We start from the raw sequence: 57,087 nt of genomic DNA, 5'->3' as shown, positions 1-57,087 counted from the left end.
TGGTCGTAGGCGAACTCGTACGGCTCGCCCACCGGCGGCGTGATGGTCGCGACCTTCTCGGCGTGGTTGATGCCGGTCACCTTGGCGTTGAGGACGTTCGTGCGCTTGAGGTGACGTCGGTGAGCCACCACCGAGTGGCGGGCTTCGATCGAGCCGGCGGCCACCTCGGGAAGGAACGGCTGGTACGTCATGTACGGCAGCGGATCGACCATGGTGACGTCTGCTTCACCCTTGCGAAGGTGCTTCTCCAGCTTCCACGCCGTATAGAAGCCTGCATAGCCTCCACCGACGATCAGAATCTTGGGCACAGTGCTGTTCTGAGGCACAGGGGAACAACTCCTCGGGAGTCAGGGATGTGGCGTGCGAGCGCGCGCCGATCGGATGCGCCGGGCAGCTGCGGTGACGCCAAGCGCTACCAGGATACCAGGGACTGTGAGTGCAATCAGCGGCAGGGTACCGTAACGCAGCGTTTCAGCGCTGGGAAGCAGCGGTGAAACGGGTTCGCTCGGCGCGTCGGCCGCAGGCAGCGGGGGCACTTCGACCGGTGTGACCGTGGGCTCGGGTTCCGGAACGGACTCGGCCCTCCGGTACAGCCGGACCCACTCGGCGAGGTCGCCCATCGGGTTCTCGTCCACCTTCGCGACGTCTGCACTCACGGCGGCATCGGCGTCGACGAGACCGTACCCGTAGAGCGGATCCGGCAGCTTCGTCGTTCCCGGCACAGGGATCGCCGTCTTGATGATGCGGTTGATCACGTTGGCCGCGTCGAGATCCGGATGCGCCGACCGGATGAGTGCCGCGATGCCTGCGACGATCGGTGCCGCACCGCTGGTGCCGCTCCACGAAGCGACCTTGCCGTCGGCGGAGACGCCGATCAGGCCCTCACTGGGCGCGGCGATCCCGATGGTGATGCCCTGCGTCGATGCCTCGACGCTGGCGGTGCCCGTCTGGTCGACCCCGCCCACCGTCAGCACGCCGGGAATCGTCGCGGGCGCACCGATGATGTTGGTCCCGCTCCCCCTGTTCCCCGCAGCGACCACGACGACGACGTCGTGGTCGAACGCGTAGAGGAAGGCGTCATCCCAGCTCTTGTCCCAGTCGAGCGTGTTGGTCGTGAACGAGAGGTTGATGATGTCGGCACCGTGATCGACCGCCCAGTGCATGGCCTTCGCCACCTGGTCGGTGAACGGGACGGCCGCGGCGGCGCCGAAACCGACCGAGATCGACAGCAGATCGGCCTCCGGCGCGACCCCGATCATTCCCTTGCCGTCGGCAGCCCCGCGGCCCGCGGCGAGCGACGCCACCCACGAGCCGTGATTCCCGTCGATCGCGCCGACCGGGGTGCGTCCGTCGGGGGTTCCGGTGCCGGACACATCCGTGCCCCCGATGACCGCCTCGTCGAAGACGCCGGGCACCTTGCCGATGCCGGTGTCGATGACCGCGATCGTCACGCCGTCTCCGCGCGTCGTCTGCCACGCATCACGGATGCCGGCGCCGTCGAGCCAGTACTCCGAGGCGCGTACCGGGTCCGCCGGGTCGTCCGGTACGGGAGGCGGAGTGGCCGCGGCCCCCAGCAGCAGGACGGATGCCACGACGGTCGCCGCTGCGACGCCGTTGCGCAGCATCCGACCCGGCTTCATGCCGACGACGCCTCGGCGTCGCGCAGTGCCGCACCCGGGTCGTCGCATCGGCACCGCTCGGGCGACCAGCTCGAGCGCTCGAGCGCCAGGTCGCCGATCGGATTCACACCGGGCCCTGCGGCCAGAGCGTGACCTGCCAGAGCGTGGAGGCACTTCACGCGTGTGGGCATGCCGCCGGCGGAGATGCCGTCGATCTCGCTCACTTCGCCGAACTGCACGCGGTCGCTCAGATAAGCCCGGTGCGCTGCGAGGTAGGCCGCCGCGATGTCCTCGTCGTCGGCGAGAAGAGCGGCGAGCTCGGGCATGACCTGAGTCGCCTCGAGCGTCGACATCGCCGCGGTCGCCGCAGGGTGCGTCAGGTAGTAGAACGTGGGGAACGGCGTGCCGTCGGTGAGTCGGGGCGCCGTGGCGACGACCGTCGGGTTTCCGCACGAGCAGCGCGCCGCGATGCCGACGACGCCTCGAGCCTGCCTTCCCAGCTGGGCCGACACCACAGCGAGCTCGGCGGTCGTGGGGGCGGGGTATGGCGGCGTGGTCACCCCACCAGCGTACGGGAGACGCCCGGGAAGATGCTCGGAGGCCTCGCCCCGGCGGGATGTGGCGACGCTCAGCGGCCGACTGTGGCGGTGTCGCTGAGTCCGGCGGCCGTGAGGGTGCGCAGCAGCTGCGGCATCCAGTCCGATGGCGTCTCTTCGAGAGTGTCGCTGACCGGGCCCTGCTGCTGCGGAAGCGCCGCAGGGTCGAGGTCGTTGTCGATCAGGTAGACGACTTCGCCCGGCTTGACGTAGTACAGACGCTCACGAGCCTGGGTGGTGATGTACGCCGGATCCTCCCAGCGCTCGCGCTCCTTCTCGAGCGCGGTGATCTCGTCTTCGGACACCTGGATCGACTGCTCGAGTGAGGCGATCTTCTGTCGCTGGTCGATGAACGTGCCGAGCGTGGGGACGAGCACCCATGCCCCGAGGACGACGAGCGACAGCATGATGACGGAGAAGGCAGAGAGTCGGATGCCGGAGGCCCACTCGCGCACGTCGACACGGCGGTCCTGAGTGTTCCTGCTCGTCGCGGTGCGCGAGGGTCGCGAACCTGCGGTCCGCGTCGTCGCCTTCGTCGTCTGGCCTGCGGGCCGCGAGGGGCCCGCAGACGCCGAAGGAGGAGCCGGTCGTCGTGCCACGGCTCCTCCTCCGTACGTGCCGCTCACGCGGCGTGTGTCTGTCTCAGCTGCAGTCAGCCCTGGTAGCGCGGGAACGCCGAGCGACCGGCGAAGACCGCCGCGTCGCCCAGTTCCTCTTCGATGCGCAGAAGCTGATTGTACTTGGCGACGCGCTCGCTGCGAGCAGGCGCACCCGCCTTGATCTGACCCGCGTTCGTGGCGACGACGAGGTCGGCGATCGTGGTGTCCTCGGTCTCGCCCGAGCGGTGCGAGAGCATCGCCGTGTAGCCCGAGCGCTGCGCGAGGCTGACCGCGTCGAACGTCTCGGTGAGCGTTCCGATCTGGTTGACCTTGACGAGCAGCGAGTTGGCGACGCCGCGCTTGATGCCGTCGGCCAGGCGGGTCGGGTTCGTGACGAACAGGTCGTCGCCGACGAGCTGGACCTTCGAGCCGAGTGCGTCGGTGAGGAGCTTCCAGTTGTCCCAGTCGTCCTCGGCCAGCGCATCCTCGATCGTGACGATCGGGAAGTCGTTGACGAGGCCCTGGTAGTACTCGATCAGCTCGGGGCCGCTCCAGTCCTTGTTGTCGAGGCGGTAGACGCCGTCCGAGAAGAACTCGGTGGCTGCGACGTCGAGGCCGAGGGCGATCTCGGTGCCCGGCTTGAAGCCGGCCTTCTCGATCGCCTTGACGAGGAAGTCGAGTCCCTCGCGGTTGCTGGGCAGGTCGGGGGCGAAGCCGCCCTCGTCACCGAGGCCGGTCGCGTAGCCGGCAGCCTTCAGCTCGCCGCGCAGCACGTGGTAGGTCTCGACGCCCCAGCGGAGCGCCTCGGAGTAGGTCTCGGCGCCGATCGGAGCGAGGAAGAACTCCTGCATGTCGATGCCGTTGTCTGCGTGCTCGCCGCCGTTGATGACGTTGAACAGCGGGACGGGCAGCACGTGCGCGTTGGGTCCGCCCAGGTAGCGGAACAGCGGCAGGTCAGCCGAGTCGGCCGCGGCCTTCGCGACGGCCAGGCTGACGCCGAGGATCGCGTTCGCGCCGGTGCGCTGCTTGTTCTCGGTGCCGTCGGTCTCGATCAGGATCTCGTCGACGATGCGCTGCTCGCTCGCCTCGACGCCCTCGAGAGCCGGGCCGAGCTCGTCGATGATCGCGTCGACGGCCTTGAGGACGCCCTTTCCGCCGTAACGGCTCTTGTCGCCGTCACGCAGCTCGTACGCCTCGAATGCGCCGGTGGATGCACCGGACGGGACGGCGGCCCTCTGGACGACGCCGTCGTCGAGGAGCACCTCCACCTCGACGGTCGGGTTTCCGCGCGAGTCGAGAATCTCGCGTGCGCCTACAGCCTCGATCAGTGCCACTGATGTGCTCCTTGCTCAGAGAAAAGGTGTGTGGAGCGTCGTCGATCCGCGCCCCAGTCTAGCCCGCCCGTCGATCACGCCCCTGGCCCGCGTCGGAGGGTCACACCACGAGGGCGACAGCGACGCCGTCCCACCCCTTCGCCCCCACGGTCTGCAGTGCGGTGGCGTCGAAGCGGGGGTCCTCCCCCAGCATCCGCAGACCGTCCCTGGTACCGATCACCTTGGGATCGGTGGAGTCCTCGCGGACGATCTCGCCCTCGCGACCGATGTTGTCGAGGACGACCACGGTGCCGGGGTGCCCGAGCCTCGCGGCCCAGTCGAGGTAGATCGTGTTCGACTCCTTGTCGGCGTCGATGAAGACCAGGTCGAAGCCTCCGACGAGGGTCGGCAGCACGTCGGCACCGCGGCCGATCCTGATGTCCACCCGATCGCCGACTCCCGCCGCATCGATGCTCGCCCGCGCCACGGCGGCATTGTCCCCCTCGGCCTCGACCGTCACGACGCGACCTTCCGGACCGACCGCACGCGCGAGCCAGATCGTCGAGTACCCACCGAGAGTCCCGATCTCGAGCACCCGGCGAGCGCCGCTGAAGCGCGCGATCAGGTTCAGCAGCTTGCCTGAGACCGGTGCCACCTCGATCGCCGGCAGACCTGCATCGCGCTGGGCCGCCAGTGCCGCCTCGAGGTCCAGGTCGTGGCCGACGAGCAGGTCGGCGAGGTAGGCGTCGGCGTCGGACCAGGCGGCGGGAGTGGAATCCATGCCCTCAGCCAACCGCGCGGTCTCGGGGGCGTCAAGGGGCCGCGGGATGCCGGTCTCCGCGCGGGGCCGACAGCAGCCGGCCCGGCGCGCCCGCGAGCTCGGGCTGGTGACGGAACTGCCCTGTGAGGGCGAGGATCACGATCACGACGGCCGCCACGATCCATCCGGCGACACCCAACGGGCCGGCGAGCGCGAGGTCGGGCTGCGACGCGGCGACGAGGATCACGAGTCCTCCCGCTGCGTTCAGCGCCCCGTGGGCGAGGACCGCCGGCCAGATGGACGCCGAGCGCAGACGCAGCCACCCCAGCAGGATGCCCCACGCGACGCAGCCGCCGATCATGAAGAGCACACCGGTGATGTCGGTGCGGCCGAAGTTGTAGCCGAGAAGGATCACCGGACTGTGCCAGAGCCCCCAGATGACCCCGCTGATGAGCAGTGTCGGCCAGGTGCCGAGTGGCCGGAGCGCGGGCACGAGCCATCCGCGCCAGCCGAGCTCCTCGCCGAACGCGACCACGCTGTTGACGAGGGCACCGACCGGGATCATCGCGATCTGCGAGAAGACGAGGAGCTCGATCGGCGGCATCGGAGTCCCCTCGGGAACGAGTTTCGCGACCTCGGCCGCGAAACCCGCGAACGTGGGATCGAGCCGGATGAACCCGAACGCCGCGGCGATCAGGATGCTGAGACCGACGAGCAGCGGGGGCGCGAGCCAGCCGGCGACCACGAGCCAGACCACGCGCCTGGCCGGTCGCAGCGGCCACAGACCGAGGAAGCGCACGCGCTCACCGGGCGCGGGGATGCGCATCGTGAACGTGATGACGAGCGCCGCCAGTGCGGGCGTGAGCATCATCACGGGCAGCAACACCCCCACGATCGGTTCTGCGAGCCCGTCGCCCAGCCACAGCGGCAGGGACACGAGCCAGGCGAGCCCGCACGCGAGCACGGTGAAGGCGATGATGGCGGCGACGCGGGTGCGGGTCATGACGGTACTTCCCTGTTCGTGTGCTGGGGATACGGGGGCTGGGGCACGGTCGACGTCACGTGGCAGCGGCGAGGACGGATGCCGCGGTGGCCGCGTCGTCGACCGTGACGACGAACACCCGCCCGTTCGTTCGGGTGACCTCGAGGGCATCCCCCTTGCGGAGCACGATCCCGCGCCGACCGTCCATCCCGAACCGATACCCCCAGCCGCCGAACTCGGCGAACGGGTCGACCTGCACCGCGCGAGCGCTCGCGATCTCAGCCTGCGGGATCTCGACGCGCGGCCACCCCGCCACCGAGCGCACTCGGAGACCGGCGGCGCTCGCACGGACACGGAAGGTGAGGCTGGTCGAGACCAGCACGACGAGCACGAGGGCGACTCCCGCTGTGATCCAGCCCGCGGCCACGCCCTGTGCGAGGAGGAGCACACTCATCGCGACCACGATGAAGACGCCGATGCCGAGCACCACCTGGCCGGTCGTGGCCACCGTCACGGTCTTCATCCACACCGCACGCTCGTGATCGGCCAGGGGCAGCGGCGTCGCCGCCGCACCCGCCGAGTCGGGCGACACCGGCACCGAGGGCTGCAGGAACCAGCCTGCGACGGCGAGACCGAGCATGACGAGCAGGAGGACGGGGACCCACGGCGTGATGTCCGCGGCATCCGCGGCATCCGTGAGGCCGCGCTGGGCGGCGGTCGAGACGATGGCCAGCATCGCGAGCATGCCCGCGGTCCCGAGGCTGACGGCGCCGAGCAACCGGGCCGTCGCCGACCACTGGGTCTGAGGGATCGACGCGGCGGCTCCCTCCTGCGGGAGCCGATGCGAGAACAGGGCGATGAGCGCGAAGAGCAGGACGGTGCCGCCGCCGAGCCCGATCAGCAGGGCGAGGGGCGTCCACCGAGGGCCGAAGCCGTCGGCGCCGTCGAGACCCCAGTGGATCGCGGCAGGTTCCGGCACGTCGGGGAGCCAGGCGAGGACCACGATGGTCGCGAGCGCGATCAGCGCCAGCGGGAGGATCACCCCCACCCACCAGAAGGCGGTGCGGGCTCTGCGGATCTCGGGGGTCATACGTCGGTCTCCTTGATGAGGGCGGCCAGGGTCGTGGGAGAGACGCCGAGGGAGGCGGCGCGGGCGACGAGCGCGGCGATGTCGTGCGAGAGCTCGGCGAGAGGCGCGGCGGAGGCCGCGACCACCGCTCCCCTGCCACGGCGCAGGTCGATCAGGCCCTCGTCTCTGAGCTGTTGGTAGGCACGGAGGACAGTGTGCAGATTGATCTCGAGGGCGTCCGCGAGCTCGCGCGCGGCCGGCAGCCGATCGCCGGGTCCGAGCCGCCCTGTCAGGATGTCGGCACGGACGGACGTCGCGACCTGATCGAAGAGCGGCCGAGCGCTGTCGGCATCGATTCGAATCAGCATCGCGTCCTCAATTTCTATTAGTTATAGGAGAACTATAACAACTGTCGGAACCCTCCAGCAAGCTTCGCCTCCCCCGCAACGTCGTCCACACTGACCTCATGCGCATCACTCCCCGCCGCCTCGCCCTCGGCATGAGCCTGTGGATTCCCAACCTGTTCAGCGGAATCCGCGTCCGCCGCTTCAGTGAGGACTGGACCCACGCGACCGTCGAGCTGCATGTCAACGTCTTCACCCGCAACTACGTCAAGACCGCGTTCGGCGGCTCGATGTCGGCGATGACGGATCCCTACTTCTTCATGCTCGTCATGCACCAGCTCGGACGCGACCACGTGGTGTGGGACACCCGCGGCGAGATCGAGTTCCTCAAGCCCGGCCGCGGCGTCCTCACCGCCGAGTTCGAGGTCAGCAGGGAACGCGCAGCGCAGATACGTGAGCGCGCCCACGGCGGCGCGAAGGTGCTCGAATGGTTCGAGACGGTGATCACCGACCGTGACGGCGATGTGGTCGCCAAGGTGCGCCGCGAGGTCTACATCCGCGAGAAGAAGCGGGTCACCTCGGCACGAGGCTGATCTGCGACGACGAGTACACCGTGAATTCACCGCGCCGTGGCACGATGACGGGATGCCCCTCGCCCGCCGCCTGACACTCGGCGATGCCACAGCCATCGGACTCGGCTCGATGATCGGCGCCGGAGTGTTCTCGGTCTGGGGACCGGCGATCGGAGTCGCCGGCAGCGGCATCCTGATCGCTCTCGTGATCGCCGCGATCGTGGCGTACTGCAACGCCACCGCGTCGGCTCAGCTCGCCGCCGTGCACCCGGTCGCCGGCGGTACGTACGCGTACGCGCGCGCCGAGATCGGCCCGTGGTGGGGATTCGTCGCGGGCTGGAGCTTCGTGGTCGGCAAGATCGCGAGCTGCGCGGCGATGGCCATGACCTTCGCGGCATACGCCGCTCCGGACGGGTGGCAGAGGCCCGTCGCGATCGCGGCGGTGGTCGCCCTCGTGACCGTCAACTGCCTCGGGATCACGCGGACGGCTCTCGTGACCCGGGTCCTCGTGGTCTGCTCGCTCCTCGGGCTCGCCGTCGTGGTCGCGGTCGGCCTCGGCTCGGCATCCGCGTCGACACCCTCTCCCCTCCCCGACGCGACCGCCTACGGGGTGCTGCAGGCTGCCGGACTTCTCTTCTTCGCGTTCGCGGGATACGCACGGATCGCGACCATGGGCGAAGAGGTCGTCGACCCCGCTCGGACGATCCCCCGCGCTATCGCGCTCGCGCTCGGCGGAGCGGTGTTCGTGTACGTGCTGATCGGGATCACGGTCGTCGTCACGCTCGGCGGGGAGGCCGTGTCGAGCTCGGCGCCGCTCGCCGACGTGCTCGCATCGACCGGGTGGGCCGCGTTGACGCCGGTCGTCCGGATCACGGCGGCCGCCGCCTCGCTGGGCGCGCTGCTCGCCCTGCTCACGGGAATCGGACGCACGACCCTGGCCATGGCGCGAGAGAAGGATCTTCCGTCGTTCCTCGCGAAGGTCGACGACCGTCGACAGGTGCCGCGTCGCGCCGAGATCGTCATCGCCGTCATCGTGGTCGGGATCGTGCTCGTCGCCGATCTGCGCGACGCGATCGGGTTCTCGTCCTTCGGAGTCCTGCTGTACTACCTGATCGCGAACGCCGCGGCGTTCCGTCAGCACGGTGCCGTGCGTCGCCACCCCCGCGCACTGCAGGTCGTCGGGGCGCTCGGCTGCCTGCTGCTCGTGAACACGCTGCCGGTGCTGGCGTCGATCGTCGGAACGGCCGTCGTGCTGATCGGGGTGCTCTCCAGGGTGGTCCGACTGCGACTGACGCGCTGATCAGGCGTGCGGGGTCGCTGCGGGCTCCTCGCCGGATCCCCCGCGATACGTGCGTGGAGCGATGCCCAGGATGCTGCGGAAGTCGCGCGTGAGGTGTGCGTGGTCGGCGTATCCCAGCTCGGCTGCCAGCTCGGACAGATCGGCCCCGGGATCGAGTCGGAGCCGCTCAGCCGCTTCCTGGAGCCGGCGCCGCCGGATCATCGCCGCCGGAGCGATGCCCACGTGTCGGTGAGCCAGCCGTTGCAGGGTGCGCACCGACACCGCGAGCCGCGTCGCGGCCTCCTCGACGGTGTCGACGGCGTCGTCGCCGAGGAGCACGTCGACCAGCGCATTGGCATGGTGCGCCGCATCGTCGACGAGCCCGACCCGGTGCACGAGCCAGTCCGAGAACGCGGCGACCGCGCGTTCGCGATGCCCCGTGCCCGTGCCCGTGCCCGTGCCCGTGCGCATTGAGGCATCGACCGCCTCGACCAGGTCAGGGGCGTCGATCACCTGCTCGGCGTCGACGAGAGCCGCCGGGTCACCGGTGAGCGCCGCGACGGCGGCCGGCCGCAGCAGAGCGCCCACCGCCCACCCGGTTCCGCTCAGGTCACGATGCGATGCGCGCGTCGTCGCACCCGACAGCGTGACGACGCCCTGCTCGACGACGAGGTTCAGCGCCGGGTAGCCGACGACGTCCTGCCTCGACGATCTGCCGGGCTCGATGTCCCACTCCGGGATCCAGAACCAGACGACGAGATCCCGCGCGTTCGCCGCGGGCGGCAGACGATGGAATTCCGGCAGTCGTGCCGGGTACAGCACCCCGCGCGTCTGGCGCACGCTCACTCGCCGTTCGGGCGATCCGGCGAAGAACCCACGGCGCTCGAGGACGGCGAGGCGATCGGATCAGCCGGAGGCCACACCACGAGCAGGAACGCCGCGATCGGGCCCAGGAAGACCGTGAGCACGAACCACACCAATGCGGATCGGTTCCGGGTACGCGCGAATCCTCCGGCGAGGATCGCGACCGTCAGCCACATCGCGGACACGGTGGGCCCGAGGTAATCGACATCCATGCCCTCGACCCTACGACGAGACCCGTGGCGAGGTTGTCGCGAATGTTCAAGCGCACGATGCGGGTCTATCCGTACCGTGGCGACATGACCACCGAGAACACGACCGGCGCGACCGGCGCACACACCACAGACGGACGACCGCACAGCGCGACCTCTCTCACCCCGTTCCTCGCGATCCCCGGGGCGCGCGAGGCGATCGACTTCTATCGCGACGTCTTCGGTGCCCGCGTCGTCGACGTCACGGAGTTCGGAGGCGTCGTCGCCCACGCCGACCTCGACTTCGGTCTCGGACGCCTGCAGCTGGGCGAGCCGAGTCCCGAGTATCACCTTGTTCCCGCACCCTCGGGCGATGACGACTGCTACTCGATGGGTCTGTACGTGCCCGACGTCGATGCCGTCGTCGAACGGGCCGTCGCCGCCGGGGCGACGGTGCGGGAGGCTCCGTCGGCATTCGTGTCGGGAGACCGATTCGCAAGCATCCGGGATCCCTTCGGCGTCCGGTGGTCGGTGATGACCCGCGTCGAAGACCTGTCGGACGAGGAGAGCGCGCGACGGGTGGCCGAATGGGCCGCGTCGTTCAGCGCTGCGCCTGAAGACGCGAGCTGAGCGCGGCCTCCGCGGCGAGGCAGACGGTCGGAAGCAGCGCCTCGGCCGTACGTCGGTAGCCCAGAGGACTCGGATGGAAGCGATCCATGCTGAACATCGCATCCGGATCGTCGAAGAACATCGGCCCGACGGCACGACGGAGATCGACGGGGTGTGCCCCCGCGGCCAGCGCCGTCTCGGTCTGCGCCTCGGCGAGCCGACGCGACATGCTGGACACCAGGCGGCGCAGCGGCTGCGGCACGGGCCGCAGCGCGCCGAGATCGGGGCAGGTTCCGACCACGACCTCGGTGCCGCGACGGCGCAGACACAGGATCGCATCGCGCAGGTGCTGCGTCGAGACCGCGACCGCGATCCGGTGAGTGACGTCGTTGCCGCCCACCACGATCACGGCCACGTGCGGCGCGTAGTCCTCGGGAAGGTCTGTGAGCTGGGCCGGGAGGTCCGGTGACTCCGAGCCGACGATCGCTGCGGTGCGCAGATGGACGGGCCGCCCCAGCCGTCGGGCGAGGCCCTTGGCGAGGCGACCGCCGAGAGTCTGCTTGCGCCGCTCGGCGCCGAGACCCGCCGCGAGCGAATCGCCGAGCACGAGCAGCTCGATCGGATCACCGCCGAGCGACGGACGCCACAGTCGGTCGCTGTCGAGTGAGTGCTCGCCGAGCGGCTTGCCGATGCGTCGGCGAGCGATGGCCGCCTGATGCGAGAGGACGGATCGCATGCCGGCTGCCACCGCCATCGCGGCGACACCGACCCCTGCGAAGGCGACGAGATGCTGTCGTCTCATGTGCCGATTCGACCGGACCGGCGTGAACGCCGCGTGAACGGCACCCGGCGAGCCGGGGCCTCAGGACAGGGGCTTGAGCTCCAGCTGCGCGGCACCGGCCGAGACCATTGCGAACTCCGTGTACCCGTCGGCGGCCGAGCGCTCGAGCAGCGCCTTGACGTTCTTCGTGCGTCGCTCCAACCGCACCCTGGCACCGGATGCCACGAGTGCGGCCTTGTGGGTCACGAGCTCGACCACCGGAACGTCGGCGTCGTGGATGAGCACGACCGCCCGCTCGCCTGCGTCCACTCCCGCCGTCACGAGGTCGACCAGGCGCTCGAAGCCGAGGGAGAACCCGACAGCCGGCACCTGCTGGCCGAGGAATCGCCCGATCATGCCGTCGTAGCGACCTCCGCCGCCCAGCGAGTACGACACCGAAGGGTGCGCGAGCTCGAAGATCGTGCCGGTGTAGTAGCCCATGCCGCGCACGAGGAACGGATCGAAGACGAGCGGGATGTCCGTCGCGCCACGACCGGCCGCCACGGCCTCGCCGATGCCGACGAGGTGTCCGACGATCTCGTCGGGTGCGTCATCGGGCAGCGCCTTGCGGATCTGCCGTTCACCGAACGGGTTGTACTCCATCGTCTGCGGGCGACGCAGGAACGACTCGAAGGCGTCGACGGCGGAGGCAGCGGCGCCGCGTTCGCGCAGCTCCGCGGCCACCCCCTCGGGCCCGATCTTGTCGAGCTTGTCGATCGTGATCAGCACGCCGGGGCGCTCGTCAGCGACGAAGCCGAAGCTGTCGAGCATCCAGTCGAGCGCGCGCCGGTCGTTGATGCGCACGCTCGCCCCCTCGAGACCGAGCGCGTCGACGGCGTCGAGCGAGGCGACCATGAGCTCGGCCTCTGCCCTCGACGAGTCATCGCCGATGATGTCGATGTCGCACTGCACGAACTGGCGGTAGCGGCCCTTCTGCGGACGCTCGGCACGCCACACCGGGCCGATCTGGATGGCCCGGAAGACACCGGGCAGCTGCCCGCGGTTGCTCGCGTAGAAGCGCGCGAGCGGAACGGTGAGGTCGTAGCGGAGCCCGAGGTCGGCCAGGGCGCCCTGGTCGTCGGCGGCCTGGCGGATCGCGTCGGCGTCGAGCCCCCGGCGCAGCACGTTGTAGGCGAGCTTCTCGTTGTCGCCGCCGATGCCGGCGTGCAGGCGCGAGTACTCCTCGAGTGCGGGCGTCTCGATCTCGTCGAATCCGTGCGACCGGTAGCGATCGCGGATGACGGAGAGGACGCGCTCACGGCGGGCCTTGTCGGCGGGGAGGATGTCGCGCATGCCGCGCGGCGGGTTCACAGTAGCCACGCCTCCATCTTTCCAGGTCGGCGGGGCGGCCTGTGGCGTCAGGCTCCGGATTCGGCGTCGCGCACGTCGGCTTCGAGTCCTCGGAGCCGCTCGCGGAGCGCGCGCTCGGCGTCCCACCCCTCGGCGCGAGCGACCGCGACGAGCTCGAGCAGAGCGTCGCCGAGCTCCGCCTCTGTCTCAGGTGCGGTCGCGGTGCCGCCGGACGGGCCCGCGACCTCCACGCCTGCCCCTGCGGCTCGTCCGACGATCTTCTGCGCGAGTGCGAGTGCAGGCATCCCTCGAGGAACGCCGTCGAGAACACTCCGCCTCGCGCGCTTCTCCGCCGCCTTCGCGGCGTTCCAGTGCACGAGCACCTCATCGGGGGTGGTCGCGACCTCCCCGGAGAACACGTGGGGGTGCCGGCGGACCATCTTCTCGGTCAGGGTGTCGGCGACGTCGTCGATGTCGAACGGGTCGTCGGGGTCCTGTGCGGCGATGGCCGCATGGAACAGCACCTGCCAGAGCAGGTCGCCGAGCTCTTCACGCAGGTCGGCTCGCGTGCCGCTCTCGACGGCGTCGATGACCTCGTGCGACTCCTCGATCAGGTACGGCACGAGGTCGCGGTGGGTGATCTGCTGCGACCAGACGCACCGTTCGCGCACCTCGCGCATGGTCTCGGCCGCCGCCCGCAGCGGGTCGCGATCCTGCTCTTCGGTCACTGTTCCTCCTCGAACGCGGTCAGGATGTCGCGGCGTTCAGCCGACGGTACGAGCGTGCGCGAAGCGACACGATCACGGCGGAGAGCACGAGCGCCAGCAGCGACCCGACGAGCACGCCGAGGATCGCCTGATCGCGGATGCCGGCATCGGACGCGAAGGCGAGGTTCGCCAGGAGCAGCGAGACCGTGAACCCGATTCCGCCCAGAGCACCGGCGGCCAGGATGTCTCCGAACGGCAGCGCAGGAGCGGCGCCACGGGGACGGATGCGCATCGCCAGCCACCCGAACAGCGAGATGCCGAGGATCTTGCCGACAGGGAGTGCGACCACGATCCCCCAGAACGCCGGCGAGAGCTCGGAGAGCGCGAGATCGGGGATCACGACGAAAGCCGCGACGAAGGCGAAGACGGGCAGGATCACGCCGTTGACGGTGGGTTCGAGGGCGTGTCGGGTGCGCGCCGCGGGAACCGGCGACATCACGAGTCCGAGCATCACGCCGGCGATCGTCGCGTGGATGCCGGATGCGGCGACGAGTCCCCAGGCGAGGAGGCCGACGACGACCATCGCGACGGCGATGGCCGCATGGCCCTTGGCATGGAGCAGCCGACTGAGCAGCCAGAACACCGCGACCGCGACCACGGCGAGCGCCAGCAGCAGCCACTGCACGTCATGAGCGAACAGGACCGCGATGAAGATGATGCCGATGATGTCGTCGAGGATCGCCAGCGCCAGGAGGAACACGCGCACGGTCGGCGGCAGCCCACGCCCGAAGACCGCGAGCACGCCGAGTGCGAAGGCGATGTCGGTCGCGGTGGGGATCGGCCAGCCGGTCGCCGTCGCCGAGTCGCCCGCGATGAGCAGGTAGACCGCGATCGGCACCAGCACACCACCCGCGGCGGCGATCGCAGGCTGCACGGCCTTGCGCGGGGAGTCGAGCTCTCCGTGCGTCAGTTCGTGGCGGAGTTCGATCGCCACGACGAGGAAGAACACCGCGAGCAGACCGTCCGACACCCAGTGCTCGATCGAGAGATCGAGCGACGTGCCCGGCACCGCGATGTGGAAGTCGAGGACAGCGGCGAGCGCGTCATGGGTGGGGAGATTCGCCAGGAGGAGACCGAGCCCGGCCGCGACGAGAAGGAGGACAGCCGGGAACTGCTGGCTGCGGAGGGGGTTCGCGGAGATACGCATCGCCTCCATGGTAGTTCGCGGGGCATCGCCGCTGTCTCTCATCGTCATGAGTTCAGAGCACCACCCCGAGCCGGGATACTCTCGAACGGTGACCCCCGAACACGCCTTCCCCGAGCCCACCGACACCTCGGCCATCCGCATCATCGGCCGTTTCGAAGCGGGCCGCGGCATTCCCGACGCGATGCGCTCCGATGTGAGAATGCTCGGCGCCCTCCTCGGCCAGGTACTGCGAGAGGCGGGCGGCGACGATCTCTTCGAGGACGTCGAGCGTCTGCGCCTCGCCACCATCCAGGCCTACGACGAGGAGACGTCCGACGCGTTCGAGCGTGCGGCCGCCATCGCCGAGTCGTTCAGCATCGCCCGCGCCGACGAGGTGGCTCGTGCGTTCACGTGCTACTTCCACCTCGTCAACCTCGCCGAGGAGCACCAGCGCGTGCGCGTCCTGCGCGAGCGCGCCGGACAGCCCGGCCGCGAGGATGCCGCCGACACGGTCGCCACGGCGTACGCCCGGCTGAAGACCGAGGTCGGCGATGACGAGGCGCGCCGCCGCCTGGAGGGGCTGCGCTTCCACCCGGTCTTCACCGCTCACCCGACCGAGGCCCGGCGCCGGGCCGTGTCGTCGAGCATCCGCCGCCTGTCCGAGCTGCTCACCCAGCACGACGCGGCGAGCGAGGGGGGCTCCGAGGAGCACCGCGCTCGTCGTCGGATGCTGGAGGAGATCGACACCCTCTGGCGCACCGCGCCGCTGCGCGCCGAGAAGCCGTCTCCGACCGACGAGGTGCGCACGGTCATGGGCGTGTTCGACGAGACGCTGTTCACGACGGTCCCCCATGTCTACCGCCGTATCGACGACGCGCTGCGCGGTGACGACTCCGGTTCGACGCCCCCCGTGGTGCCCGCATTCGTGCGCATCGGATCCTGGGTCGGCGGCGACCGCGACGGAAACCCGTTCGTCACGGCATCCGTGACGCGCGAGGCCTCGCAGATCGCCTCGGACCACGTGCTCCGCGGCCTCGAGCGTGCGCTCGAGCGCATCGGCCGCACCCTCACCCTCGACGCCGAGGACACCCCCGCGAGCGCGGCGGTCTCGGCCATCTGGGAGGCATTCGCCGCCGCGGATCCGCGCGCCGCCGAAGAGCTGGGTGCCCGCTCCCCCGGCGAGCCGCACCGCCGGGTGCTGCTCGCGCTCGCCCACCGCGTCGCCGCGACCCGTCGAGGAGACGAGCAGCGGTACAGCCGCCCCGAAGAGCTCCTCGCCGACCTGCGCGCCGTGCAGGCGTCTCTGTCGGATGCCGGAGCGAAGCGCCACGCCTTCGGCGGGGTGCAGCACCTGATCTGGCAGGTGGAGACGTATGGCTTCCACCTCACCGAGCTCGAGGTGCGTCAGCACTCGCAGGTGCACGCGAAGGCTCTCGCCGAGCTGTCGAGCGGCGAGCCCATCAGCGCGCAGACCGAGGAGGTGCTCGAGGTCTTCCGCGCGATCGCCGAGATCCAGCGCGACCGCGGCCTCCGCGCCGCCGGCCGATACGTCGTGTCGTTCACGCAGGCCGCCTCCGACCTCGCGAACGTGTACGCGCTCGCACGGCACGCACTCGGCGACGACGCTCCCGTGCTCGATGTCGTGCCGCTGTTCGAGACGTTCGCCGACCTGCAGGCCGCACCCGAGATCCTCGCCGAGGCGGTGACCTTCCCCGAGTTCCGGGAGCGGATGGCCGCCACCGGCAACCGGCTCGAGGTCATGCTCGGATACTCCGACTCGTCGAAGGACGTCGGCCCCGTCGCCGCCAACCTCGCTCTGTACGAGGCGCAGGAGAAGATCGCGCTGTGGGCACAGGAGTCGGACATCGAGCTGACGCTGTTCCACGGCCGCGGCGGCGCCCTCGGCCGAGGTGGCGGACCCGCCAACTCGGCGATCCTCGCGCAGCCGCCGCACTCGGTCGACGGTCGCTTCAAGCTCACCGAGCAGGGCGAGGTCATCTTCGCCCGCTACGGCGAGCCGGCGATCGCGATGCGTCACATCGACCAGGTCGCCGCGGCGACCCTGCTCGCGTCGTCGCCGACCGTCGAGAAGCACACGAGCGACTCCGCCGCCCGGTTCGCCGACATCGCCTCGGTGATGGACCGCTCCTCGCGCGAGCGCTTCTTCTCGCTCGTCAAGGCCGAGGGCTTCGCCCCCTGGTTCGCGACCGTGACGCCCATGGAGGAGATCGGTCTGCTCGCGCTGGGCTCGCGCCCCGCACGACGAGGCCTGTCGGTCGAGTCGCTCGAAGACCTCCGCGCGATCCCGTGGGTGTTCGCGTGGACGCAGGCGCGCATCAACCTCGCCGGGTGGTTCGGTCTCGGCACCGCACTGGCCGCCGTCGGCGACGAGGCGCGTCTCATCGAGGCGTATCGCGAGTGGCCGCTGCTGCGCACGATGATCGACAACGTCGCGATGAGCCTCGCGAAGACCGATGAGCGCATCGCTCGCCAGTACCTCGCCCTGGGCGATCGCGACGATCTCGCCCAGCTGGTGCTCGATGAGATGACGCTCACCCGCGAATGGGTGATCCGCCTCACCGGCGGTGTCGGGCTGCTCGAGAACAAGCCGATCCTGCAGCGCGCCGTGCAGCTCCGCACGCCCTACGTCGATGCCCTCTCGCTGCTGCAGCTGCGTGCCCTGCGCGCGCTGCGTGACCCTGCGGAGGCGACGGGATCCGGTGCGGAGGACGAGCAGAAGCGACTGCTGCTGCTGTCCGTCAGCGGTGTCGCCGCCGGCCTGCAGAACACCGGGTGACCCGCCCCGTCGTCGCGATCGACTGCATTCCGGTGTGAGAGTCCTCACCTCGGCGTGCCCGCTAGAGTGAAGATTCTGCCCGATCCGGCGACCTCTCACGCGACACGATCGCACGCACCATCTTCTTCCCCCGTTCAGAAAGCTCTCGCGTGACTTCTTCGTCTTCCGCCGACTTCCATCCGCTCGCCGAATCCGTGCAGCCCGTCTTCGACACGGTCCTCGCCCGCAGCCCCCACGAGCCCGAGTTCCAGCAGGCCGTGCACGAGGTGCTGAACTCGATCGCCCCGGTGCTCGCGCGGAACCCGCAGTTCGTCGACGGGGGCATCCTCGAGCGTCTGGTCGAGCCGGAGCGACAGATCCTGTTCCGCGTCCCCTGGGTCGACGACGCGGGTCGACTACAGGTCAACCGCGGCTACCGCATCCAGTTCTCCTCGGTGCTCGGCCCGTACAAGGGGGGCCTCCGATTCCACCCATCGGTGAACCTCTCGATCATCAAGTTCCTCGGCTTCGAGCAGATCTTCAAGAACGCGCTCACGGGACAGGGAATCGGCGGCGGCAAGGGCGGATCCGACTTCGACCCGCACGGCCGGTCGGACGCCGAGATCATGCGCTTCTGCCAGTCCTTCATGAACGAGCTCTACCGCCACCTGGGCGAGCACACCGACGTCCCCGCGGGTGACATCGGTGTGGGTGGCCGCGAGATCGGCTACCTCTTCGGCCAGTACCGCAAGATCACCAACCGTCACGAGTCGGGCATGTTCACCGGCAAGGGCACCGGGTGGGGTGGCGCCGAGGTGCGCACCGAGGCCACGGGCTACGGCGCCGTGTTCTTCGCGCAGGAGATGCTCGGAGTCCACAACGACTCACTCGAGGGCAAGCGCGTCGGCGTCTCGGGCTCGGGCAACGTCGCGATCTACGCGATCCAGAAGGCGACGCAGCTCGGCGCGACCGCCGTCACTGCGTCCGACTCGTCCGGCTACGTCGTCGACGACGCCGGCATCGACGTCGACCTGCTCCGCCAGATCAAGGAGGTCGAGCGCGCTCGCATCGTCGAGTACGCCAACCGCCGCCCCGGTGCGCGCTTCGTCGAAGGGGGCAGCGTCTGGGAGGTTCCCGTCGACATCGCGGTGCCCTCCGCCACGCAGAACGAGCTCGACCTCGCTGCCGCCGAGGCGCTCATCGCGAACGGTGTGCGGGCGGTCTCGGAGGGCGCGAACATGCCGTGCGTGCCTGCGGCCGTCGACGCTTTCCAGGCTGCCGGCGTGCTGTTCGCCCCGGGCAAGGCGGCGAACGCCGGCGGCGTGGCGACCTCCGCCCTCGAGATGAGCCAGAACGCCTCACGTCAGCGCTGGAGCTTCGACGCCAGCGAGAACAAGCTGCGCGAGATCATGGCCGACATCCACAGCGCCGCCTTCGACGCCGCCGAGCGGTACGACGTCGCCGGTGACTATGTGGCGGGTGCGAACATCGCCGGATTCGAGCGCGTCGCGGGTGCGATGCTCGCGCAGGGCGTCATCTGACCCGTCGTCGCCCGCGTCCCGAGACGACAGAAGAGCCGCCTCCCTTTCGGGTGGGCGGCTCTTCTGCATCCGTCTTCTGTGCGTGCGGGGATCAGCTCTCGTCGACCGGCACCTTCACGACCTTGTTGTACCCCGTGACCGCCTGGTTCTCGTCGAACGCGACCACTTTCTTGCGGAATCCCTTCGTGATCACGGCGAGGTAGACGAGCCCGATCACCGTCCAGATGAGGCCTCCGGTGAGGGCGTCAGCGTGCAGGTTGACCCACAGGAGCCCCGTCAGCAGCATGCCGATCCCGGGCATCACGATGTACGAGAAGATGTCGCGAGGCGTGTGGCGCCGTCCCTTGCGGATCGCGAACCACGCGATCACCGAGATGTTCACGAAGGTGAAGGCGATCAGCGCGCCGAAGTTGATCCACGCGGCGATCAGTTCGAGCGTGAACGGGATCGCGAGCAGTGAGATCGCGCCGACCAGCACGATGTTGAAGGTCGGCGTGTGTGTGCGCGGGTTGATGTAGCCGAACGCCTTCTGGGGCAGCACGTTGTTGCGACCCATGACCAGCAGCATGCGCGAGACCGATGCGTGCGAGGCGAGGCCCGAGGCGAGGGTCGCGCAGAATCCGGCGGCCGTCAGCACCGCCATCAGCACGTTGCCACCCACGAGGTTTCCGATGATGGGCAACGTGGAGTCCTCGACGTACTGCATGTCGCCGCCGGGGGCGAACTCGTTCCAATCGGGGAAGCGCAGCTGCGTCACGTATCCCGCGATCAGGAAGATCGCCCCACCGAGGAGCACGGTGAGGAGGATCGCCTTCGGCATGATCTTCGGGTCCTTCGCCTCTTCGGCGTACATCGTGACGGCGTCGAAGCCGATGAAGGAGAAGCAGACGATGGTGGCTCCCGTGAGCACCGCTCCGATCGTCGCGCCGTCGTGGATGAATGCCGCAGAGGAGGCGATCGTGGCAGCGCCCTCTCCGCGCATCAGCTGGGCGACGACCATGACCACGAAGACGACCATCACGACGATGGAGAACACGAGCAGGATCATGTTCATGTTCGAGGTGCCGCGCATGGTCATGTAGATGATGCTCGTCACGAGGATGCAGTACAGCACGACCCAGATCCACCCGGGGATGTCGGGGAACAGCGCCTCGAGGTAGCTGCGGATGATGAGGCAGTTGACCATCGGGAGCAGCACGTAGTCGATGAGCGAGGTCCAGCCGACCATGAATCCGAGGTTCGGATGGATCGATTCGCGGACGTAGGTGTACGCGGATCCGGCGCTCGGGATGGCGCTGGAGATCTTGCCGTAACTGATGGCCGTGAAGACCATGACCACGAGCGCCACGAGGTAGGCGGCGGGGACGACGTTGTCGGTGTCGCGGGCCACCATGCCGAACGTGTCGAACACCACGGTCGGGGTCATGTAGCCGAGTCCGAGCCCGACGATCGCCCAGAGACCGAGGTTGCGCTTGAGGGTTCCTCCACCCTGCGCGAGCGGCTTCGTCTTCGTGGCCATGTGTACTCCTTCGGGAACAGCGCATGGGCCGGACTTCGGGTCGTCCGGCGCTGAGCATCAGTATGTACCCGAGATATTCGACAGCGGAAGAGCTGATCTGATTCGAAATGCGCATTTAACATGACGAATCCACGCGGGATTCGAAGACGGCCCGAGATCACCAGCCTTCGGAGAGCACCCGATCCAGCATCGCGACGACGTGATCGGCGCTCTCGAACGTCAGGCACAGCGGCGGCTTGATCTTCAGCACGTTCGACCGCTCGGAGGTCGTGAGCACGATGACGCCGAGCTCACGCAGTCGCTCGCAGATCGCCGCCGCCTCGGCAGCGGCCGGCTCCATGGTGTCGCGGTCGCGCACGAGCTCGACACCCAGATAAAGTCCTTCGCCGTGGACGGGACCGATGAGCGGATGCCGGAGCGCCAGCCCGCGAAGCGCCTCAGCCAGGTGCCGGCCGACCTCGAGCGCGTTGCGCTGCAGGTCGTCCTCGACCATGGCGTCGAGCACGGCGAGGCCGACGCGGCAGCTCAGCGTGCTGCCACCGGCCGAGGAGAAGAACTGACCCTGGGCGCTCAGCGAGTCGGCGATCCGCCTCGATGTGATCACGCCTCCGATCGGGAATCCGTTGCCCATGGGCTTCGCGATCGTGACGATGTCGGGCACCACGCCTGAGCGCTCGAACCCCCAGAAGCTCGAGCCCATCCGCCCGAAGCCCACCTGCACCTCGTCGGCGATGCAGAGACCACCGCGTGCGCGCACCAGCTCGTAGGCGCCCGCCAGGTATCCGTCGGGCAGCAGAACTCCGCCGGCGTTGCCCAGCACGGATTCACAGAGGAACGCCGCGACGTCGCGACCCTCGGCGTTGAGACGATCGAGGTCCGCGGCGAGGTCGGCGAGGTATCGGTCGGCGGTGTCGGGGCCCCGGTAGGTGCCCCGGAGCGAGTTGGGCACGTCGGCGACATGCACCCAGTCGGGGCGCGTCTCGAGCGCATGAGGGTTGTCGTACGCGCTCGTCGTGACGGCATCGCTCGCCATGGTCCAGCCGTGATAGGCCTCGCGGAGCGCCACCACCGTGCGTCGTGCGGTCGCCGCCTGCGCCAGGCGGATGCCGAGATCCACCGCCTCCGAGCCGCTGTTCACCAGCAGCACGGTGTCGAGCCCGCTGCCCTCGGGCATCAACGCGATCAGCCGTTCGCTGTATTCGGCGAGGTCACGGAACAGGAAGCGCGAGTTCGTGGCGAGGGTCTTGAGCTGCCGATTCGCCGCCTCGGCGACCTTCGGATGGCCGTGCCCGAGGCCCGCGACGTTGTTCACCATGTCGATGTGACTGCGACCCGTGGTGTCGACGAGGTGATGCCGCCAGCCTCGTTCGATCTGCGGTGGATGCTCGTAGTAGCGCTCCTGGGCTTCAGCGAAGATCCGTTCGCGACGGTGGAGTTCGTCGCGCGAATCGTCGCGCTGCGCAAGCGCCGGAAGCCCCAGCAATGGGGCGGGGTCGGCGGTGAAGCGGCGCCAGGCGTCGACCCGATCCGGCCTGACCAGGTGTGCGGCAGTGGGGTCGGCGGGCAGCGACGGAGCATCCGCTCGGCGGAGTCCGACGACCAGCGTCCTGGTCTCGAACGACGCCGCGAGTCGGCCGATGCTCTCGCCCTTCTCGACCCTGCCGTTGCGTGTCGGCTCGAAGTCCGGGCCGCGGAGATCGAGTTCCCACCCGCCGTCGATCGTGATGCGCACACTGCCGTCGGTGATCTTCAGGTCGCCTTCGACGGGCGCGACCATGCGCGACGACGGCCCGGGAGCGACGTGCACCTCGGTCTCGACCGGCCAGGTCGCCGCGGCATCTGCGGTGTCGACCTCGGTGCGCGTGAGTCGGAACACGCCGTATGGCATCACGGCGGCGCGTGCGCCCTGGGCGTGAGCCGCGGTGATGAGCTGCGCCTCGGCGTCATGAGCCATCCAACGGCCGGCATCCAGTGCGTCGGATTCCACGCCGGGGTCGGCCACGACGACGCGACCGTCGAGCTCGGGCAGCAGCGGAGCGAGTGGGGAGATCAGGTGATCGCCGTCGGGCGGCGGTGCGTCCTCCTCGGGCCCCTCGCGCTCGGGCGTCTCCTCCTCTGATCCGTCCGCCTCCGATGTCTCGACTCGCGGCGCGGCGACCACCGGCGCAGTGACGACCGGCCCGGGCACGACTGGCACCTCGACGACCGACTCCTCGACGACCGGCACCTCGAAGGCGGGGGCGTCGAATCCCAGCCTGTCGAGCACCAGCTCCGTCGCCTCGACGAGCGGCACAGCGGTCGCGGCGTCGAAGATGGCCTGCTCCCCCGCGATCCGCTCGCGCGCATACTCGTTGTCGCCGTCGATCTGGAGCTGTCTCCAGCCGCTCGCGACGAGGAGCGCCGATCGCAGCACGACCAGCGGCCAGACGGCGAGCGCCTCATCGCGACCGAGGGGTGCATCCGCGTGGAACGCGGCGATGGTGTCGAGCACGCGCAGAGGGCGCTCGGGTTCGTGGTGGAGCATCGACGAGACACACACCGCGAGTTCGGCGACCCGCCAGCCGAGGCCGAGATCGCCGAGATCGAGCACGACGTGCGGATGCAGTCGAGAGTCAGTGCCGCGCCGACCGGTGACGTTGTCGTCGGTGAGATCGCCGTGGATCGGCTGCACCGGCAGCCGATCGGCCACGACCGCCATCGCCTTCTGCGCGACATCCGACGCCGTGCGCACACGCGAGCGCAGCTCCGCGTCTGTCACCGACGGCGCCAGCATCGTGATCTGCTCGAAGGCGACGCGCATGTCCCACATCTGCTCGCGGTCGAGGCCGGGATGCTCGAGGCCTGCGAGCGCGTTCACGGATGCCGCGGCGAGAGACCCGAACTCCGCGAGCACGATCGGCGCGAGGTATCCCGCATCGACGAGGGCCTCACCGTCGGCGAACTCGCTGCGTCTCACCGCGAATCCGTGCCATCGCTGTGTGAGCGCGCCGTCGAGACCGGGCAGCACGGCGGGAACCGGCACTCCGGCCGCGCGATAGGCCTCGAGCGCCTGATGCTGCGCGTCCCGAGCGTCATCGCCGAACACGGGGTTGTCGATGCGCAGAACGCTGCGCGATCCATCGGGCTCGACGAGCACGAAGTTGCGATCCTGATTGCTGCCGAGCTCGCTCGCGACGGCCTCGATTCCGTAGCGCTCCCGAGCGATCACGGCCGCGTCGGCCGCGCTCACATCGGGTCGGACGAGCCCTGCGCCGGCACTCACCCGCGGCCCGCCACACGGCCGTCGACGTCGAGACGCACGTCGTGGGCGTGACGCGCGAGAGAACTGCCGTAGCGCTCGGTCAGCTGCACCATCAGATCGGGGGTGTCGCGGTCGACGCCGAAGACGTGACCGGGGAAGTCGAGCTCGGGCTGGGCAGCCGAGATCTCCGCCTCGCGGTCGGGCGAGAGCAGCTGCACGGGGTCGCCGACCGCGACCCATCCGATCGGCACGACCGTGCCGGCCGGCAGCACGGCGCGTCGGTGCACGATCGCGTTGACCCTGACCTCGCATCGGTCGCCGACCAGGGCGCCGTTGAAGATGCGCGCGCCCGAGGCGAAGAAGACCTCTTCGCCCACCGTCGCACCGGCGATGCTCGCCAGGGTGCCGACGAGCGTGTGAGCGCCGATGTGCACGGCATTCGCGGCGGTCGCGCGGATGAGCGCGTTCTCCATCACGATGACGTGCTCTCCGATCGTGATCGGACCGCCCTCCGCGGTGATCACGGCGCCGTGCAGCACTTGGCAGCCTGCGCCGATCTCGACGTCGCCGGAGATGACGGCGGTGGGAGCGACGACGGCGGTGTCATGGATCCGGGGCCGAGCCCCGAGGTGCTCGTACAACATGACGCCAGCGTAGTGCTGCGAGGCGCACGGCGAGAAGGCGGCTCCCGGCGTGGAGCGAGCAGGAGCTCCGCTGCTACGCTGTCGCCCATGCAATGCCGGTGACTCGATCCTCCCCCCTGCCGATGGGCCGCACGTCTGCGCGCCCCGGCACCACGATCGAAAGGCCTCCGTCATGCACTCCCTCGAACTCCCCCTCCTCGGCCGTACCGCCCTGGTCACCGGTGTCTCCCGTCGCCGCGGCATCGGATTCGCGACGGCCACGACCCTCGCGTCGCTCGGCGCGAACGTGTTCTTCCACCACTTCCGTCCGCACGATCTCGATCATCCGTGGGGCGGTGACGACCTCGACGCGGTGCGAGACCGCATCCGCGACTCGCTCGTACCCGGGGCCGTGATGGGCGACGCTCAGGCTGATCTCCGCGACCCTGCCGGCATCGAACCGCTGCTCGACGCGGCATGGTCCCTTTCTGGGCGACTCGACATCGTCGTCTGCAACCAGGCGATGAGCGGCGGTGACGGCTCGATCTTCGACATGACGGCCGAGCGGCTCGACGCTCACTGGCAGGCCAACGCGCGCGCCTCGCTGCTGCTCACCGCCGGAGTGGCGCGCCGCATCCGGACAGAGCTCGGCGGGGCGGCGACTCCCGCCGCGCGCCCCGGCGACAGCATCCCCTCGCTGGGCCCCTTCGAGGCACCGACGGCCCGCGTGATCTGGATGACCTCGGGTCAGGGGCACGGTGCGATGCGCGGCGAGATCTCGTATGCGACGAGCAAGGCCGCTCTGGCGGGTATCACCCGCTCGACCGCTGCGGAGCTCCTCGACGTCGGGATCGTGCTGAACACCGTGAACCCTGGCCCTGTGAACACGGGATACCTGGACGCCGACACCACGGATCGCGACCTGTCAGGCGTCGACGAGTGGATCGCCGGCACGCCGTTCGGCCGGGTGGGGCGCCCTGACGACCCGGCGCGACTGATCGGCTGGCTCTGCAGCGATGCGGGGTCGTGGGTCGTCGGCCAGGTGCTGACGACGGACGGCGGCTTCTCTCTCTAGAGACCCTCTCTCGGGAGAGCTGCCGTCACTCGACCTTCGCCGGTTCGGGGAAGATCGCCGTGAGCAGCTGACCGACCCACTCGAGCAGTTCCGCGTTCGGCAGAGGTTCGAGTCCGACACCTACGGCCGCAGGGATCGTCGGCATCGGCACCACGAGGGCGTCGCCACCCGCGACCAGCTTGGCCTTCGGGTACAGACGCTGCAGACGCACCTTGATCGATTCCTCGAGATGGGCGGGTGCGATCCGCAGGTTCGACCCCATCACGACGACGTCGGCGAGGCCGGCCCTGGCCGCGCGGCGACGCAGGCGGGCGACCGCGATCAGCCCCTCGACCTCGTCGGGCGGAGTGCCGTAGCGGTCGGTGAGCTCGTCGATGACCAGGTCGATCGCATCGTCCTTCGCGGTCGCAGCCGAGGCGGCCGAGAGCTTCTGGTAGGCCTCGAGACGCAGGCGCTCGCTGTCGATGTAGTACTCGGGGATGCGCGCGTCGAGAGGGAGCTCGAGTCGCAGCTCCTGACCGGACTCGACGTCTTCGCCGCGGAAGGTCGCGACGGCCTCGCCGATCATCCGCAGGTAGAGGTCGAAGCCGACGCCTGCGATGTGTCCTGCCTGCTCGCCACCGAGCAGGTTTCCCGCACCACGGAGTTCGAGGTCCTTGAGCGCGACCTGCATGCCCGAGCCGAGGTCGTTGTTGACCGCGATCGTCTGCAGACGGTCGGCCGCGGTCTCGCTGAGCGGCTTCATCTCGTCGTAGAGGAAGTAGGCGTAGGCGCGCTCACGACCACGCCCGACCCGGCCTCGCAGCTGGTGCAGTTGGCTGAGTCCGTACTTGTCGGCACGGTCGATGATGATCGTGTTCGCGTTCGAGATGTCGAGGCCCGTCTCGATGATCGTGGTCGAGACGAGCACATCGAACTTGCGCTCCCAGAAGTCGTCGACGACCTGCTCGAGCGCGTGCTCGCCCATCTGGCCGTGAGCCACGGCGATACGCGCCTCCGGCACGAGCTCGGCGAGCTGCGCCGCGACGCGCTGGATCGACTGCACCCGGTTGTGCACGAAGAACACCTGACCCTCGCGCAGGATCTCACGCCGGATCGCCGCGGTGATCTGCTTGTCGCTGCGGGGCCCGACGAACGACAGGATCGGATGCCGGTCCTCCGGCGGAGTCGCGAGTGTCGACATCTCACGGATGCCGGTGACCGCCATCTCGAGCGTACGAGGGATCGGCGTCGCACTCATCGCGAGGATGTCGACGTTGGTCTTCATCTTCTTGAGCGTGTCCTTGTGCTCGACGCCGAAGCGCTGCTCCTCGTCGATGATCATCAGGCCGAGGTCCTTGAACATGACCTGGTCGGTGAGGATCCGGTGTGTGCCGATCACCATGTCGACCGTGCCGTCGAGCAGGCCGTCGAGCGTCAGACGTGCCTCCTTGTCGCTCTGGAAGCGCGAGAGCGGGCGTACCTTGACGGGGAATCCGGCGAAGCGCTCGGTGAAGGTCTCGAGGTGCTGCTTCACGAGCAGCGTGGTCGGCACGAGCATCGCGACCTGCTTGCCGTCCTGGATCGCCTTGAACGCGGCCCGCACGGCGACCTCGGTCTTTCCGAAGCCGACATCTCCCGAGAGCAGACGGTCCATCGGGATCGGCCGCTCCATGTCCGCCTTGATCTCGTCGATCGTCTGCAGCTGGTCGAGGGTCTCCGCGAACGGGAACGCCTCTTCGAGCTCGCGCTGCCACGGGGTGTCGGGACCGAACGCGTGCCCCTTCGCGCTCATGCGTGCCGAGTACAGCTTGACGAGCTCCACGGCGATGTCGCGCACGGCCTTGCGGGCTTTGCCCTTGGCCTGAGACCAGTCGCTGCCGCCCATCTTCGAGAGGGTCGGGCCCTCACCACCGACGTACTTCGACAGCAGATCGAGCTGATCGGTGGGCACGAACAGCTTGTCGCCCGGGTAACCGCGCTTCGACGGCGCGTACTCGAGAACGAGGTAGTCGCGCACGGATTTGGTCGCGTTGCGTCCGCCGGTCGAGACCTCGCGCTGCGTCATCTCGACGAACCGGCCGATGCCGTGCGTGTTGTGCACGACGAAGTCACCCTGCTTGAGCTGCAGCGGGTCGACGACGTTCTTGCGGCGGGAGGCGAGCTTCTTGACGACGCGCTGGTCGCCACCGATCGTGCGGCCGTAGAACTCGTTGTCGGTGAGGACGGCGAGCTTCGCCTCGGGGATCTGGAATCCGGCCTCGACGGATCCGGTGACCAGCGTCGCGACGCCGGTGTCCGGTGCATCGACGAGCTCGGACACGATGCGCGCCGCGATGCCGCGATCGGAGAGCACGTCGCGCGCGCGGTCGACGAGTCCGGCACCCGCCGCGATGACGACCACGCGCCATCCCTCGGCGACCTTGGCGTCGACGAACGAGATCGCCCCGTCGACGTTGCCGTGGAACGACGGGATGACGGAGGCGTCGATGGTCTCGGCATCCTCACCGCCCATCGCGAACGGGCTCAGCCGCCACCACACGCCGCCACGGTCGCGGACGACCTCGCGGAGTCGGGCGATCGTGAGGAAGTCTCCGGCACCGAGGTCGATGGGTGCGGAGGCCCCGGAGGTGGCCGCACTCCAGGCCGCAGCGAGGAACTCGCGGTTGGTCTCGCCGAGCGTGATGGCGCGGGCGCTGGAGCGCTCGGGATCGACGACGGCCGTCGCCGCGCCCTCCGGGAGGTACTCGGCGAGCGACTTGAGAGGCCCCGAGACGGCCGGGAGAAGCGACTCCATGCCCTCGACCGGGATGCCCTCGGACATCTTCTCAAGCATTCCGGCGATCGCGGGGAATCCGCCGATCAGCGCCCGCGCGCGGTCGCGTACGTCGGGGGTCAGCAGCAGCTCGCGGCTCGGCGGAAGGTCGACGCCGTCGACGTCGCCGGGGAGGGAGCGCTGATCGGCGACCGAGAACGCACGGATCTGGTCGACCTCGTCGCCGAAGAACTCGACGCGGAACGGATGCTCCGAGATCGCGGGGAAGACGTCGAGGATGCCGCCTCGCACCGCGAACTCGCCTCGTCGGGACACCATGTCGACGCGCGAGTAGGCGCGCTCGACGAGCTGCTCGACGACGTGATCGAGCTCGTGCCCACGGGTTCCCGTACGCAGCTCCAGCGGCGCGATCTCACCGAGGTTGCCGGCGATCGGCTGCAGCGCGGCGCGCACCGATGCGACGACGACGAGGGGGTGGTCGCCCGACCACTCGGCGATGCGACGGAGCGTCTGCAGGCGCTGGCCGACCGTGTCGGCGCTCGGGCTGAGCCGTTCGTGCGGCAGCGTCTCCCAGGCGGGGAAGGTGACGATCTCGGCGTCGGGGATGTAGGCGCCGAGCGCCGCGGCGAGGCTCTCGGCACGCCTGCCCGTCGGTACGACGGTGAGGAGTGCCGGTGGATGCCCGGCGGAACGGCGCTTCGCCAGGAGCCCGGCGAGCGCCGGGGCGTCGAGTCCGTCGACCAGGCCGAGGTCGGCATCGGTCTGGGCCCAGCTCAGGGCGTCACGAAAAAGAGATGCCTCTTCCAAGGCGCGCAGAATCCCCGGCACAGTCACCGGACAAGCCTAGCCGCGGCCACGGACACGGGCTCCCGGGTCTCCGGGGCGGCACTCCTGCGCCCATAGGATGCACGGATGGAACCGGTCACCCTCACCGCCGAGCGTCTCGTCCTGCACGTGCCGGACGAGTCCGACATCGACGCGATCACCGCAGCCTGCCAGGACCCGGAGATCTCGCGATGGACGACCGTGCCGAGCCCCTACAGGCGCACGGATGCCGAGGACTACGTGCGTCTGATCGGCGAGTGGTGGGCCGACGGCAGCCAGAGGATCTGGTGCGCGTACCGTGACGGCGAGCTGGTCGCCTCGGTCGGACTGCATCGCGTGGCCGAGCACCACACCGGCGGGGATGCGGAGATCGGATACTGGGTCGCAGCGCCGGCTCGCGGTCAGGGATACCTCGTCGAGGCGGCGCGCGCCGTCGTCGCCTGGAGCTTCGACGAGCTCGGGCTCGCACGGCTGGGCTGGCGCGCGGTCGCGGGAAACGTGCCCTCCGCCAGAGCCGCTCGCGCGCTCGGATTCCGCTATGAGGGGCTCGGGCGCCAGGCCCTCACCAGCGCACGTGGCCGCGACGACGGATGGTTCGGCGGCCTTCTGGCGACGGACGACCGCACGCCCGTGGACTGGCCGATCCTCTAGTCCGGTGTCGGTCGTGGGTGGCAGGATGAGCGCATGCCTGAGATGCCGGAAGTCCAGGGCCTGACGACGTTCCTGACGGAGCGCGCCGTGGGGCGCACCATCGTCCGCACGGCCGTGGGCGCGATCGCCGCGCTGAAGACCTACGATCCGCCGAACACCGCCCTGCACGGTGCCGAGATCACCGCCGCGTCGAGGCAGGGCAAGTTCATCGTGCTCTCCTGCGGCTCCGACCTGCACCTCGTGTTCCATCTGGCCAAGGCGGGATGGCTGCGGTGGTACGAGACACTGCCGACGACCCTGATCAAGCCGGGCAAGTCTCCGATCGCGCTGCGCGTCGCACTCGACGACGAGAGCGGATTCGACCTCACCGAGGCGGGCACCAAGAAGTCGCTGGCCGTGTACGTGGTGCGCGACCCGCAGGAGGTGCCGGGGATCGCCCGGCTCGGACCCGATCCTCTCGGATCGACCTTCACTCGGGAGGTCTTCGGCGGGCTGCTCCGTGGGCGTCGCACACAGATCAAGGGGCTGCTCCGTGACCAGAGCGTCATCGCCGGCATCGGCAACGCCTACTCCGACGAGATCCTGCACGCGGCCCGCATGTCTCCCTACGCGATCGCCGACAAGCTCGGCGATGACGAAGTCGACCGACTGTTCGCGGCGATGCAGACGACGCTGACGGATGCCGTGGCAGAGGCGTCGGGCAAACCCCCCGCCGATCTGAAGGACGCGAAGCGCCGCGGCATGCAGGTGCATGCCCGCCGGGGTGAGGCCTGCCCGGTGTGCGGAGACACCGTGCGCAGCGTCTTCTTCGCCGATCGCTCTCTCGAGTACTGCCCGACCTGCCAGACCGGCGGAAAACCCCTCGCCGATCGCCGCCTGTCGAGACTGCTCAAGTAGCACTTCGACGCGGAATGAAATGTCCTCGGGTGCGTTGAGTACACTCAGAGCATCAACGTGCTCCGGGGTCGGTGAGAATCCGAACCGGCGGTGACAGTCCGCGAGCGTCTCGGTTCTCCGAGGTGCCGATCCGGTGGAATTCCGGGACCGACGGTGGTGCGAGGCGCAGCCTCGCTAGTCCGGAAGGGAGGCAGCACGGTGCGCCGCCGCGCGCGCGTTCTGCCTGCGTCTCCCCTCGAGGAGAACCCCCGGAGCCTCAGAGAGGACCACGGATGGCAGTGAACGAGACGGAACGCCGGGCGATGACCCGTGCGCTCGAACTCGCGGCCCTCGGCCCGCGCGGAGTGAACCCGCAGGTCGGCGCCGTCATCCTCTCCCCCGACGGGTCCGTCCTCGCCGAGGGATGGCACCACGGCGCCGGAACCCCCCACGCCGAGGTCGACGCGCTCTCCAAGCTCGCACCCGGCGCTGCTGGAGGAGCGACCGCCGTCGTCACCCTGGAGCCCTGCAACCACACGGGGCGCACCGGCCCCTGCGCCGTCGCGCTCATCGAAGCCGGCGTCGCCCGCGTCGTGTACGCACTCGACGATCCCGGCGCGGTGTCGGGCGGCGGCGCCGATCGCCTGCGCGCGGCAGGTGTCAGTGTCGATTCCGGAGAGCAGGCCGACGCCGCCCACGCGATCATCGACGGCTGGCTCACCGCCCAGCGCCTGGGGCGCCCGCACGTGACCGTGAAGTGGGCGCAGTCGCTCGACGGGCGCGCCGCGGCATCCGACGGCTCCAGCCAATGGATCACGGGCCCCGAGGCACGAGCCGACGTGCACCGACGCCGGGCGGCCGCCGCTGCGATCGTCGTCGGCACCGGCACCGTCCTCGCCGACGATCCCTCGCTCACCGCACGAGACGGCGACGCGCTGTTCGCGGAACAGCCGATCCCCGTCGTGATCGGCTCCCGCCCCACTCCCGCTGACGCCGCGATCCGTCGTCACCCGAAGCCCCCGCTGTTCTACGACACCCACGACCTGCACACCGTGCTCGCGGATCTGCACTCGCGCGGCATCCAGAGCGTGTTCGTCGAGGGTGGCCCCACGCTCGCGAGCGCGTTCGTCGCCCAGGGCCTCGCCGACCGGGTGCTCGCCTACATCGCGCCGGTGCTGCTGGGCGGCGACCGGCTCGCACTGACCGACATCGGCGTCGCATCGATCGACGCCGCCCACCGCCTGACGGTCGAGGAATGGCTGCCGCTCGGCGCCGATCTGCTCGCGATCGCCCACCCCGTACTCGGCCTCGAAGAAGGAGTCGCCTGATGTTCACCGGAATCATCGAGGAGATCGGCGAGATCACCGCGATCTCGCCCGCAGGAGACGGGTGGCGACTCACCGTGCGCGCGCCGAAGGCCGCGTCCGACGCGATCCATGGCGAGTCGATCGCCGTCTCGGGAGTCTGCCTGACGGTCGTGGGGTCGACGCCCGACACCTTCGACGCCGATGTGATGAAGCAGACGCTCGACGTCGCAGCCCTCGGCGGAGCATCCGTCGGCACCCGTGTGAACATCGAGAAGGCGATGCCGGTCGGCGCGCGTCTGGGCGGCCACATCGTGCAGGGCCACGTCGACGGGGTCGGAAGCATCGTCGACGTGCGGCCCGGCGAACAGTGGAGCGTTCTGCGCATCTCGCTGCCCGACGACCTCGCCCCGCTCGTGGTCGACAAGGGCTCGATCTCGGTCGACGGCACGTCGCTCACCGTGAGCGCGGTGAGCCCGGTGGATGCGGAAAGCCCGTGGTTCGAGATCTCGCTGATCCCCGAGACCCTCGCAGCCACCACCCTCGGGTCGCGCGCGGTCGGCGACCGTGTGAACCTGGAGACCGACATCCTCGCCCGTCACGTCGAACGCCTGCTGGCGTTCAGGGCAGCACCGGAAGGAGGCTCACGATGAGCCTTTCCACCATCCCCGAGGCCCTCGAGGCCCTCCGCGCCGGACGACCGGTCCTCGTCGCCGACGACGAGAACCGCGAGAACGAGGGCGACGTGATCCTCTCCGCAGAGCTTGCGACACCCGAGTGGGTCGCCTGGACCGTGCGCTGGTCGTCCGGGTTCATCTGCGCTCCGATGCCCGCGGATCTCGCAGACAACCTGAACCTGCCGCCGATGGTCGCCGCGTCCGAGGACGCCCGGTCGACGGCGTACACGGTCAGCGTCGACGCGGCCGAGGGCGTGACGACCGGCATCAGCGCGCACGACCGGGCTCACACGCTGAACGTGCTGGCGAACCCCGAGTCGACGGCCACCAGCATCATCCGCCCCGGACACGTGCTGCCCCTGCGTGCCGTCGACGGCGGCGTGCGCGAGCGCAGCGGCCACACCGAAGCGGCCGTGGATCTGATGAAGCTGGCGGGGCTTCGCCCGGTGGGCGCGATCGCCGAGGTCGTCGCCGAGGACGGCAGCATGATGCGGCTTCCCGGGCTCATCGAGCTCGGCGCACGCGACGGAGTGCCGGTCATCACGATCGAGCAGCTCATCGCCCATCTCAACGACATCGACCCCTCCGGATGGTCTCCCGAACGCGCCAGCAGGCGAGTGAGCCTGCGGGCGGACGCGACGGTTCCCACGACGCACGGCACGTTCCGCTTCCTCGCGTACAAAGACCGGGTCACCGGGACCGACCACATCGCGGTGGTCTCGGGAGAGCCGGGCGAGACGGCACTCGTGCGCGTGCACTCCGAGTGCCTGACCGGTGAGGCCTTCGGCTCGCTCAAGTGCGAGTGCGGCCCGCAGCTGGACGCGGCTCTCGACGCGATCGAGCAGGACGGCGGGATCGTCATCTACATGCGCGGCCACGAGGGTCGGGGCATCGGTCTGATCAACAAGCTTCGCGCCTACAGCCTGCAGGAGGAGGGCCTCGACACCGTCGATGCGAACCTCGCGCTCGGTCTCCCCGCGGATGCCCGCGACTACGCGGCTGCGGCCGGCATCCTCGCGGACCTCGGAGTGTCGAAGGTGCGCCTGCTGACGAACAACTCCGACAAGGTGAACCAGTTGCGCGGCCTCGGACTCGACGTCGTCGAGCAGGTGCCGCTCATCGTCGGAGTGGGCCCCAACAACCACCAGTATCTCGAGACCAAGCGTGACCGGATGGGTCACATCATCGGTGAGGCGGAGCTCGCACAGGCTCTCGCCGACGGACGGAAGGACGACGCATGAGCGGCGCAGGAGCACCCAAGACCGAGAAGATCGACGGACGCGGACTGAAGGTCGTCATCGTCGCCGGCACCTGGCACGACGTGATCACCGACGGCCTGATCGCCGGTGCGCAGCGCGTGCTCGACGACGCCGACGCCGCCTACCGACTGGTGCGCGTGCCCGGCTCGTTCGAGCTCGCCCTCGCGGCCCAGGCCGCGTTCGCAGGCGGCGCCGACGCCGTGGTCGCGCTCGGCGTGATCATCCGCGGGGGCACCCCGCACTTCGAGTACGTCTCGGCGGCGACCACCGACGGGCTCACCCGTGTCTCGCTCGACGCCGGCAAGCCGGTCGGCTTCGGAGTGCTCACCCTCGACGACGAGAAGCAGGGCCTCGACCGCGCCGGCCTCGAGGGCTCGAAGGAGGACAAGGGCGCAGAGGCGGCGGATGCTGCACTGCGCACCGCCCTTCTCGTGCGCGAGCTGCGCGGCTGAGGTCAGCCTGCCCTTGCTGGCGGGCGGGTCCCACGCTCTCCTACCGTGAGGGCATGGAGACTCTGCGCCACGTCGTTCTGTTCGTCCATCTCATCGGCTTCGCCGTGCTCTTGGGAGCCTGGGCGGTGCAGGCCTTCGGCGGCAAGCGCCAGTTCACCCGTCTGATGAGCATCGGCATGACGATCGCGGCTCTCGCCGGCCTCGCTCTCGCGGCGCCCTGGGGTCTGCCCGAGGGCGTCGAGATGAACTACGCCAAGATCGGCACGAAGCTCGTCGTGCTCCTGGTGATCGGCGCACTCCTCGGCATCGGGACGTCGAAGCAGCGCAAGGCCGGCTCCGTTCCGGCGGTCATGTTCTGGCTCGTCGGCATCCTGACGGCTGTCAACGCCGCCATCGCCACGATCTGGCGCTGACCGTCTCACCGCGCTCCGTCACGAGCGCAGCGGGACCTTGACGTCCCCACCGGCCTCCTCGGTCAGTCGCTCGCCCATCTGCACGAAGGTCGGCTGCGTGATGAAGCCACCGGCGAAGAGCGCCTGCCCCTGAGCGAATCCCTGCGCGCGACGGATGTCGTCCTCGCCCACGAAGCCGAACACGTCGGCGAGCTCCGCGATGTCGCGCGGAGCATTGACGCGCATGAGTCCGAGGTTGTCGCACTGCGACAGCACGTTCGGATGGATCTTCGTCGGGCGCTGCGTCGAGAGGAACAGCCACAGGCCGAACTTGCGTCCCTCGGCGGCGATCTGGACGAGCTGCTCGGTGAGGGCCCGCTCGACGGCGGTTCGCGGCTCCGGTGAGCAGATGTTGTGGGCCTCGTCGATCACGATGAGCAGAGGGCGCCGGCTCTCGCGCCGGGCCCACAGCGCCTCGAGCACCGCGAGCGCCGCGACTTTGGGCTCGGCCGGGTGATCGAATCCCCCGAGATCGAGGACCGTCGCCCTGGGTCTCTCGTCGATCACGTCGACGACCGAGTGCGCTCCCCGCGACCACAGATCCCATTCGAGTACCTGCAGGTTCTCCATGCGGTTCGCGAGCCGGATGTGCGCTGGATCGCCCGAGGCCCGGAAATCCCGGAGCATCCGGTCCGCGTCGAACTCGGTGACGCTCAGCGCCCAGTGCAGCAGGACGTTGTACTCCTCCGCGTCGGCGATCGGGTCGATCTGCAGGACAGCCGCCTTGGCGGCCGGCGACAGGTCGATGTAGCGGGCGTGCACCTTGTCTCCCTCGCCATGACCCGAGCGGAAGACGCGGATGTCGCTCTGCGATATCCGCGCGGCGTGCTCGGGTGGCGCATCTGCCCGAGCTTGCGCCAGCCTGACGAAATCAGCATTCGGATCGAGGATCAGCAGGGGCAGCTCGGTATGCAGCAGAAGCTGCTCGAGAACGACGCCGAGCGCATAGGTCTTGCCGCTGCCGCTCTGGCCGCACCAGAAGGTATGGCGGTTGAACCGACGTGCGTCGAGCTGGACCGATGCCGCCGCATCGTCGGTCATCGATCCGATGGTCAGATCGGTCATGGAGGCCTCCTCATCCACTGTGGATGGTCACCAGCCTGGCGTGCCGGGTCCGCGCGGTCATCACACTTCCCGGGTGACGCGGTGCGGAGATGCCGAGGCCAGGATGAGCCGCATGAACGACCGACTCTCATTCGCGGAAGTGCTCCGTCGCCCGCTCGCCAGCGCGGGGTCCCGGGAATCGGCGGCGCTGCTCGTCAGCGCGGCCACTCTGATCGTCACCGTGGTCATCTCACTGCTGGTCTTCCACGGCCGCGCGCTTCCGATCTCCGGCCCCGGCTCGATCGGCCAGTTCGCCGCCATCGGTTCGGCGGTCACCGCGATCGTCGTGTTCATCGCGGCCCGGTCGCTCGCCCGCATCCACCCTGCAGAGGGGGTGCCGCGCGAGATGATGCGGTGGTTCGACATCGCCGCCCTCGCGATCGCCCACGGCGTCATCGCTCTGCTCGGGTGGATCGCGATCGCCGATGTCGTGGAGCGGAGCTTCACGGGTGCGGAGGTGTTCCCCTTCGCCGGCGCGCTGCTCGCCGGCGCCGCCATGGCGTGCACCGCATACATCGTCGCCCTCTCGGCGGCCACCATGACCCCGGCGACTCTGTCCGTCGTTCTCATGCTCTTCCTTGTGGTCGGCGCCTTCGCGAGCATGCTGAGCGCTTCGGATGAGCAGTGGTGGAAACTGCATCTGAGCAGTCTCGGCGTGACCGACGATCTGTCGGCCCTCACGTTCAATGTCACGCTGATCATCGCGGGCATCATCGTGACGACCGTGGCGCATTTCGGCACCGCGACGATCCCCGTGGCCACCCCCCGCGCCGCCCGCGGTCGCCGCATCGTCCGACTCGAGCTCACCGTGATGGGGCTGCTGCTCTGCGGAGTCGGGCTGTTCCCTGTCGACAGGTTCCTCGCTCTGCACAACCTCTGCGCCACCGGGATGGTGGTGGTGTTCATCGCGATGGTGATCGGGCTGCGGCGCACGGTTCCGGGCACCTCTCAGGTCTTCGTGACGATGGGATACGTGTTCGTCGCGTACATCGTCGTGCTCGCCGTCTTCTTCGCCACCGGGTACTACAACCTCACGGCGGTCGAACTCGTCGCATTCCTCATCATCTTCACCTGGTTGCTCCTGTTCCTGCGCAACACCGAGCAGACGCCGGCTACGACGCGAGTGCCTTCGCCTTGAGCGTCTCGAACTCCGACTGCGTGATCACACCGGAGTCGAGCAGACCGCGCGCCTTCGTGATGTCATCAGCCGGGGACGACGAACCGGCGGTCTCACGGATGTAGGCCGTCTGCGCGGCGCGCAGCTCGGCCAGTTGCTCTCCCCGGCGCTCCGCCATCCCCTGCCCACGGGCGATCAGGTAGACGAGCGAGGTGAGGAACGGGAGGAACACCAGGAAGATGATCCACACGGCCTTCAACCAGCCGTTCAGCGAGCTGTCGCGGAAGATGTCTCCGATGATCGTGAAGACCACCATGAGGTACGAGATGAAGACGAAGGACCAGAAGAACCAGGCCACGAGATCCCAGATGGACATGCGCGTTCCCTTTCGATCGGTGATGTCAGTGCCAGGACCGAAGCTAGTCAGGAGCCGATGCGCCGGCGTCACCCGGCGCGGGTGACTCCGGATCACCGCTCGGGACCTGATTGACGGAGATCACCTCGATGTGCAGGTCGTCGAAGATGCCGAGCAGTCCCAGGAGACGAGGCTGGTCATCGATCGGACCGAGGATGCTCGTCAGCCCTCCGGGGCGCGCCTGCACCGTGAAGCCGTCCAGGGCCTGCGCGAGCTGGGAGCTCATCCGCCCACGGATGAGGACCTCGAAGACCTGGGTCATGGCAGCCTCCTGGGGTGCACGGGCATCGTGGGTGCGCGAGGGCGACGGTCCCATCATGGAGGGACGGATCGTCCGCGTCCTCATCCCCTATGGATGATCTGATCGCGCCCTGCGATACTGACACCGGATTCGCCGATGACCGCCATACCTCCCCCGCCGGCTCACGCCGTCGAGCGTCCACGATTGCGTAGCCGACTCGACGCGGCGCTGACCGCGCCCCTCAGCGTGATCGTGGCGCCGGCCGGCTCGGGCAAGACCGTGCTGCTGTCGCAGTGGGTCGCAGCGCATCCGGAGCTGGACTTCATCTGGATGAGCCTGGAGCCCGCAGACAACGATCCTCGCCGTTTCATCGATCATCTGCTGGCCGGGGTCCCGCGCGGCGCTCGGGAGGTGCTCGATCTCGGCCGGCCCCACGCGCTCAGCGATCGGGCGCTCGGACGCCCCGTGCTCGACGCGCTCGTGACAGTCTTCCGTGAGCTTCCCCCAGTGATCCTCGTGATCGACGATCTCCATGCGCTGTCTGGCTCGCAGCTGCTCGCCGATCTGTGGTGGCTCGCCGACAATCTTCCCGATCACACCCATCTGGTTCTCTCCTCCCGGGTCGACTTCGGCCTCGCGTGGAGCGATCACCGCCTTCGACACTCCCTTCTGGAACTGCGTCAGACAGACCTCGCGTTCGATGAGGAGACCAGCGCCCTCCTGCTCGAACGCGTCGCCGGCGCGCCGGTGAGCAGCGGCACACTCGCCGCTGTGATGGAGCGGACGGAGGGGTGGGCGGCCGGTGTGCTGCTGACGGGACTCGGCCTGCGCAGCCAACCCGATCCCGAGCTCTTCGCACGTCAGCTTCGCGGGACGGACCGCCTGATCGCCGAGTATCTGAGCGAACGAGCCCTGGCGCAGCAGGAGCCCGCACGCCGGGATCTGCTGATCCGTCTCTCGGTGCTGGATCGGATGTGCGCCGATCTCGTGGAATCGACCATGGGCGTGGATGATGCGACGGCGCTGTTCGATGAGCTGGAACGCGAATCGCTCTTCCTCGTCGCCCTCGACCGTGACCGGGAGTGGTTCCGCTTCCACCCGCTCTTCCGCGAGCTCCTGCGTTTCCGGTTGCGGGCGCAGCCCGGTGGACGGTCCACCGCGATCCTCACGGCTGCCGCCGAATGGCACCTCGCGCACGACGATGCTCCGGCAGCCATCGACTACCTCCTCGAAGCCCACTCGTGGGACCGAGCGGTCATGGTCATCGCGGCACGGGGCAGGGACGTCGTCGAGCGCAGCGACACGCTGACCGTCAGCCGGTGGCTGGAATCACTGCCGCCCGAGTTCCGCTCCACCCGCCCGGAGGTCGAGATCCTGCGCGGGATGCTGATGATGATGAACGGCGATGCCGCGCGTGCCGAGGATGTGCTCCGCCGAGAGGCCGACCGCACCACGTCGACGCCTGCCGAGACCGTGGTCGTCCAGACGTACCTCGCCGCCCGGGTGCAGTTCCGTCCCGAACCCGGCGTGGCGCTGCGGGCGGCGAAAGCCGCCACCGACCTGCTCCGCCAGCATCCGGACCTGCAGCCGGTGGAGCTGCTCGGATTGACGCATCCTCACCTGCTCCGGACGGCGGCGCTGACTTCGGGAGGGCGCGCGCACTTCCTCGCGGGCGACCTCACCGCTGCCCGCGACTGGTTCGAGCAGGCGCTCGACGACCCCGGCGCGCAGTACAGCCTCTATCGCATCCATCTGCTCGGCGCCCTCGCCCTGCTCGAGGTGTGGTGCGGACGACTCGGCGCCGCGTCGCTCGCATCCGACGAAGCACTCGCACTCGCCACCGATGCACGGCTCCTGTCGCACCCCGCGCCCGCTGACGCGTACCTCGCCGCAGCGCTCGTGTCGATCGAGCACGGCTCACCCTCCCAAGCCGCAGTGAACATTCACGAGGGCGAGCTTCGCGCAGCCGCCAACCATCGCACGCAGCTCATGTGGATCGCGCACCTCGCGCGGATCCTGGACACCTCTGACCCGGCGATGGCAGAAGGCCGCCCCACGTCCACGCCGCCTCCGCTGGTCGCCGACGCGCTGGAGGCCGCGCTCACCCGCGCGCGCCGACTCGAGCGCTCATCCCCGCATCCGATCGGGTATGCGTTCGGGCACGCGGTGCAGCGCACCTGGTCTCCGATCGCCTTCGAAGCCGTCGCCACGGCGTTGACCGAGCACCGCCCTGATCTCGCACGCGCCCAGCTCGATGCCGCGGCTTCCGAGCGGTCTGAAACCATGCCCCGCGCCACCGTCGAGCAACTCATCCTCCGCGCCTGGCTCGAGACGAACCAGCACGATCGCGACGCAGGCAGCGCCGCGCTTGTGAGCGCCTTGGATCTCGCGTCTCGCCACGGTCTGGTCGCGACGTTCGTGCGCGGCGGGCCAGAGGTCATCCGCATGGTGGCAGACCTTCCCGGCGCCCCATCGACCTTCCGCACCCTCGTGCTGGAGAGGGCCAGCCTGCTCCGTCACGCCCGCGCGACCTCGCCCGAACTCGTGGAGCAGCTCACCGACCGCGAGCTCGAGATCCTCGCCTATCTGCCGACCAGGATGACCAACGTCGAGCTCGCCGCACGCTGCTACGTGTCGCCCAACACGATCAAGACCCACATGGCGCACATCTACCGCAAGCTCGCAGTGCCCAACCGCAACTCCGCGGTCGCGCGCGCCCAGGACCTCGGGCTGCTCTGACCCTGCGGCATATCGCCCTGAACGGGTGACGCGATCGATCGCCGCACGTCCGAGAGTGGCACGGTGAGCGATGCGACCGTGCCCGAGGAGTCACCCCCTCGACTCCGACGCGCCGCGCGCGCGGTGAGGCAACGCAGCATCCAGATCACCATCACCCGCCCGCTCCTCTTCGGCTTCGCGCTGGTCCTCGGCGGCCTCGGCGCGTTCGTTCTCGGTGTCGCCGCGAGTTCGGTCGCCACGATCCTCATCTACATCGCCATCGCCATCTTCGTCGCGCTCGGTCTCGACCCCGTCATCCGCTGGTTGGAGGCGCACCGGGTGTCGCGAACACGCGGACTGCTGATCGTCTCGGGCGGTTTCCTCGTCTTCCTCGCCGTCGTGATCGGAGTCATCCTCCCGCCGGCGATGGTCCAGCTGGGCGCTTTCGCGCGGTCCATTCCCGCGGCCATCGCCGACTTCCGCGTCTCGGATGCGTACGCCGCCTTCGAGGCCCAGGTCGGGGATGTCCTCGGAACGGCCCTCGACGATCTCGCCGCCTTCTTCGCCGACCCGGGCAACCTGCTCGCCGTCGGGGGCGGAGTGCTCGCCGTCGGATTCGGAGTGGGCAACGCCATCTCCGGCGCTCTCATCGTGGTGGTCCTCACCCTCTACTTTCTCGCATCGCTGTCATCGATGAAGTCGGCGTTCTATTCCCTCGCACCCGCTCGGGACAGGGACCGGCTCCGATCGCTCACGGAGCAGATCACCGACTCCATCGGCGGGTACCTGATCGGGATGGTGGTGCTCGCGGCCTGCAACGCACTGTTCGCGACGCTGCTGCATCTGGTGCTCGGGCTTCCGGCTCCCGCATTCATGGGGCTCGCCGCCTTCCTGATCACGCTGATACCTCTGATCGGCCCCGTCACGTACTGGATCTTCGCCTCGATCGTCGCGCTGTTCGCCGACCCGCTGCTCGCTCTGATCTTCTCGGTGCTCTACCTGATCTACATGCAGTTCGAGGCATATCTTCTGACTCCTCGGATCATGAACAAGGCGATCGCGGTTCCGGGGTCGCTCGTCATCATCGGGGCACTCATAGGAGGAGCACTGCTGGGCCTGCTCGGCGCTCTGGTGTCGATCCCGGTCACGGCGGCGATCCTGCTGATCATCAAGCAGGTCCACATCCCGCGTCAGAACGCGAAAACCTGAGGACGGAGAAGCGCCCATGGCACGATCCACGGTCCACGAGCTGCAGCGGCGCCTGGCTGCCGTCGAAGCTGAGAACGACGCACTCCGCGCCGGCATCCCGGTGGTCCCGCAGACACCGCCGACCGATCCGATCGCCGACCGCGACCGATCCCGCGGGTGGGGACGCACGCTGGCGGCGACCGTCCTGATCGTGCTGGGAACGCTCGTCGCCCCTCTCGCACTGGTCGCTGCCTGGGGGAACGTGCAGCTCACCGACACCGACCGTTTCGTCGCGAGCTATGCCGGCCTCGCGACCGAGCCCGCCGTGCAGGCGGCGGTCACCGATCAGGTCGTCGAGGCGATCGAAGGGCAGGTCGACATTCCGGCCCTCACCACGGACGTGATCGACGGCGTCATCGAGCTCGGGACAGGCCCGGCGGCGACCCGGGCGCTGGAGCTGCTCAAAGGACCTGCCGCGCAGGGGCTCCAATCGCTGGTCGCCACCGTGGTCGAACGCTTCGTGGAGTCCGAGGCGTTCGCGAACGTCTGGGCGAGCGCGCTGCGCATCAGCCATTCACAGGTGGTGTCCGCACTGCAGAACGACCCGGATGCGGCGATCGCTCTCGGGTCCGAGGGCACGATCGGGATCCAGCTCGCACCGATCATCGACGCTGCGAAAGAGGTCCTCGTCGATCAGGGCGTCGAATTCGCAGCGTCCATTCCGACGGTCGACCGGACCATCACCGTCGCGCAGGTCGACTCGCTCCCCACGGTGCAGCTGGCCTATCAGCTGGTGGTGGCTGCAGGTATCTGGCTGCCCTGGGTGGCGATCCTCCTGCTCGCGGCCGGTGTGCTGGCAGCGCGGCGTCGCTCCGTCGCGCTGATCACCGCCGCGCTCTCCCTCGGCCTGGTCATGGCGATCGTGCTCGCCGGCCTCGCGGCCGGGCGGATCTTCTTCGACGGGGCCATGCGCACGAACGGTATCCCCGTCGATGCCGGAGGGACGATCTACGAGCAGGTCGTCGGCGCCATGCGCGACACGGCCGTGGCCGTCCTGGTGCTCGCGCTCGTCACCGCGGTGGTCGGGTGGTTCGCCGGCCCGTTCGATGTTCCCCGTCGTCTCCGGGGTGCCGCGAAGGCGGGTGCTGCGGCGCTTCGCGCGACGCTGGAGCGCCGTGGTCTCAGCACCGGGCGCGTCGGCGCGTGGTTGCACTCGCGGCGGACGCTCCTCCGCGTCGCCATCACGCTGGTCGGTGCAGCAGTCGTCCTCCTCGTCCGCCCTCTCAGCACGTCACTGATCCTGTGGACGCTGACCTTCGCCCTGCTGGCGGTGCTGATCCTGGAGCTCGTCGAGCGACCTCCCTCCGCCGAGGATGACGATCAGGACGATGCCCCGACGCACGAGGCCGAGAAGCCGCCGGCGGACGACGAGATCGGCCGTGCAGGCCCTGTCGTCGCGGGCGCCCCCGGAGACCCTGCCGTCCCTGCCGGAGAACCCCTCCCATGAGCGCGACGACGGAGGCCGTGGACCCCTTCGCCGCACGTCGCTCGGCCGGGCGAGCGGCCCGCGTGCGGGCGCCGAGGTCGCAGCTCGGAACCTGGTCGCCTTCTCCTCACCGCCCCGACCCGATCTCCCTGCTCGAGGAGCAGGGAGAGTCGCGCGTGCGAGAGCTCACCCCCGTGCGGTATGCCCGGATGTCGACGTCGCCGCTGGCCTTCTACCGGGGAGCAGCGCTGCTGATGGCATCCGACCTGGCGTCGGCCCCGCACACCGGCATCATCACGCAGCTCTGCGGCGATGCGCATCTGTCGAACTTCGGGCTCTACCGCACCCCCGAGCGGCTCCTCACCTTCGACATCAACGACTTCGACGAGACGTCGCCCGGGCCCTTCGAGTGGGATGTGAAGCGGCTCGCGGCGAGCTTCGCCGTGGCGTCGAGGTACCGAGGCTTCAGCGCCGAGGACGAGCGTTCATGCGTCCTCGCCGCAGCCCGGGGGTATCGGTCGGCGATCCGCGCGGCGGCCAAGGCCACGGTGCTCGATGCCTGGTACGACCGACTGGACGCCGACCGTGCGCGGCGGGTGATCCGCGAGGAACGGCGCGATCGACACGTGGGCAACGACGAGGTCCGCCGTCTGGACGCCACCATCGCGAAAGCGGGCACTCGCGACAGCCGGAAGGCGTTCAGGAAACTGGTGAGCAAGGTGGACGGGCAGCTCCGGATCACCGCCGCCCCACCGCTGATCATGCCCGTCGAGGACCTGCTGCGCGATGCCGGAGATGCCGGACTTGCCGCCGACGATGCGCAGGTCATGCGCCGGATCCTCGACGGCTATCGGGAGACGCTCGGCGGCTCTCGGCATCCGATCGCGGAGTATCGATACCGGCACATGGCACGCAAGGTCGTCGGCGTGGGAAGCGTGGGAACCCGGGCGTGGGTGATCCTGCTCAGCGGTCGCGACGATGACGATCCGCTTCTGCTCCAGGCCAAGGAGGCCCAGGCGTCCGTCCTCGAGCGCTTCCTCGGCGCGAGCGAGTTCGACAGCCACGCGGAACGCGTCGTCCGAGGGCAGCGCCTCATGCAGGCGGCGAGCGACATCTTCCTCGGATGGCAGTCCATCACCGGTCTCGACGGACAGCACCGTGACTTCTACCTTCGGCAGCTCCAGGACGGGAAAGGAGGGATCGATCCGGATGCCATGACGGTTCGAGGTGCGACTCTGTACGCCAGGATCTGCGGCGAGACCCTCGCCCGCGCGCACGCACGGGCCGGCGACAGGGTCGAGATCGCCGGATACGTCGGGCGGAGTGCGGAGTTCGAGGAGGCGATCGCGGACTTCGCGTCCGCATATGCCGCACAGAACCAGCACGACTTCGACGCCCTCACCGGGGCGCTGGCATCCGGGCGGCTTCCGCACGGCGGCGACGAGAGGTGAGTCGGGCCATGCGCGACGTCGTCACCGCCGTCTGGGATCGACGCTCCGGGTACTGGCTGGTGATCGCACTGCTCATCGTCGCGTATGCACTGTGCGCGGCGCAGGGAACGACGGATCCCAGCCCGTGGGCGCTCATCGTGCAGCTCGTGACCGTCGCCGTCGTGCTGTGGGTGACCGAGGCGCATCAGAGGGTGCAGCACACGGCGTGGGTCATCCTGTCGATCGCGGCCGCCGCCACCCTGGTGGTCACGTTGCTCGGCTTGCGCGGCGATGTGCTCGACATCGCCCTGTCTGCGGCATCCGCGCTCGCCTTCCTGCTCGCACCGGTGGCGATCATCCGTCACCAGGTGCACCGGCGAGGACTGGACGTCGAGGCGCTGCTCGCCGCGATCGCCGCGTACGTGCTCGTCGGCATGTTCTTCACGCAGGTATACAACCTCGTGGCGCTGGTGACGGTCGCGCCGACGTTCGGCGACCAGACGGTCGACTCGCTCTCGAGCCAGCTCTTCTTCTCGTTCACGACGCTCACCACCACGGGTTACGGCAACATCGTTCCGGTGTCTCCGGGTGTGCAGGGGATCGCCGTCGCCGAGGCGATCACCGGACAGCTCTTCCTGATCACCGCCGTGGCTCGGATCATGCGCGGCTCCCGGCGGCCCGCCTATGAGGAGGCGAAGACCCCGGGCCCCCACCTCGCCGCCGGATCCTCGCCAGGAGGGCAGTCATGAAGAGATGGAACGTGGTGTTCGTGCTGGGCGCCGCCCAGTTCGTGATGGTGCTCGACGGCACCGTCATGAACGTGTCGATCTCGACGGTCGTGACCGACCTCGACACCTCGGTGGCCGCGATGCAGGCGGCCATCACCTTCTACACCCTGACGATGGCCGCCTTCATGCTGTTCGGTGCCAAGCTCGGCGACGTATGGGGCCGCCGCCGAGCGTTCGTGATCGGCTCGTGCGTGTACGCACTCGGGTCCCTGATCACGGCGGTGAGCCCCTCGGTCGGATTCCTGTTCCTCGGCTGGTCCATCATCGAGGGCCTCGGCGCGGTTCTGGTGATCCCCGCCATCGCCGCCCTCGTGGCCGACAACTACCAGGGGCGGGAGAGAGTGACGGCGTTCGCCGTCATCGGCGCGGTCTCGGGCGCGGCCGTCGCCGCAGGACCCCTGATCGGCGGCGCGGTCACCACCTACTCCAGCTGGCGCTTCGTCTTCGTCGCCGAGGTGGTGATCATGCTCATCGTCGTGCTCTGCGCGCGGATCATCACCGACTCCACCCCGCGGCAGATGATCCGCATCGACATCGGCAGCGTCCTGCTGTCGTCGGCAGGACTCGTGCTGATCGTGTTCGGGATGTTGCAGAGCAAGACATGGGGGTGGGTGATCCCCCTGCACGCTCCCGAGATCGCGGGTGTTCCGGTCGCTCCCCTCGGAGTCTCGCTGACCGCATGGTGCATCGGCCTCGGCGCGACGCTGATCACGCTGTTCATCCGATGGCAGCGCCGTCTCCTGCGCGACGGGCGATCCCCTCTGATGCAGCCGGACCTGTTCTCGATCACCACTCTGCGCAGCGGCCTCTCGGTGCTCGGCGCGCAGTACACGGTGACCGCCGGACTCTTCTTCATGGTGCCGGTGTACCTGCAGATGACGCTCGGTCTGGACGCGCTCGAGACAGGCATCAAGATCTTCCCGCTCTCCGTCGCCCTGGTGCTGTTCTCGATCGTGGGGACGGCGCTGTCACGGCGATGGTCGCCTCGACGCATCGTGCGCGTCGGCCAGTCGATCCTCGTGCTCAGCGCGGTGCTGCTGCTCGGCTCGATCACGGAAGACCTGCGCGGCGTGCTGTTCGGCATCGGCATGTTCCTGACGGGTAGCGCCCTGGGGCTTCTGGCCTCACAGCTGGGCAACGTGAACATGTCGAGTGTGAGCGAGAAGGACACGAGCGAAGCCGGCGGGCTGCAGGGAGTCTTCCAGAACCTCGGCTCCTCGCTCGGCACCGCGCTCATCGGCTCGCTGCTGATCGGAGCACTGTCGACGTCGTTCGCGTCCGGCGTGGCCGCCAGCGATCTTCCCTCCGAGGTGCGCACGACCGTGAGCGCGGCGACCGATCGCGGCGTCACCGTGGTGCCGGCAGCCGACGTGGTCGGCATCGGCGAGGCCGCCGGTCTCACCGATACCGAGGCGACCGAACTCGCGGGGATCTATCGCGAATCGCAGCTGTCGTCGCTGCGCGTGGCATTCGTCGGCCTGATCGTGATCAGCCTGCTGTCGATCCTGTTCTCACGTGGCATCCCGGCAGAGGCCATGATCCGCCGGCGAACGGGCGCCGGCGCGAGCGAGCCGGAGAGGACCTGATCCGTCAGCCCGAGGTCAGCGGCGAGGGGATGCCGTGCTCTCGCGCACCACGAGCTCGGTACCGACGAGGGGCGTCTGGGCGCGCTCTCCCCCGTCGAGTTCGGCGAGCAGTGCATCCACGGCCAGCGCGCCGACGCGCTCGGGGTGCTGCTGCACGGTGGTGAGCGGGGGCCAGAGCTGCGCCGCGTCCGGCAGACCGTCGAAGCCGACGACACTGACGTCTCCCGGGATGTCGCGACCTGCCTCGCGGAAGGCCCGGACGACGCCGATCGCCATCTGGTCGTTCGCCGCGAAGACGGCCGTGACGGTGGCGTCGTCTCGCAGCCGGAGACCCGCCCGGTAGCCGGACTCGGCCGACCAGTCGCCCTGCAGCGGTTCGGGAGCCGCGACTCCGCGTGACTCGAGCGTCTGCTGCCAGGACTCGCGTCGCCGCTCCGCCGAATAAGACTTCGCGGGGCCGGCGATGTGCCACACCGTCCGGTGCCCGAGGTCGAGCAGGTGCTCGGTCGCGAGTCGGGCCCCCTGGGCCTGATCGGTGTCGACGAACGGATGCGCGTCGCCGCGATTCGAGTCGACGAGCACGACGGGCAGCCCGTCGGGGATCTCGACCTCGGCCTCGTCGAGCTGATGAGCCTCGATCACGATGATGATCCCGTCGACGGCGTGCTCTTCGAGTCGGCGGAAGGCTCCGGCCACCGTGTCGCGGGCGCTCGACTCGACGGGGATCAAGGTGAGCGCGTATCCCATCTGCGAGGCACGCACGGCGATCGCGTCGAGGGTGCGCTGGTTGCCGTACGAGCTGAAGGAGAACATGATCACGCCGATGGCGCGGAAACGCCCCGATCGCAGGGCTCGAGCAGCACTGTTGGGCCGGTAGCCGAGCCGCTGCATGGCGTCTTCGACGCGCACTCTGGTCGCGGCGCCGACGTAGCCGCGGGCATTGACGACACGGGAGACGGTCTGGCCCGAGACGCCCGCTTCGCGCGCGACGTCCTCCATCGAGGGGTCTCTGCGCCGCTGCGGCGGCTCTGCCGACTGCTCCGAGGTCACGATCAACCATCCATTCATATGTTGACGTTGACACACTACCAGCGCATCGCATATGTTGACGTTGACACACGGCGCGGTGAGCGCTCGATCTCTAAGAAGGTTCTCGTCAATGACGACTCAAGATTCCGCAGTACTTGCGGGCCACGGCATCCGCCGGCGCGAGAAGCGCGACTGGAAGGGATGGGCCTTCGTGGGCCCGTTCATGGTCGTCTTCGCACTGGTGTTCCTCACACCCCTCGCGTACGCGCTCTACCTGAGCTTCTTCCAGGAGAAGCTCATCGGCGGCACCGCGTTCGTGGGCTTCGACAACTATGTGCGCGCGCTCACGGACTCGCAGTTCTGGGAGGCGTTCGGCCGCGTCGTCCTGTTCCTCGTGGTGCAGGTGCCGATCATGCTCGTCCTCGCCCTCGCCGCAGCTCTCGCCCTCGACAGCGCACGGCTGCGCGGAGCATCCTTCTTCCGCATCCTGATCTTCCTGCCGTACGCCGTGCCGGCCGTCGTCGCCGTGCTCATGTGGGGTTACATCTACGGCGACCAGTTCGGTCTGACGTCGAACCTCAACGACTTCCTCGGCAGCGACCTCATCACCCCGTTCGCCCGTGAGTGGATCCTGATCTCGATCGGCAACATCGTCACGTGGCAGTTCGTCGGCTACAACATGCTGATCTTCTACTCCTCGCTGAAGACCATCCCGACCGACATGTACGAGGCGGCATCCCTCGACGGCGCCGGAGCGTGGCGCACGATCTTCTCGATCAAGATCCCCAACGTCCGCGGTGCTCTCGTGATCGCCACGATCTTCTCGATCATCGGCAGCTTCCAGCTCTTCAACGAGCCCAACATCCTGCGCCCCCTGGCCCCGAACGTGATCACGACGTACTTCACCCCCAACATGTACGCGTACAACCTCTCGTTCGCCGGACAGCAGTTCAACTACGCCGCGACGATCGCCATCATCATGGGCGTCATCACCGCGGTCATCGCCTACGTCGTGCAGCTGCGCGGCTCGAAGTCTGAGGTGCGCTGACATGGCACTCCCCCTCGCCCGCTCCACGCCGAAGCGCCACGACCTGATGAACCCGCGCAAGTCCAAGACGCTGCTGATCGTGATGGTCGCGTACGCGCTGTACACGCTCGTGCCGCTCGTCTGGCTGCTGTTCAGCTCGACCAAGACGCAGTCAGGACTCTTCAGCTCGTTCGGCCTGTGGTTCTCCGACGACTTCGCGTTCTTCGACAACCTCGTCGCCACGTTCTCGTACCAGGACGGCATCTTCCTCCGCTGGCTCGGCAACACGCTGCTCTACGTCGTGGTGGGCGCCGGAGGAGCGACGCTCCTGGCGACCATGGCCGGCTACGGCCTGGCGAAGTACCGCTTCCCCGGTCGCCCCGCGGTGTTCGCCGTCGTCCTCGGCGCGGTCGCCGTCCCCGGCACCGCCCTCGCGGTGCCGACCTTCCTGCTCTTCAGCGAGCTCGGCCTCACGAACACGCCGTGGGCCGTGATCATCCCGTCGCTGATCAGCCCGTTCGGCCTGTACCTGATCTGGGTCTTCGCCTCCGAATCCGTGCCGACCGAGCTGCTCGAAGCCGCCCGCATCGACGGCGCCGGCGAGTTCCGCACGTTCTTCACGATCTCGATGCGTCTGCTCGCTCCCGGCATCGTGACCGTCGCGCTGTTCACCGTCGTCGCGACCTGGAACAACTACTTCCTGCCGCTGATCATGCTCTCGGACCCCGCGTGGTACCCGCTCACCGTCGGTCTCAACCAGTGGAGTTCGCAGGCGATCGGCGCGGGGTCCCAGCCGATCTACAACCTCGTGATCATGGGCTCGCTGCTCACGATCATCCCGATCGTCATCGCCTTCCTGCTGCTGCAGCGCTTCTGGCAGTCAGGTCTCACCGCCGGAAGCGTCAAGCAGTAGCTCCCGGCATCCCTCTGCACCGCACACGTCGGTCCGACGCTGGACCGCACCCCCGAAAGGACACAGCAATGAAGCACCTTCCCTCCCCCGCTGCACGGCGCGCCCTCGCCGTGCTCGCGGCCGGCACCGTGGCAGCGCTGGCGCTGGCCGGTTGCAGCACCGGCGACGCAGGCTCGGGCTCCGGCTCCGCCGCCGGCGACGGCTCGTTCGACTCGGTCGAAGCGGCTCTCGAGAAGGGCGGCGAGATCACGTACTGGTCGTGGACCCCCTCCGCCGAGGCGCAGGTCGCCGCCTTCGAGAAGGAGTACCCGAACGTCACGGTGAACGTGGTCAACGCGGGCACCAACAACGAGGAGTACACCAAGCTCCAGAACGCGATCAAGGCCGGCTCCGGCGCCCCCGACGTCGTGCAGATCGAGTACTACGCGTTCCCGCAGTTCGCGCTGACCGACGCGTTCGTGGACCTCTCGCAGTACGGTTTCGCCGACTTCGAAGACGACTACACCGCCTCGACGTGGAACTCCGTCACCGACGGCGATGCGATCTACGGCCTGCCGCAGGACTCGGGCCCCATGGCCCTCTTCTACAACAAGGCCGTGTTCGACGCCGCCGGTGTCGCCGTGCCGACCACGTGGGACGAGTACTACGAGGCCGCCAAGGCGATCCACGCCGCGAACCCCAACGCCTACATCACCAACGACACCGGCGACGCCGGCTTCGCGACGTCGATGATCTGGCAGGCCGGCGGCAAGCCGTTCGCCACCTCGGGCACCGACGTCACGATCGACCTGCAGGACGACGGCTCCAAGAAGTGGACCGAGAACTGGAACCGCCTCGTCGAGGAGGACCTGCTCGCGCCCTACGGCAGCTGGAGCGACGAGTGGTTCCGCGCCCTCGGCGACGGCAGCCTCGCGACCCTCGTGATCGGCGCCTGGATGCCCGGAAACCTGATCACCGGAGCCCCCGACGGAGCCGGTGACTGGCGTGTCGCGCCGATGCCGACCTACGACGGTACCCCGGCGACCGCCGAGAACGGCGGCGGCGGCCAGGCCGTGACCACGCAGAGCAAGAACCCGGAGCTCGCAGCCGGATTCCTGTGGTGGCTGAACAACTCCGAGGACAGCATCTCGACCTTCCTCGAGTCGGGCGGATTCCCGTCGACCACCGCCGAGCTCTCGAGCGAGGAGTTCCTCGCCGACGCACCCGAGTACTTCGGCGGCCAGAAGATCAACGAGGTCCTCGCGGCTGCGGCCGACGACGTCGTCGAGGGCTGGAGCTACCTGCCCTACCAGGTCTACGGCAACAGCATCTTCGGTGACACCGTGGGCCAGTCGTACCAGAACGGCACCGACCTGAACGAGGGGCTGGTGACCTGGCAGGACGCGCTGGTCGAGTACGGCAACTCGCAGGGCTTCGCCGTCAACAAGTAATCGCACGTCCGGGCCGGACGGGGATGCTCTCCCCGTCCGGCCCTCCCCATCGAAAGCACCTCATCGTGACCTCCTTCTCCATCGGCGAGACAGACTTCCTCCGCGCAGGGCGCCCCCACCGGGTGATCGCCGGAGCCCTCCACTACTTCCGCATCCACCCGGACCAGTGGCAGGACCGCATCCGCAAGGCCCGTCTGATGGGACTCAACACGATCGAGACCTACGTCGCCTGGAACGCCCACGAGCCGCGGCGCGGTGAATGGGACGCCACCGGGTGGAACGACCTCGGACGCTTCCTCGATCTGATCCAGGCCGAGGGCATGGATGCGATCGTCCGCCCCGGCCCCTACATCTGCGCCGAGTGGCACAACGGCGGCCTTCCGAACTGGCTCACCGCCGGCGAGCGGGAGCTCCGGTCTTCTGAACCCAGCTTTCTCGCCGATGTGAGCGAGTACCTGCGCCGCGTCTACGAGATCGTCGCCCCGCGGCAGATCGACCGCGGAGGCTCGGTCGTGCTCGTGCAGATCGAGAACGAGTACGGGGCCTACGGCTCCGACAAGGCCTACCTCGAAGCGCTCGTCGCCTTGACCCGTGAGTCGGGCATCACCGTCCCCCTCACCACCGTCGACCAGCCGACCGACCAGATGCTCGCCGACGGCAGCCTGCCCGAGCTGCACAAGACCGGATCCTTCGGCTCGCGCAGCGCCGAACGCCTCGCCACGCTGCGCACCCACCAGCCCACCGGCCCGCTGATGTGCTCGGAGTTCTGGGACGGATGGTTCGACTGGTGGGGCGGCGTGCATCACACCACAGACGTGGATGCCGCGGCAGCCGACCTCGACGAGCTCCTCGCGGCCGGAGCCTCGGTGAACATCTACATGTTCCACGGCGGCACCAACTTCGGCCTCACGAACGGCGCGAACCACAAGGGCCGATACCTGCCGATCGTCACCTCGTACGACTACGACGCTCCGCTCGACGAAGCCGGCGACCCGACCGCGAAGTTCTTCGCTTTCCGCGACGTGATCGCCAAGTACGCACCCGTGCCCGACGAGCGTCCGGAATCCGCCGTGCCCTCGCCCGCGTTCTCGGTGCCGCTCGCCCCCGCAGGTTCCTGGACGGATGCCGCGGCGAGCGCGCCCGCCACCGACGCCCCGGCGACGTTCGATGAGCTCGAGCACCTGAGCGCTCTCGTCCGCTACGACGTCGATTTGCCCGACGGCCAGGGCGGCGAGCTCGTGCTCGACGAAGTACGCGACCTCGGCTGGGTGAGCGTCGACGGCCAGCGGGTCGGAACACTCTCCCGCACACGCCACGACCGGGTGCTGCGCATCCCGGCCGGGCGCACCCTCAGCATCCTCGTCGAGGAGCAGGGCAGGGTGAACTACGACCACCGTCTCGGCGAGGAGAAGGGTCTCATCGGGTCGCCGACGCTCGACGGCGTTCCGCTGACCGGGTGGCACTCGACACCGTTGGACGTCGCGGAGATCGCGGCCGAGATCGCGGCGCGGTCCGTGCTCGGACCCGCGGATGCATCCGGTGGGCCGGCCGGCCCGTCGGCATGGGTGGCCGACTTCGACCTCGACTCCCCTGCGAACCTCTTCCTCGACACCGCGTCGTGGAGCAAGGGCTACGCCTTCGTCAACGGGTTCTTCCTCGGGCGGTACTGGCGCAACGGCCCACAGCGCACGCTCTTCGTGCCTGCGCCCGCGACCTCCGCGGGGACGAACCGCCTCGTGGTGCTCGAGCTCGAGCACCTGCTCGACCCCACCGCCGATTTCGTCTCGGCACTCGCTCTCGGCGACACAGAGGAATAGCGCGCAGGCACGGGCATCCGCCCAGTACCGTGTCTCTGTGCCGCGCCGAAGGTTCTCCACCCCCACGCCCGCTGCGCGCGCCCGCTATGCGAAGCGACGTCAGGGTCGTCTGGCGCGGGTGGACAACGACCTCACCTCGGAGCAGTGGGCGTGGCTGCAGGGCGCCTGGGGAGGCTGCGCATATTGCGGAGCCGTCGACCTCGCCCTGCAACGCGACTGCGTGATGCCGATCTCCCGCGGCGGTCGCTACACCGTCGAGAACGTGGTGCCCGCGTGCGGATCGTGCAACGCGAGCAAGCGCAACGACGAGGTCACGTCGTGGCTCCGACGCAAGCGCCTGGATGAGCGCGCCTTCCTCGCCCGCTACGCCGAGATCCTCGCCGCCCTGCGCGAGGCGGAGTGACGCGCGCTCGTGATCCTCGCGAGTCAGGCGATCGGCACCAGTGCGGCGTCGATCCGCGAGCCGTCGATCGCGACCGTCATCATCGTGCACACCGGCTGACGGCGGCGATCGGTCGGTGATCCCGGGTTGAGCAGGCGCATCCCTGAGGGCGCGACCGTGTCCCAGGGGATGTGCGAGTGCCCGAAGACCAGCAGATCCACGCCGGCGAAGTCCGCGTCCATGCGTTCCTCGCGCCGCTGCTTCTGCCCGGTCTCGTGCACGACTGCCACGTCGACCTCTTCGACCGTGAACCTCGCGATCTCCGGGAGGCGGTCGCGCAGCGGTGGGCCGTCGTTGTTGCCGTAGACCCCTACGAGCATTCGCGCTCGTGACTCGAGCAGATCCAGGGTCGCGACGTCGATCCAGTCACCCGCGTGCACGACGATGTCCGCCTCGTCGATGGCCCGGAGCACCGAGTCTGGCAGGCGTCGGGCACGGGCGGGCACATGGGTGTCTGCGATCAGCAGCAGGCTCGTCGTCACTGTCTTCCCCGTCTCGGATGGGCGTTCGGAGTCGGGTCCGACTCTACGCACGCCGCCCTCGCCGTCGTCACACGCACACAGCAAACGCTCAGGAAGGCGTAAGATCTCTCGGTGCCTTGGTATACCGGGCCGCAGATCTAAGGAGCAGTATGAGTACGACCACAGCGCCCGCGAATCCGCGCTCGCGCGTCATCACGGCGAGCCTCGTCGGCACCACGATCGAGTTCTACGACTTCTACGCGTACGCGACCGCGGCCGTCCTCGTCTTCCCGGTGCTTTTCTTCCCCACCGGAAACGACACCACGTCACTGCTGTCGTCGTTCGCCGTGTTCGGCGCCGCGATGGTCGCTCGCCCGATCGGTGCGGTCGTCTTCGGCCACTTCGGCGACAAGTTCGGACGCAAGGCGACGCTCGTCGCCTCCCTGCTGACGATGGGCATCGCCACGTTCGTGATCGGCCTGCTCCCCACGTTCCAGCAGATCGGCTGGTGGGCCGCGCTGTTCCTCCTGCTGCTGCGTCTGGCTCAGGGCTTCGCGCTCGGCGGCGAGTGGTCGGGGGCCGCGCTGGTGGCCACCGAGAACGCGCCCAAGGGCAAGCGCGCCTGGTACGGCACGTTCCCGCAGCTGGGTGCACCGCTCGGCTTCATCATCGCCAACTTCCTCTTCCTCGGGATCAACTGGCTGCTGCCGCACGCCGAGAACCCGGCGCTCAAGTCCGAGGCGTTCCTGTCGTGGGGCTGGCGGATCCCGTTCCTGTTCTCGGCCGTGATGGTCATCATCGGGCTGTGGGTGCGACTGAAGCTCGTCGAGTCCGACACGTTCAAGAAGGCCGAGAAGAAGGGCGCGATCCGCAAGCTGCCGCTGGCGACGGTCTTCCGTCATCACTGGAAGCAGCTCATCCTCGGCACGTTCATCATGCTGGCCACCTACGTGCTCTTCTACCTGATGACGAACTTCACCCTCGCGTACGGTACGAAGCCGGCCACCCTCGAGACGGCGTCCGCCGCCGCGCAGGCCGCCGCCGAGGCGACGGGCAAGGACTTCGATGCGTCGGCGTTCGCCGCGCAGTTCTATCCGGGCCTCGGGTTCGCCTACACCGACTTCGTGCTGATGCAGATCGTCGGCGTGGTGTTCTTCGGCATCTTCACCCTGCTCTCCGGGCCGATCGCCGATTCGATCGGTCGCCGCAAGCTGCTCCTGTGGGTCACCGGGCTCATCATCGTGTTCGGCTTCACGTTCAACGCCTTCCTGCTCCCCGCGATGGACCCGAAGTTCACCGGCGCGCTCGCGCAGGCGTTCCTCGTGTTCGGCTTCATGCTCATGGGGGCGACGTTCGGCCCGATGGGCGCGCTGCTTCCGGAGCTCTTCCCGACGAACGTCCGCTACACGGGCTCCGCGATCTCGTACAACGTCTCGTCGATCCTCGGCGCGGCCGTGGCCCCGCTCATCGCCCTGTGGCTCTGGGAACTCGGCGACGGCGCCCCGTGGCTCGTCGGTCTCTACCTGTCGGCGATGGGAGTGCTGACGTTCATCGCGCTGCTCCTCTCCAAGGAGACGAAGGACAACGACTACGAGGAGGACCTCGGAGTCGCGGCGGCCGTCGAACTCTGACACGTCGCCTCATGCGAAAGGGCGGCACCTCCTCGGGGGTGCCGCCCTTTCGCGTGCTCGGGGTGGGCCGTAGAGCTCAGTACGAGGCGGTGACCGTACGCGCGGCCCCGTCGAGGGTCATCGTGCCGCCGTACGGCAGGATCCACTGGGGTCGCGTATGGCCGAAGGGCACTCCGACGCACACCACGGCATCCGGGTTGTAGCGCGACACCGTCTCGACCACGACGTCGCGCTGCGCCGCGCGAAGGGCATCGGCTTCTTCGCGCGACGGCAGGAACTCGAAGTCGCTCACGGGCGGACGCGCGACGACGACACCCGCGACGGCATCGAGGATGCCGCGCTCTCCGAGCCCGCGCACCCACCGACCGACCCAGCTCGCGGGCGGACGCTCCTCGCTCGTCTCGAGCAGCAGGATGCGGCCCCGCAGGTCATATGTGGTGGGCAGCCGGTCGGCGAGGGCGAGCGCGTCGATGGACTCGAGGCATCCGCCCCATGTGCGCCCCTCGACGCGTACGTCCGGACCCGACCAGGACCACTCCTCGGTCGGGGTGCGATCGCCGTACTCGGTGAGCGCAAGGGGATCTTCCCAGCGTCTTCCGTTGTCTTCCGACTCGCCGGGTTCCGTGATCTCGACCGTGCCGCCGTCGAGCAGCGCAGCGCGCAGCGACCGCAGGTGCACGTCGTCGACCGCGGGGCCGGGGCCGAGATGCACGGCGGTGGACCCGCCGTAGTACCCGGTGACGCCGTGCTGCCAGAGCCAGTTGAGGATGTTCGTGTTGTCGCTGTAGCCGAGGAAGGGCTTGGGATCGGCCTGGGCGAGCGCGGCGTCGAGGTGGGGCACGACGAGGATCTGATCGTCGCCGCCGATCGTCGCGAGGATCGCGCGGATACCGGGGTCGGCGAAGGCCGCGTTCACGTCGGCGGCGCGGGCCTCGGGGCTCGCATCGAGCTGACGCGTCGTCGGATACTCGACGGGGATCAGCCCCGTGAGGTCCTGGAGCCTTCGCATCGCCTGCGCGTGGATCGCCGGCGCGACGGCGGGCGCCGCGAACGCGGGTGACAGAACGGCGACTCTGTCGCCGGGCTTGGGTTTCGGTGCAGCCAGCATCCGCCCAGTCTCGCACCGCGAACGCGGCAGCGCGCGTCAACATGAATTGACAAAACCCGACGAGTCAACAATGATTGACGCCGGAGGCCCATCATGACGATCGAGACAGCTCTGGCACAAGCCAACGGAGGCGAACCGCTCTCCGAGCTCCACCGCCTCGCGGCGCTCCGCACCGAGCTCGCCCGCTCCGAGGAGGCCCAGGTGCGCCGCGCGCGCAACCTCGGGTACTCGTGGCAGGCGATCGCGAGCGCACTCGGCGTGACGAAGCAGGCCGCGCACCGCCGGTTCGGCAAGCGCTGAGGCGCATACAGCCCATCCACAGAAATCGGCCCT

General features: G+C 69.0%; 52 protein-coding genes and 1 riboswitch (1 of these 53 running past the window's edge). Of the genes, 27 read left to right on the top strand and 25 right to left on the bottom strand.

All coding sequences use genetic code 11. The features are described 5' to 3' along the window. The 9 genes from JOF42_RS08165 to JOF42_RS08125 form a co-directional block, all read right to left on the bottom strand. Positions 1–308, bottom strand: partial view of an NAD(P)/FAD-dependent oxidoreductase gene (locus tag JOF42_RS08165; protein WP_210097411.1) — the beginning only. It extends 1,177 nt beyond the left edge of the window; the window shows 308 of its 1,485 coding nt (coding positions 1–308); it begins with the start codon at positions 306–308; its stop codon lies beyond the left edge, outside the window. Between the two features lie 39 nt (positions 309–347). Next, positions 348–1,640: a S8 family peptidase gene (locus tag JOF42_RS08160; RefSeq protein ID WP_245340756.1), complete on the bottom strand. Its 1,293-nt coding sequence runs from the start codon at positions 1,638–1,640 to the stop codon at positions 348–350. Next, positions 1,637–2,179 carry a DUF501 domain-containing protein gene (locus JOF42_RS08155; RefSeq protein ID WP_210097409.1) on the bottom strand — a complete coding sequence of 181 codons (543 nt, stop codon included), beginning with the start codon at positions 2,177–2,179 and terminating at the stop codon, positions 1,637–1,639. Before JOF42_RS08155 ends, JOF42_RS08160 begins: the two co-directional genes overlap by 4 nt. A 68-nt stretch (positions 2,180–2,247) precedes the next feature. Next, on the bottom strand, positions 2,248–2,841 hold the full coding sequence (locus JOF42_RS18200) for an FtsB family cell division protein (protein WP_307803566.1): 594 nt from the start codon (positions 2,839–2,841) through the stop codon (positions 2,248–2,250). A gap of 26 nt (positions 2,842–2,867) precedes the next feature. Then, a complete protein-coding gene (gene eno / locus JOF42_RS08145) occupies positions 2,868–4,148 on the bottom strand; it encodes a phosphopyruvate hydratase (RefSeq protein WP_210097408.1) in 1,281 nt (426 codons plus the stop codon). A gap of 100 nt (positions 4,149–4,248) precedes the next feature. Then, the gene (locus JOF42_RS08140) at positions 4,249–4,908 is read right to left on the bottom strand and encodes an O-methyltransferase (RefSeq protein ID WP_210097407.1); all 660 of its coding nucleotides are present in this window, start codon (positions 4,906–4,908) and stop codon (positions 4,249–4,251) included. A gap of 31 nt (positions 4,909–4,939) precedes the next feature. Next, entirely contained in the window at positions 4,940–5,890 is a 951-nt protein-coding gene (locus JOF42_RS08135; protein ID WP_210097406.1) for a CPBP family intramembrane glutamic endopeptidase, read from the bottom strand. Between the two features lie 55 nt (positions 5,891–5,945). Next, on the bottom strand, positions 5,946–6,959 hold the full coding sequence (locus JOF42_RS08130) for a DUF1648 domain-containing protein (protein ID WP_210097405.1): 1,014 nt from the start codon (positions 6,957–6,959) through the stop codon (positions 5,946–5,948). Next, entirely contained in the window at positions 6,956–7,306 is a 351-nt protein-coding gene (locus JOF42_RS08125) for a GntR family transcriptional regulator (protein WP_210097404.1), read from the bottom strand. Before JOF42_RS08125 ends, JOF42_RS08130 begins: the two co-directional genes overlap by 4 nt. 98 nt (positions 7,307–7,404) lie before the next feature. Here JOF42_RS08125 and JOF42_RS08120 point away from each other — a divergent pair, with 98 nt between their 5' ends. Next, positions 7,405–7,875 carry a PaaI family thioesterase gene (locus tag JOF42_RS08120; RefSeq protein WP_210097403.1) on the top strand — a complete coding sequence of 157 codons (471 nt, stop codon included), beginning with the start codon at positions 7,405–7,407 and terminating at the stop codon, positions 7,873–7,875. A gap of 52 nt (positions 7,876–7,927) precedes the next feature. Continuing rightward, positions 7,928–9,154 (top strand): APC family permease, encoded by a 1,227-nt coding sequence (locus tag JOF42_RS08115; RefSeq protein WP_210097402.1) that lies wholly within the window; start codon positions 7,928–7,930, stop codon positions 9,152–9,154. Here the strand turns inward: JOF42_RS08115 and JOF42_RS08110 are convergent, their stop codons facing one another. Together JOF42_RS08110 and JOF42_RS08105 are read right to left on the bottom strand one after the other, a co-directional pair. After that, positions 9,155–9,973: an AraC family transcriptional regulator gene (locus tag JOF42_RS08110; protein WP_210097401.1), complete on the bottom strand. Its 819-nt coding sequence runs from the start codon at positions 9,971–9,973 to the stop codon at positions 9,155–9,157. A 2-nt stretch (positions 9,974–9,975) separates the two neighbouring features. Then, entirely contained in the window at positions 9,976–10,209 is a 234-nt protein-coding gene (locus JOF42_RS08105; RefSeq protein WP_210099269.1) for a hypothetical protein, read from the bottom strand. An 84-nt stretch (positions 10,210–10,293) separates the two neighbouring features. On the opposite strand from JOF42_RS08105, the gene JOF42_RS08100 reads away from it, so the two are divergent. After that, complete coding sequence (locus tag JOF42_RS08100) at positions 10,294–10,815, top strand: VOC family protein (protein ID WP_210097400.1); 522 nt, start codon at positions 10,294–10,296, stop codon at positions 10,813–10,815. Here JOF42_RS08100 and JOF42_RS08095 read toward each other — a convergent pair. The 4 genes from JOF42_RS08095 to nhaA all read right to left on the bottom strand — a co-directional run bounded on the left by JOF42_RS08095 (position 10,787) and on the right by nhaA (position 14,818). Further along, positions 10,787–11,596 carry an SGNH/GDSL hydrolase family protein gene (locus JOF42_RS08095; protein ID WP_210097399.1) on the bottom strand — a complete coding sequence of 270 codons (810 nt, stop codon included), beginning with the start codon at positions 11,594–11,596 and terminating at the stop codon, positions 10,787–10,789. The genes JOF42_RS08100 and JOF42_RS08095 overlap by 29 nt on opposite strands. Before the next feature lie 60 nt (positions 11,597–11,656). Continuing rightward, the gene (locus JOF42_RS08090) at positions 11,657–12,907 is read right to left on the bottom strand and encodes a histidine--tRNA ligase (RefSeq protein WP_245341071.1); all 1,251 of its coding nucleotides are present in this window, start codon (positions 12,905–12,907) and stop codon (positions 11,657–11,659) included. Between the two features lie 65 nt (positions 12,908–12,972). Continuing rightward, positions 12,973–13,584 (bottom strand): nucleoside triphosphate pyrophosphohydrolase, encoded by a 612-nt coding sequence (locus JOF42_RS08085; RefSeq protein ID WP_210099127.1) that lies wholly within the window; start codon positions 13,582–13,584, stop codon positions 12,973–12,975. A 67-nt stretch (positions 13,585–13,651) separates the two neighbouring features. Beyond that, entirely contained in the window at positions 13,652–14,818 is a 1,167-nt protein-coding gene (gene nhaA / locus JOF42_RS08080) for a Na+/H+ antiporter NhaA (RefSeq protein ID WP_210097397.1), read from the bottom strand. A gap of 88 nt (positions 14,819–14,906) precedes the next feature. Between nhaA and JOF42_RS08075 the strand changes: the two genes are divergently transcribed. Continuing rightward, positions 14,907–17,594, top strand: coding sequence for a phosphoenolpyruvate carboxylase (locus tag JOF42_RS08075; protein WP_210097396.1), 2,688 nt, complete (start codon positions 14,907–14,909; stop codon positions 17,592–17,594). Positions 17,595–17,743: 149 nt separating this feature from the next. After that, on the top strand, positions 17,744–19,114 hold the full coding sequence (gene gdhA, locus JOF42_RS08070; protein ID WP_210097395.1) for an NADP-specific glutamate dehydrogenase: 1,371 nt from the start codon (positions 17,744–17,746) through the stop codon (positions 19,112–19,114). 91 nt (positions 19,115–19,205) lie between these two features. Here gdhA and JOF42_RS08065 read toward each other — a convergent pair whose 3' ends face one another. The 3 genes from JOF42_RS08065 to JOF42_RS08055 form a co-directional block, all read right to left on the bottom strand. Beyond that, positions 19,206–20,633, bottom strand: coding sequence for an APC family permease (locus tag JOF42_RS08065; protein WP_210097394.1), 1,428 nt, complete (start codon positions 20,631–20,633; stop codon positions 19,206–19,208). Positions 20,634–20,790: 157 nt separating this feature from the next. Then, positions 20,791–23,895 (bottom strand): aminotransferase, encoded by a 3,105-nt coding sequence (locus JOF42_RS08060; RefSeq protein WP_210097393.1) that lies wholly within the window; start codon positions 23,893–23,895, stop codon positions 20,791–20,793. Beyond that, positions 23,892–24,518 carry a gamma carbonic anhydrase family protein gene (locus JOF42_RS08055; RefSeq protein ID WP_210097392.1) on the bottom strand — a complete coding sequence of 209 codons (627 nt, stop codon included), beginning with the start codon at positions 24,516–24,518 and terminating at the stop codon, positions 23,892–23,894. The genes JOF42_RS08060 and JOF42_RS08055 overlap by 4 nt, the downstream gene beginning before the upstream one ends. 172 nt (positions 24,519–24,690) lie before the next feature. Here JOF42_RS08055 and JOF42_RS08050 point away from each other — a divergent pair, with 172 nt between their 5' ends. Continuing rightward, positions 24,691–25,572 carry an SDR family oxidoreductase gene (locus JOF42_RS08050; protein WP_210097391.1) on the top strand — a complete coding sequence of 294 codons (882 nt, stop codon included), beginning with the start codon at positions 24,691–24,693 and terminating at the stop codon, positions 25,570–25,572. Positions 25,573–25,597: 25 nt separating this feature from the next. On the opposite strand, the gene mfd is transcribed toward JOF42_RS08050, so the two are convergent. Next, positions 25,598–29,161: a transcription-repair coupling factor gene (mfd, locus tag JOF42_RS08045; protein WP_210097390.1), complete on the bottom strand. Its 3,564-nt coding sequence runs from the start codon at positions 29,159–29,161 to the stop codon at positions 25,598–25,600. 78 nt (positions 29,162–29,239) lie between these two features. Here mfd and JOF42_RS08040 point away from each other — a divergent pair, with 78 nt between their 5' ends. The 7 genes from JOF42_RS08040 to JOF42_RS08010 all read left to right on the top strand — a co-directional run bounded on the left by JOF42_RS08040 (position 29,240) and on the right by JOF42_RS08010 (position 34,784). After that, positions 29,240–29,803, top strand: a complete 564-nt coding sequence (locus JOF42_RS08040) for a GNAT family N-acetyltransferase (RefSeq protein ID WP_210097389.1) — start codon at positions 29,240–29,242, stop codon at positions 29,801–29,803. Positions 29,804–29,836: 33 nt separating this feature from the next. Continuing rightward, the gene (locus JOF42_RS08035; protein ID WP_210097388.1) at positions 29,837–30,700 is read left to right on the top strand and encodes an Fpg/Nei family DNA glycosylase; all 864 of its coding nucleotides are present in this window, start codon (positions 29,837–29,839) and stop codon (positions 30,698–30,700) included. A gap of 54 nt (positions 30,701–30,754) precedes the next feature. Further along, positions 30,755–30,900, top strand: a riboswitch (FMN riboswitch). A 72-nt stretch (positions 30,901–30,972) separates the two neighbouring features. Continuing rightward, on the top strand, positions 30,973–32,007 hold the full coding sequence (ribD, locus tag JOF42_RS08030; RefSeq protein ID WP_210097387.1) for a bifunctional diaminohydroxyphosphoribosylaminopyrimidine deaminase/5-amino-6-(5-phosphoribosylamino)uracil reductase RibD: 1,035 nt from the start codon (positions 30,973–30,975) through the stop codon (positions 32,005–32,007). Further along, entirely contained in the window at positions 32,007–32,636 is a 630-nt protein-coding gene (locus JOF42_RS08025; protein ID WP_210097386.1) for a riboflavin synthase, read from the top strand. Before ribD ends, JOF42_RS08025 begins: the two co-directional genes overlap by 1 nt. Further along, on the top strand, positions 32,633–33,901 hold the full coding sequence (gene ribA, locus JOF42_RS08020) for a GTP cyclohydrolase II (protein ID WP_210097385.1): 1,269 nt from the start codon (positions 32,633–32,635) through the stop codon (positions 33,899–33,901). Before JOF42_RS08025 ends, ribA begins: the two co-directional genes overlap by 4 nt. After that, a complete protein-coding gene (gene ribH, locus JOF42_RS08015; RefSeq protein WP_210097384.1) occupies positions 33,898–34,371 on the top strand; it encodes a 6,7-dimethyl-8-ribityllumazine synthase in 474 nt (157 codons plus the stop codon). Before ribA ends, ribH begins: the two co-directional genes overlap by 4 nt. A gap of 53 nt (positions 34,372–34,424) precedes the next feature. After that, on the top strand, positions 34,425–34,784 hold the full coding sequence (locus tag JOF42_RS08010) for a Fe-S protein (protein WP_210097383.1): 360 nt from the start codon (positions 34,425–34,427) through the stop codon (positions 34,782–34,784). Positions 34,785–34,802: 18 nt separating this feature from the next. Here the strand turns inward: JOF42_RS08010 and JOF42_RS08005 are convergent, their stop codons facing one another. Further along, complete coding sequence (locus tag JOF42_RS08005; protein ID WP_210097382.1) at positions 34,803–35,888, bottom strand: ATP-binding protein; 1,086 nt, start codon at positions 35,886–35,888, stop codon at positions 34,803–34,805. A gap of 112 nt (positions 35,889–36,000) precedes the next feature. Here JOF42_RS08005 and JOF42_RS08000 point away from each other — a divergent pair, with 112 nt between their 5' ends. After that, the gene (locus tag JOF42_RS08000; protein ID WP_210097381.1) at positions 36,001–37,065 is read left to right on the top strand and encodes a DUF998 domain-containing protein; all 1,065 of its coding nucleotides are present in this window, start codon (positions 36,001–36,003) and stop codon (positions 37,063–37,065) included. On the opposite strand, the gene JOF42_RS07995 is transcribed toward JOF42_RS08000, so the two are convergent. Both JOF42_RS07995 and JOF42_RS07990 read right to left on the bottom strand, forming a co-directional pair. Continuing rightward, entirely contained in the window at positions 37,040–37,420 is a 381-nt protein-coding gene (locus tag JOF42_RS07995) for an SHOCT domain-containing protein (protein ID WP_210097380.1), read from the bottom strand. The genes JOF42_RS08000 and JOF42_RS07995 overlap by 26 nt on opposite strands. 43 nt (positions 37,421–37,463) lie before the next feature. After that, the gene (locus JOF42_RS07990) at positions 37,464–37,721 is read right to left on the bottom strand and encodes a DUF8691 family protein (RefSeq protein WP_210097379.1); all 258 of its coding nucleotides are present in this window, start codon (positions 37,719–37,721) and stop codon (positions 37,464–37,466) included. Positions 37,722–37,856: 135 nt separating this feature from the next. Between JOF42_RS07990 and JOF42_RS07985 the strand changes: the two genes are divergently transcribed. The 6 genes from JOF42_RS07985 to JOF42_RS07960 all read left to right on the top strand — a co-directional run bounded on the left by JOF42_RS07985 (position 37,857) and on the right by JOF42_RS07960 (position 46,896). Further along, positions 37,857–40,439: a winged helix-turn-helix domain-containing protein gene (locus JOF42_RS07985; RefSeq protein WP_210097378.1), complete on the top strand. Its 2,583-nt coding sequence runs from the start codon at positions 37,857–37,859 to the stop codon at positions 40,437–40,439. 63 nt (positions 40,440–40,502) lie between these two features. Next, positions 40,503–41,627: an AI-2E family transporter gene (locus tag JOF42_RS07980; RefSeq protein WP_210097377.1), complete on the top strand. Its 1,125-nt coding sequence runs from the start codon at positions 40,503–40,505 to the stop codon at positions 41,625–41,627. A gap of 16 nt (positions 41,628–41,643) precedes the next feature. After that, positions 41,644–43,113, top strand: coding sequence for a hypothetical protein (locus tag JOF42_RS07975; protein WP_210097376.1), 1,470 nt, complete (start codon positions 41,644–41,646; stop codon positions 43,111–43,113). Further along, positions 43,110–44,543: a DUF2252 domain-containing protein gene (locus tag JOF42_RS07970; protein ID WP_210097375.1), complete on the top strand. Its 1,434-nt coding sequence runs from the start codon at positions 43,110–43,112 to the stop codon at positions 44,541–44,543. The genes JOF42_RS07975 and JOF42_RS07970 overlap by 4 nt, the downstream gene beginning before the upstream one ends. 8 nt (positions 44,544–44,551) lie before the next feature. Continuing rightward, a complete protein-coding gene (locus JOF42_RS07965) occupies positions 44,552–45,271 on the top strand; it encodes an ion channel (RefSeq protein WP_210097374.1) in 720 nt (239 codons plus the stop codon). Continuing rightward, positions 45,268–46,896 carry an MFS transporter gene (locus JOF42_RS07960; protein WP_210097373.1) on the top strand — a complete coding sequence of 543 codons (1,629 nt, stop codon included), beginning with the start codon at positions 45,268–45,270 and terminating at the stop codon, positions 46,894–46,896. Before JOF42_RS07965 ends, JOF42_RS07960 begins: the two co-directional genes overlap by 4 nt. 15 nt (positions 46,897–46,911) lie before the next feature. Here the strand turns inward: JOF42_RS07960 and JOF42_RS07955 are convergent, their stop codons facing one another. Beyond that, positions 46,912–47,895, bottom strand: a complete 984-nt coding sequence (locus JOF42_RS07955) for a LacI family DNA-binding transcriptional regulator (protein ID WP_210099126.1) — start codon at positions 47,893–47,895, stop codon at positions 46,912–46,914. Positions 47,896–48,055: 160 nt separating this feature from the next. Between JOF42_RS07955 and JOF42_RS07950 the strand changes: the two genes are divergently transcribed. The 5 genes from JOF42_RS07950 (at position 48,056) to JOF42_RS07930 (ending at position 53,515) form a co-directional block, all read left to right on the top strand. After that, positions 48,056–48,973 (top strand): carbohydrate ABC transporter permease, encoded by a 918-nt coding sequence (locus JOF42_RS07950; protein ID WP_210097372.1) that lies wholly within the window; start codon positions 48,056–48,058, stop codon positions 48,971–48,973. 1 nt (position 48,974) lies between these two features. Further along, positions 48,975–49,865: a carbohydrate ABC transporter permease gene (locus JOF42_RS07945; protein WP_372443550.1), complete on the top strand. Its 891-nt coding sequence runs from the start codon at positions 48,975–48,977 to the stop codon at positions 49,863–49,865. 68 nt (positions 49,866–49,933) lie between these two features. Next, positions 49,934–51,295 (top strand): ABC transporter substrate-binding protein, encoded by a 1,362-nt coding sequence (locus JOF42_RS07940; RefSeq protein ID WP_210097371.1) that lies wholly within the window; start codon positions 49,934–49,936, stop codon positions 51,293–51,295. A gap of 65 nt (positions 51,296–51,360) precedes the next feature. Next, positions 51,361–53,112, top strand: a complete 1,752-nt coding sequence (locus JOF42_RS07935) for a glycoside hydrolase family 35 protein (RefSeq protein WP_210097370.1) — start codon at positions 51,361–51,363, stop codon at positions 53,110–53,112. A gap of 37 nt (positions 53,113–53,149) precedes the next feature. Next, entirely contained in the window at positions 53,150–53,515 is a 366-nt protein-coding gene (locus tag JOF42_RS07930) for an HNH endonuclease (protein WP_210097369.1), read from the top strand. A gap of 23 nt (positions 53,516–53,538) precedes the next feature. Here the strand turns inward: JOF42_RS07930 and JOF42_RS07925 are convergent, their stop codons facing one another. Further along, positions 53,539–54,036, bottom strand: a complete 498-nt coding sequence (locus tag JOF42_RS07925; protein ID WP_210097368.1) for a metallophosphoesterase family protein — start codon at positions 54,034–54,036, stop codon at positions 53,539–53,541. Between the two features lie 149 nt (positions 54,037–54,185). Between JOF42_RS07925 and JOF42_RS07920 the strand changes: the two genes are divergently transcribed. After that, positions 54,186–55,646 (top strand): MFS transporter, encoded by a 1,461-nt coding sequence (locus JOF42_RS07920; RefSeq protein ID WP_210097367.1) that lies wholly within the window; start codon positions 54,186–54,188, stop codon positions 55,644–55,646. Between the two features lie 76 nt (positions 55,647–55,722). Here the strand turns inward: JOF42_RS07920 and JOF42_RS07915 are convergent, their stop codons facing one another. Further along, positions 55,723–56,754, bottom strand: coding sequence for a S66 family peptidase (locus JOF42_RS07915; protein ID WP_210097366.1), 1,032 nt, complete (start codon positions 56,752–56,754; stop codon positions 55,723–55,725). A gap of 93 nt (positions 56,755–56,847) precedes the next feature. Here JOF42_RS07915 and JOF42_RS07910 point away from each other — a divergent pair, with 93 nt between their 5' ends. Then, positions 56,848–57,054, top strand: a complete 207-nt coding sequence (locus JOF42_RS07910; RefSeq protein ID WP_210097365.1) for an AsnC family protein — start codon at positions 56,848–56,850, stop codon at positions 57,052–57,054. The last annotated feature ends 33 nt before the right edge of the window (positions 57,055–57,087 follow it).

This window comes from Microbacterium phyllosphaerae, from assembly GCF_017876435.1.
Classification (GTDB): domain Bacteria; phylum Actinomycetota; class Actinomycetes; order Actinomycetales; family Microbacteriaceae; genus Microbacterium; species Microbacterium phyllosphaerae.
Note: the sequence above shows the minus strand (reverse complement) of the source record. Positions and strands in the feature narration are given on the sequence as shown.

Bases quoted from the DNA above. Each gene is read 5' to 3' on its own strand.
- JOF42_RS08160 (WP_245340756.1), bottom strand. From the start codon at position 1,640: ATGAAGCCGGGTCGGATGCTGCGCAACGGCGTCGCAGCGGCGACCGTC.
- JOF42_RS08140 (WP_210097407.1), bottom strand. From the start codon at position 4,908: ATGGATTCCACTCCCGCCGCCTGGTCCGACGCCGACGCCTACCTCGCC.
- JOF42_RS08135 (WP_210097406.1), bottom strand. From the start codon at position 5,890: ATGACCCGCACCCGCGTCGCCGCCATCATCGCCTTCACCGTGCTCGCG.
- JOF42_RS08130 (WP_210097405.1), bottom strand. From the start codon at position 6,959: ATGACCCCCGAGATCCGCAGAGCCCGCACCGCCTTCTGGTGGGTGGGG.
- JOF42_RS08125 (WP_210097404.1), bottom strand. From the start codon at position 7,306: ATGCTGATTCGAATCGATGCCGACAGCGCTCGGCCGCTCTTCGATCAG.
- JOF42_RS08120 (WP_210097403.1), top strand. From the start codon at position 7,405: ATGCGCATCACTCCCCGCCGCCTCGCCCTCGGCATGAGCCTGTGGATT.
- JOF42_RS08115 (WP_210097402.1), top strand. From the start codon at position 7,928: ATGCCCCTCGCCCGCCGCCTGACACTCGGCGATGCCACAGCCATCGGA.
- JOF42_RS08105 (WP_210099269.1), bottom strand. From the start codon at position 10,209: ATGGATGTCGATTACCTCGGGCCCACCGTGTCCGCGATGTGGCTGACG.
- JOF42_RS08100 (WP_210097400.1), top strand. From the start codon at position 10,294: ATGACCACCGAGAACACGACCGGCGCGACCGGCGCACACACCACAGAC.
- JOF42_RS08095 (WP_210097399.1), bottom strand. From the start codon at position 11,596: ATGAGACGACAGCATCTCGTCGCCTTCGCAGGGGTCGGTGTCGCCGCG.
- JOF42_RS08090 (WP_245341071.1), bottom strand. From the start codon at position 12,907: ATGCGCGACATCCTCCCCGCCGACAAGGCCCGCCGTGAGCGCGTCCTC.
- JOF42_RS08085 (WP_210099127.1), bottom strand. From the start codon at position 13,584: ATGCGCGAGGTGCGCGAACGGTGCGTCTGGTCGCAGCAGATCACCCAC.
- nhaA (WP_210097397.1), bottom strand. From the start codon at position 14,818: ATGCGTATCTCCGCGAACCCCCTCCGCAGCCAGCAGTTCCCGGCTGTC.
- JOF42_RS08065 (WP_210097394.1), bottom strand. From the start codon at position 20,633: ATGGCCACGAAGACGAAGCCGCTCGCGCAGGGTGGAGGAACCCTCAAG.
- JOF42_RS08055 (WP_210097392.1), bottom strand. From the start codon at position 24,518: ATGTTGTACGAGCACCTCGGGGCTCGGCCCCGGATCCATGACACCGCC.
- JOF42_RS08050 (WP_210097391.1), top strand. From the start codon at position 24,691: ATGCACTCCCTCGAACTCCCCCTCCTCGGCCGTACCGCCCTGGTCACC.
- JOF42_RS08040 (WP_210097389.1), top strand. From the start codon at position 29,240: ATGGAACCGGTCACCCTCACCGCCGAGCGTCTCGTCCTGCACGTGCCG.
- JOF42_RS08035 (WP_210097388.1), top strand. From the start codon at position 29,837: ATGCCTGAGATGCCGGAAGTCCAGGGCCTGACGACGTTCCTGACGGAG.
- ribD (WP_210097387.1), top strand. From the start codon at position 30,973: ATGGCAGTGAACGAGACGGAACGCCGGGCGATGACCCGTGCGCTCGAA.
- JOF42_RS08025 (WP_210097386.1), top strand. From the start codon at position 32,007: ATGTTCACCGGAATCATCGAGGAGATCGGCGAGATCACCGCGATCTCG.
- ribA (WP_210097385.1), top strand. From the start codon at position 32,633: ATGAGCCTTTCCACCATCCCCGAGGCCCTCGAGGCCCTCCGCGCCGGA.
- ribH (WP_210097384.1), top strand. From the start codon at position 33,898: ATGAGCGGCGCAGGAGCACCCAAGACCGAGAAGATCGACGGACGCGGA.
- JOF42_RS08010 (WP_210097383.1), top strand. From the start codon at position 34,425: ATGGAGACTCTGCGCCACGTCGTTCTGTTCGTCCATCTCATCGGCTTC.
- JOF42_RS08005 (WP_210097382.1), bottom strand. From the start codon at position 35,888: ATGACCGATCTGACCATCGGATCGATGACCGACGATGCGGCGGCATCG.
- JOF42_RS08000 (WP_210097381.1), top strand. From the start codon at position 36,001: ATGAACGACCGACTCTCATTCGCGGAAGTGCTCCGTCGCCCGCTCGCC.
- JOF42_RS07995 (WP_210097380.1), bottom strand. From the start codon at position 37,420: ATGTCCATCTGGGATCTCGTGGCCTGGTTCTTCTGGTCCTTCGTCTTC.
- JOF42_RS07990 (WP_210097379.1), bottom strand. From the start codon at position 37,721: ATGACCCAGGTCTTCGAGGTCCTCATCCGTGGGCGGATGAGCTCCCAG.
- JOF42_RS07985 (WP_210097378.1), top strand. From the start codon at position 37,857: ATGACCGCCATACCTCCCCCGCCGGCTCACGCCGTCGAGCGTCCACGA.
- JOF42_RS07975 (WP_210097376.1), top strand. From the start codon at position 41,644: ATGGCACGATCCACGGTCCACGAGCTGCAGCGGCGCCTGGCTGCCGTC.
- JOF42_RS07970 (WP_210097375.1), top strand. From the start codon at position 43,110: ATGAGCGCGACGACGGAGGCCGTGGACCCCTTCGCCGCACGTCGCTCG.
- JOF42_RS07965 (WP_210097374.1), top strand. From the start codon at position 44,552: ATGCGCGACGTCGTCACCGCCGTCTGGGATCGACGCTCCGGGTACTGG.
- JOF42_RS07960 (WP_210097373.1), top strand. From the start codon at position 45,268: ATGAAGAGATGGAACGTGGTGTTCGTGCTGGGCGCCGCCCAGTTCGTG.
- JOF42_RS07955 (WP_210099126.1), bottom strand. From the start codon at position 47,895: ATGGAGGACGTCGCGCGCGAAGCGGGCGTCTCGGGCCAGACCGTCTCC.
- JOF42_RS07950 (WP_210097372.1), top strand. From the start codon at position 48,056: ATGACGACTCAAGATTCCGCAGTACTTGCGGGCCACGGCATCCGCCGG.
- JOF42_RS07945 (WP_372443550.1), top strand. From the start codon at position 48,975: ATGGCACTCCCCCTCGCCCGCTCCACGCCGAAGCGCCACGACCTGATG.
- JOF42_RS07940 (WP_210097371.1), top strand. From the start codon at position 49,934: ATGAAGCACCTTCCCTCCCCCGCTGCACGGCGCGCCCTCGCCGTGCTC.
- JOF42_RS07920 (WP_210097367.1), top strand. From the start codon at position 54,186: ATGAGTACGACCACAGCGCCCGCGAATCCGCGCTCGCGCGTCATCACG.
- JOF42_RS07915 (WP_210097366.1), bottom strand. From the start codon at position 56,754: ATGCTGGCTGCACCGAAACCCAAGCCCGGCGACAGAGTCGCCGTTCTG.
- JOF42_RS07910 (WP_210097365.1), top strand. From the start codon at position 56,848: ATGACGATCGAGACAGCTCTGGCACAAGCCAACGGAGGCGAACCGCTC.